The organism is Fluoribacter gormanii (assembly GCF_900156395.1).
Taxonomy (GTDB): Bacteria; Pseudomonadota; Gammaproteobacteria; order Legionellales; family Legionellaceae; genus Legionella; species Legionella gormanii.
On record NZ_FTNL01000005.1, the window covers coordinates 1 to 57,671 of the forward strand.

Genomic DNA, 57,671 nt, shown 5'->3' on the forward strand with positions numbered 1-57,671 from the left:
TCACCCGTTCGCCACTCGCCATCTCTCTAGCAAGCTAGAAAATGCTGCCGTTCGACTTGCATGTGTTAAGCATGCCGCCAGCGTTCAATCTGAGCCAGGATCAAACTCTTCAGTTCAATTCCTGTGCTAGTTTAAAACCAGCTTCTTTACTTATTTATTTCTTCTTAGCACTCAAAGGTTCTTCAAAGTGCCCACACAGTTTGTCTTCTCTCTTCTTAATGAACTTGCCCCGAAGGCGTGCTGCGTATTCTACTGATTTCACCATCAGTGTCAAACACTTTTTGCATTTTTTTTAAAATGTTTTCTTTAATTTATCTACCGCAGTCCATATCGATCACTGCATGCGCATGCTGGGCATTTTTTGCATTAAAAAATTAAACCTAACTTCAACATTTGAGTATTGAGGTGAGGTTTATAAAAGGTTTCATCGATTACTACCTAGAGATTCTCTAAGATATTGTAAGACTAAAATATGGTGTTGAAATTAGTTGTGAGTCGAACTGTAGAAATGTAATTATTATTTAGTACGCACATAAGTACGAAACGTCATGTCATATTTGTTTTTTTCATCACAGGGTCTGAATTGTTCATCACAACAATGCCAAATTGCTTCATCAATTTCTGGAAAATAAACATCTGCGATAAATTGGTGATGTATACGTGTTATATATAGACGGTTTGCTTTTTCCATGGCCTTAGTAAAAAGTTCTGCACCGCCGATAATCATAATTTCAGAAAAATCTTTTGTTTGCTTGATGGCGTTCTCTAAAGAATCAACAACAGTAACGCCATTAATTGATTCTATACTGCGGCTGAGCACAATATTTAAGCGACCAGGTAACGGTTTTCCGATAGAATCGAATGTTTTTCTTCCCATAATAATGGGTTTTCCCATCGTTATTGATTTAAAATGTTGTAAATCGGCAGGTAAATGGCAAAGCAGTTGATTATTGAAACCTAATCCACCATTCTCATCAATTGCAGCGATTAAACTAATCATGATTTCATCCTAGATAATACCATAGCCTTTGCCATATCGACTGCAGCAAACATTGAACCCGTATCAAGCCTATTTTTGCCCGCCAATTCTAGAGCAGTTCCATGATCTACTGAAGTACGTATTATAGGTAACCCTAATGTTACATTAACAGCATTATGGAAATCAGCATACTTAATTACTGGTAAGCCTTGATCATGATACATAGCAACATAAGCATCACAGTGTTTTAAATGACTGTTGATAAACATAGTATCTGCTGGCATTGGTCCTTCAACGTTCATGCCTTGTTTTTGTAGTACAGTTAAGGCGGGAGTAATGATCTCAATTTCCTCTCGTCCAAGATATCCTGACTCGCCAGCATGTGGATTTAAGCCGGCTACTTTAATGCATGGATCTTTGATATTGAAATCTTGAATTAATGATTGGTGTACCTGAGTAATCACTTTAATAATGAGCTCTGAAGTAATTGCATCAGGCACCATGCGTAATGGAAGATGTGTAGTAACTAATGCGACCTTCATCGCATTGCACGCTAACATCATCACCACATCTACCTTGTAAAATTGAGCAAAAAACTCAGTGTGACCAGTAAATGAAATTCCCGCCTCGTTTATGATTGCCTTGTGGACTGGAGCTGTAATTAATCCAGAAAAATCACCTTGTCCACATAATATAGCGGCCTGGTTTAATAATTCTATAACATAAGTTGCATTTTTGAGATTAAGACAGCCACTTTCGACTGTCTCAGGACACATTACAGGATATACTGTCAAATAACCGGGTTTAGGCTCAATAACTTGTCCTCTTTTATAGGGTATAAAACAAATATCGCAATTTAATTCTTTAGCTCTAGCCTCTAATACTGCCTGATCTCCTAGAATCACTAATGGAAAATCATATCCTGCAAGAGCCAAGCATAAATCTGGACCAACTCCAGCTGGCTCTCCGCTGCTAATAAGCAGTGGCTTCACGCCAGCTCCTTTTCAATAATATTTATATATGCATCTGAACGTATATGTTGTTGCCAATTTTGAACTGCTTCAGCAAACTTTCGTTGTTGTAAAAACTGTCGTACTTGCTGCTTTTTAAAAGCTTCTGAATCATCTTCTTGTTTACGGCCAAGGACTTGAATTAGATGCCAACCAAATTGTGATTTTACCGGAGGACTAATTTCATTGACAGCAAGCTTATCCATTACTTTCTCAAACTCCGGGACTAACACACCTGGCGAAACCCAACCTAAATCACCACCTTTTACTGCGCTGGATGAATCCAGGGAATATTGCTTTGCCATTAGTGCAAAATCTTTGCCCGACTTTAATTGTTGATATATATTTGTCACTTGTTTTTTCGAATCCTCAGGCAGCATACTGGGATCAGGCTTTAATAGAATATGGCGGACATGAGTCTTGGTAATGACATGATGCTGGTTGTCTCCACCAATAGAAACCAGTTTAATTAGCTGAAAACCATTACCTGCGCGTAAGGGACCTGCTACTTGCCCCACTTTCATGTTCACTACTTCCTTTGCAAACAATTCGGGTAATTCGGCTAAATGACGCTCACCTAAATCTCCTCCTTCCAATGCAAATTCTCCACTGGAATTTTCTATAGCCAGACGGCTAAAATTGCCACCATTTTTTATCTTCACTAATAAAGAATCTGCTTTACTTTTAGCTTTTTTTACTTCTTCTGATGTAGGTTCTTCATTTAATGGAATAACTATATTCTGAAGATGGTAGGTTAGTGCAGAACGGTTGATTATTCCGCCTTCTGTTTTAAGATATTGTTCAACTTGCTCATTCGTAACAACAGTGTCTCTCCCTACTGCCTTTTGTTGTAAGTTAGAAAGGAGAATTTCTTTGCGAATATTTTCTCTGTACTCATCCCAAGTCATCCCTTGCCTGGTAATTTCCTCACGAAGCTGGGTTACAGTGGCGTGGTTCGCTGTAGCAATTTTTTCAATCGCCTGATTTAATTCAGTATCATCTACCGTAAGCCCATGTTGCTTTGCCATTTGCAGCTGCACATTCACATCGATTAAATGTTGAAGTACTTGCTTACGCAACACAGAATCTCCTGGAACTTGCATTCCTTGAGCTATAATTTGTTTCTTTGTTAATTCAACTTGTTTGTTTAGTTCGCTTGCCGTGATGACTCCATTATTAACAACGGCAACCACCTTATCCAATAACTGTTTCGCTTCTGTCACACCAACTACAGCAAACAATATGCATGCAAGGGTTATTTTTTTATACATGTTAATCCTTATTACTTTTTTTCGAGCAATTTAGGTTATTTTTATTCAAAAAACAAGCAGCTCTGTTTTAATTTATACCACTATCTAATGATGAAATGGATCACTGTACCCCGGAATATAAGTATTCAAGACATTTCCAGGATCACTATTTGCCACTGATCCTAAGCCTTTTAATAAAATTTGCAAATAGATGTTGTTATTATATCGGGGCAAATATTCTTCACTTAAACTCTTAAACGTTCTTCCGCCCAAAATTCTCACCGCCCAGCAACAACTATCATATTGCATCCCTAATAAAGACATCATACTGTAATCCTTACTAATATTTTGACTGTATGCGCCAACAGCAGTCCATCGATCACTTATTGGCCAAGCAGCAGAGACTATTCCTTGATGTAATGCATTATCTACTCCTGCATTATTCCTAACTGATGTCACATCTCCATTAACTAGATAACTGTAGCCCAAATTAATAACGGCATTCAGCTTAGGTTGATACTGTAAGTTTAAGCCACCATTGTTTGTCGCGGAAGTAGCAGGATCCCATACATAATTACCCAGGACTTTAAATTTAGGATTAAAATAGATTACCCCACGTGAAGCTATAGGTGACGTTCCATAAAATGGAGATATATATCCAATTTCAAGAGGATTTGCAGTACAAATGCCTGTCGGACTGCGGCAAAGTTGAACTTGCCTATTTGAAAAATATTTGATTTGACCAACAGAAAGACTAGCGAATTCAGCCCCTGTTCTTTCTGACAGCCAACGAGTAGTCACTGCATAGGATAATTGATTTGCATCACCAATGCGATCAAACCCTGAAAAACGATTGGTTCTAAAAAGCTGATCAAAATTAAAAATCATATTAGCTGTATCATATATAGGCAGCTGACTTTGATTATAAAAAGGAACATACAAATAATATAAACTTGGCTCTAAAGTTTGAGCATATGAATTACCATTCCAGTTAAAGTTTCTGTCAAAAAATAAACCACCATGAGTACTAAAACGCGGAATAAATCGGTTATCTTCAGTGTTCGTATCAATCCAATTATTCTGTACTTGATAGTAGTTTTCTACAAATTCTACTGATGGTGTAATAAATCCCCAATTAGCTCGCTGCGGCAAGGAAAGTATTGGGTTAAGGTGAAACCTGGGACCCTGGGGCACTTTTCTTCTCAAAAATTGCGTTGAGACGGGCCAGACAAACTGATCATATTGTCCTGTTATATTTAAATTTGCCTGAGCAGGCAATTCATAATAATAGCCACGAGCATTTAATTGCGGTAAACGTTCATATTGATCAAGAATAGGCGGCTCATTGATCGGATGCAATGTTTGAAAACTTTGCACCATACTTCTAAAAGTCCAATGTTCCGTTGAATAGGTTAAATCGGCTTGACGCAATAACTGTCGCTGGGTGATCCGGGCCAAGTTGGTGCTGAAATCCTGAAAGTAATAATCATCAGAAACTTGGTGAACATTAACATTTAAACGCAAATTGGGACTCAATTGTGTGGTATCACGAACACCAAAGAGCCATCGATTTGTTGACTTATCTTTAAAGGAAGGAAATTCTTCCACATGATTGTTCAAAAAATTCCGGTATGCAGCATCATTCGGCAAAAAACTCCCGGTAAGAAATCCTACACTGTTTTTAGTTAAATATCGGAATTCTCCACTTAACATTACATTCCGCTCGGTGTAAAGATGCGGAGTTAGAGTCAAATCGTAGTTTGGTGCAATATTCCAATAATAAGGAAGTCCCAGATCAAAACCACCTACATTGGAATATCCAACTAGAGGCATTAAGAAACCTGATTTACGTTCTTTAGTTGTAGGAAAACTCAGATAGGGAACATATAGAAGAGGCCAGTCACGGATACGCAACTTCACATTCCTGGCGACCCCCATTTTTTTCTTGTTGTCGATAACAATTGATTTAGCCTCAATATCCCAAGCTTTATCCTGTGGCGCACAGGTAGTGTAAGTCGCCTGACGTAACAAATAATCTGAATTAGGAAAGCGCTGCATTAGGCTGGCTCTTCCCCATGCAGGTAATATTGCCGTATGTTTATTGGTATTAAAACGGTAGAGCACATCTTCAGTTTGACCTGATTTATCCTGCGGATTAATTGTTGCTTTGCGAGCAATCAATAATCGATCGGGCTCCAGATAACGAACATTACCTAAAAACTCAATTTTCGTGACCTGCTTACTTTCGGGATCTCGATATACATGTGCTGTTTGAGCATTGACTATTCGTTGGCCTTGTTGTACCTCAACATGACCAGTTAAAGTTGACGGCTTATCTTGATAAAAAGAAACTTTGTCCGCCATGATCCTTATTTCATCAGGCGACGAAAGGGGGGTGACCGTGAGTGGTTGGTACGAGCCAAGGCAAATAGGAGAGCTTTTATCGTCATGCCACCCCAGGCATTGGGCAAATCTCGACCTAACCGCATCCGTTAAATCAACATCACGTGCGATGACACAAGCTTGAACTGGTTCATTAATTAAAGAAGCAGAATAGGCTAACGCATGATAAATTACCATGAGCAAAATAAGTAGAGTCGTAAATATGCTCATCAAGAACCATTTAAATGAAATCTTGTTCACGGGTAATAAAATGCCTTATTATGCACACAAAAAACATGTAACTTATCACAGATCCTCGCACTTACGCTAAGGGTATTGCGGTATAATTCATACCACAACCTACTTCTTTATTCTGTCTACTCATGAGAGAAGAGATCCTGGTTATAAGTTACAACCATAAATAATGATGGGGAAGTATACCATGCATGCAAGAGAAAACGCACTGAAAGAATGGTTAATTCATACGCTTAAACAGCAAGATTTCCAATTAACTCCTTTGGCCGGAGATGCGAGTTTTAGAAGATATTTTCGTCTTCAGTATAATGGAATTACGCAAGTTATCATGGATGCGCCTCCAGGAAAGGAGGATCTAAAACCTTTTATACATATTGCACAAACGCTTGAGAAAGCAGGAGTTTATACTCCAAAAATTCTAGCAATGAATTTAGCAGATGGATTCTTATTATTAAGTGATTTAGGAGATCAACTTCTTTTGAATGTTCTTAACCCTGAAAACATGAATGCTCATTATCGTCAGGCCATAAACACTTTATTTAAAATTCAAACTTGTTCAATTCATGATCCAATGCTTGCAGTATTTGATAAAACACATATGCTCAAAGAAATGAGTTTATGTTCCGAATGGTTTTTTAACACATATCTTGATTTGCAACTGCACCCGGATGAAAGGACTTTAGTGCAACAATCCATGGAATGGATTGCCACAGAAGTAGCACGGCAACCTTTAACTTTTATTCATCGTGATTATCATTCTCGCAATCTGATGCTTTTACAAAATGAAGTGGAATCAACCTTGGGAGTTATCGACTTTCAAGACGCAATGATTGGTCCGTTCACTTATGATTTGGTTTCTTTGCTCAAAGATTGCTATATTTCATGGCCACGAAGTAAAATTCTAGAGTTAGTTGAGTTTTTTTACACTCAAAGTACTTTAACCAAGGATTATTCTTTGCCTGAATTTATCCGAGCATTTGATCTTTGTGGCTTACAACGACACATAAAAGTTTTAGGAATTTTTTGTCGCTTGCATTTAAGAGACAACAAATCTGGCTATCTTAGAGACTTACCTTTAACCTTAAAATATGTACTTGAATGCACAGAAACTTATGCAGAATTACATCCACTCTTCCAATTTATGCAAATGAGAGTTTATCTACCATGAAAACTGCGATGATATTGGCTGCTGGACGTGGCGACCGTTTAAAACCGCTTACTGATGTCCGCCCCAAAGCTCTGTGTATTGTTAAAGGAAAACCTTTAATAGAACATCATGTAATCAATTTAGCAAAGGCTGGTTTTGAACGATTAGTAATAAACCATGCCTATCTTGGCGGAAAAATTCGTCAGTATTTAGGCAACGGAACACGCTGGGGAATTGAAATTTGTTATTCTCCAGAACCTCCTGGAGGCTTGGAAACAGGAGGTGGCATTGTAAATGCCCTGCCGCAACTCGGAGATAAACCTTTTATTACTGTCAATGCAGATATCTACACCGATTTTGATTTTTCTCAATTACAACCAGAAAATACTCATGCAATTCATGTAATTTTAGTAAATAAAAATCCAGCACTTAATCACCGCGGAGACTTCGGCTTAATCAATCAAACTCAGTTGAGTAACGCAAATCGAAAATATACCCTTGCAGGTATTTGCTGCTACAATCCACAGATATTTACACAATACAAACAAGGTCGCTATTCGGTTGCACCTATAATCCGGCAATATGCTGAACAAAATAAAGTAACTGCTTGTTTATATGATGGCATTTGGTTTGATATAGGGACTATAGAGCGATTACATGCAGTGAATAAGATTTAACACAGAATCATCTCACTACATGTAATAAATAACTACTACCTTGCTAAGGCTTACTCGGGGTAAAAGGTCCTAACTCTAGGAGGGGCCAATACCTGTAGGTTGGATTTCGGGCTCGACTTTTTCCGCTTCTTCAGACTCCATTACTCTTTCTACAGCTTTCTCGACAGCTTTCTGGACTGTAGCTTTTTTGGCTTCCGCCAATCTTTGCTCACCTGGATATTCACGATGTCGTGACACAATTGCGGTTTGAAAATTATTACTTTCTAAATAATCCTTGAATTCTTGACCTGAATCGGACATTAACTCTTCCACTTCCTCAGCAGTCAGTTTTCGTGTATTACCATCGGAGTCCTTTTTAAAGAAATAACCCTTTTCAGTTTCAACTTGATGGTTATTAGCTAACCATGCATTAAACAAGCTATCTAATAAATCCTCTGTTTTCTTTTCAAATGGAGGGGCTCCTTTCTCAGTAGAAGCATATCCTCGAACAAAATGTCCATCCTTACTGATCCCGAAATCGAATCGAATACCAGGATAATTTTCTTTCGATAATATATCCACCGCTTCTTGTGTGATCCCGCGATGCATGCTTTCTTTCTTGGAAACAGGCGGCTTACCCGCCCATGTTCGAGATTCTTGTGGGGAACATTGGTATATTGCAAGTTGAGTAATTTCATCAAATGTCTTTCCTATTTGCTCCCCAATTTTCATTTTCTCTGGCGATTTATAGGTTGCAATTATTTGATGAACTGCTTTTCTGGCATATTCTGCTATTTCTATTGAATTTTCTGCCATTTTAATTATTTTTAAGAGATTTTCTCTAATTAATGGTTTCTCGCTTTTGGATGATACCACAGATACATTTTCAGCCATAAAATTAATCTCTCACGCGAATTCTGTTTATCGTATTGACTTAATTATAGCAAAACAGCGCTGCTTACAGCACAACTGTTTTTAGCTCACCTGTTAAAGATTTGTAAATATAGGGTGCATGAACCAAGTTTTACGCGCTCTCTCATTCTTTGTTTCCTGGGAAAAACCTAAAAATCTCCCCAAATTAGCCCCCCGCGGTTTCCCGCGGGAATCCATTCTTTAAGAGGAAGCATCTTCCTGCATAAAGGGCGATTTAATTTCATTAATAACCGAGTTAAATAATTGGTTTTTCATTGAATCAAAAGTAAACTCATCAACTAAAATAGCGTCCCATCGAGCCGCTTCAGTTGCAAGTAAGGCCTCCATTTCCTCTTGAGTGAGTTCATTATTGGCAACTTTCTCTTTTAATTTATCGCTTAATTTACCAAATTTAATCCGTCTTATATCTCCCACTTTTTTGACAAGTTCATCTGTTTTAATAATTTGCTGTAAAGCATGCTCCACTTTGTCTATAGGTTGTTTCGGATCACCACTTAAGTAAACGATGTTTTTCAGTCGATCGCGATACTGATTATTCGTGGTCATTAATCGAGCTAATTTCTGATCCAACTTATCTGTTGGATAACGCATAGTTTGCCCCAAAGGAAATGCCAATACGCGTGCAAAAATGCCCAAAAATCTGGATGGGAAATTGTAACATAATGCGATCATTGCTCGTTGCGCATGATAAAAACAATAGGAAACTGCCCATTGGGCATGCAATAAATCATCAGGATTCTCATCATTCAATTGCACATTACGCAAAACACCCATTGCCATATAAAGATAGGACATTCCATCGGCAAGACGCGCTGAGAGCCGCTCCTTACGTTTTAAATCCCCACCGAGTACAATCAAAGACAAATCCGCAAGCCAGGCATAAGCGTGGCTCAAACGTGCCAAACGTTGATACTCACGTTTCATTTTTTGCTTAGGAGCCCTAATGAACATTCCACCAGTCCATCCCGAACAAATTGTTTTGGCAAAATTTTGCATGAAATATTGAATATGCTTCCAGATAACCTCTCTAAAAGCATCTTTATCCTGATTGGAAATTGCATAAAACTCATGGCGGATGTATGGATGACATGCCATCGAACCTTGTCCAAAAATTAACAAGTTGCGTGACATCACATTTGCTCCTTCCACAGTAATGGAAATAGGAACTCCGTTGTAAAAATTAGTGAGATAATTACGTGGACCAACAACCACAGCTCGTCCGGCATGCACATCCATCGATGCATTGACCACTGATCGCGCTAATTCTGTATTAAAATATTTCGCAATCGCCGAAGCCACGGAAGGTTTTTTATGCTCATTCACAGCGGCTACAGTCAATAACCGATTTGAATTAATCAAATAATTTAAACCAGCGATTTCTGCGAGTTTTTCTTCAACTCCTTCAAATTGGCCAATTTCTACATTAAATTGACAGCGTATGCGCGCAAAAGCACTCGTTGCGAGATAACACGAAGAGGAAGAACCCGCTCCAAGCGCCGGTAAAGAAATGGAACGACCAATCGATAGGCATTCAACTAACATTTGCCATCCATTACCTATTCGTTTCTGCCCTCCAATCACGGTTGTGATTGGTACAAAAATATCTTTTCCACGAATCGTGCCGTTCATAAATGGTTGATCAGAAGGTAAATGACGATTACCAATTTCCAGATTTTTGGTATCGCGTGGAATCAACACACAAGTGATTCCTTCCTCCCCTTCACCCTGCAACAAATTATCGGGATCTTTCACATTCACTGCAAGACCAATTAAGGTTGCTACAGGTGCTAAAGTAATCCAACGTTTATCTAAAGTAATGTTTAATCCGAGCACCATCTTGCCATCAACTTTTTTCTTCATGACAACTGCAGTTGACTGAATAGAGGTTGCATCACTACCTGCCCCTGGTTCGGTTAAAGCAAAACACGGAATATCAATACCTTTTGCAAGGCGTGGTAAGTAATGATTCTTTTGTTCCTCTGTTCCATAATAATTGATTAATTCACCTGGGCCTAAGGAATTAGGTACCATTACCGTCACCGCAGCGACACCCGAGCGACTGGATATTTTCATTACCACATCAGAATGCGCACGCGCTGAGAATCCCTTACCACCATACTCCTTTGGAATTACCAACCCAAAAAATCCATTTTCCTTCATATATGTCCAAACTTTTTCTGGCAAATCACGAGTTTGGCTAATTTCCCACTCATCGATCATGCTGCATAAAGTGTTCGTTTCATTATCAAGAAATGCTTGTTCTTCTGCTGAAAGCTCTGTAGACACATTCGCTAATCTGTTCCAATCAGGTGTTCCAGTAAAAATATCTTGCTCTAACCAAGTATCACCTGCATTAAGTGCTTCTTCCTCTGTTTTGGATAACTTAGGAACCGACTTACCAGCTGTCTTATAAAGATAATCGGCAATCGTTGCGCGTAACGGCTCAAGGTAGACTACGAGTAATGCCACAATAATCACCAGCCAGAGCAGAAAGCCAATGCTCCAAGGTAAGCCAATAGCAAACGTGGCAACAATCAAGTAAAAAACGCTTCCCAATTCCCAAACTAATGGATTCATTGCTCTATAAAGAACAATTAAAGTAAAAATTAGGTACACTAAAAAAAACAGAATGGCCATAATATCAATACCTTCCCTTGCTTTGCATAATAAAGGTGTAGTATATACTCTTTATTTTAAGAGTAGCAATTAAGCATGAACCAACGTTTGGTTTGGAATTTCGAATTTACTCCCAAAACAAGCTTGTCTTTGGCAAATTTAGTGGATAAAAAAGACGAACAGATAAAATGGGAGACGCGTTATTTTTGGCCGGATAATAAGATAATTGTTTTAAATACTATTGATAAGTCATTACTGGATCTAACTCAATACAAGCAAAAACATAGAGAAGATTGCTATTATTTGCTGCCAGGAACAAGTTACAACATTAAGAAACGCAGAGAACAATTGATTTACAAGCCTCTAATCAAACAATCAAGCCATGCTGCAGGCTATGGCGCCAAAATAATTCTTAGTGACCATCAAGACCATCCTCTCTCCCCCGATTTACGAGAAATAACACAACAAGTTGAACAGGAGGGAGTTGAGGTTTATGTTAAAAAAGAAGCACTTATCTATAAATTACCGACAAACCCCACCGTAAAAATTGAGCTCGCTCGTCTCGAAGCATGCAACCAAATTTATTTTAGCTTATGTATCGAGGGAAAATCACTTCATTTGGTGGAGACTATTTCCAAACACTTGCTGGATGAACCTGTTTCCTGCCAATATGTAACTTTCCTGAAAAATTTACTGAAATTATGATAAACACCTTGTTTGCGATCGTCCTAAGCTTTGGAAAAATTGGCCTTATCTCATTAGGAGGTGGGAATTCAATGCTAAAGCTGTTGGAGTATGAAGCTGTTGATTATCGACACTGGATAGGACAGGAAGAGTTTATCGCCATGGTGGGCTCAAGCTTTATTTTTCCAGGATTAACCGGTGTTAAATTATCTGCCCTTATTGGATATAAAGCTGCAGGAATTACCGGTTTAGTTCTTGCCGTTCTTAGTCTTAATTTGCCAGGATTATTGATGGCCATACTAGGTTATCATTGGCTTACGAGCCATAATGGACCTGGAATGCGGAAAATAATGATTGGCGTACAATATGGGGCATTAGCCTTACTCGCAGCAGCCAGTTACTCAGTTGCTCAAGGCGTTTTAAATATGTATTTTTCCATCCCAATTGCTCTGTGTTGTTTTGTATTTTTTCTTGCTTTAACTTTTTGGAATTTATCACCCTTTTACGGATTTATAGGATTTATAGTAGTATGTTTTTTTCTGGTTCGTTAACAGCGCTAATAGTAACATAGCCAGGTCATATTACTTTTTGTAATAAAATAATGGAGTTACCCTTGGAAACTGTGTTTGATAATCCAGAATACTATATCAATAGAGAATTCTCTATTATCGCATTTAATCAGCGAGTTCTGATGCTGGCTAATGATGAACGCGTTCCTTTACTGGAAAGAATGCGTTTTCTTAGTATTTGCAGCAGTAACCTTGATGAGTTTTTTGAAATACGTGTTGCCGGGCTTAAAGAAAAGATTGCCATGTCATCAGGAAAATTAACTATTGATGGTTTGCGATCTGATGAAGCATTTAGCCAAATTAGCCAAAAAACACATAAACTCATTGATCAGCTGTACTCCATATTTAATAAACAACTTCTTCCCGCATTAGCGAAGGAAAAAATTTATTTTCTTGATACGGAACAATGGACCGATGACATCCATTTATGGGCAAAACACTATTTTAAACATGAGATTCAACCAGTAATTAGCCCTATAGCTCTTGATTTGGCACATCCTTTGCCACAACTGATTAACAAAAGCTTAAACTTTATTATTTCTCTAAGTGGTAAAGATGCATTTGACCGTAATATTAATTATGCAGTAGTGCATGCCCCACGATCGATTCCCAGAGTCATTCATTTGCCTTCAGAGTTATGTGGAGATGCTCATTATTTTGTTCATCTCTCTTCTATCATTACTACCCATGTTGATAGTTTATTTCCAGGAATGGAGATAAGTGGCTGTTATTCTTTTCGTCTTACCCGAAATAGCGATCTTTTTTTACGCGAGGAAGAAATTGATGATTTGGCAAAAGCCGTGCAACGCGAAATCTTTTCTCGTCATTATGGTCATGTGGTGCGACTCGAAATTGAAAAAAATTGCCCTGAAAAAATTGTCGACTTTTTATTGCAAAAATATCATCTACGTCATGAAGATACCTATTATTGTGATGGACCCGTTAACATACAACGCCATTTAACTGCGATTAACAGCATTGATAGACCTGACTTGAATTATCCACTCTTTACAGCGCAATACCCCCAATTTCCCAGATCAGAACGAAATCTATTCAATGTAATTGATGAGCAAGACATCCTCCTCCATCACCCCTATCAAAGTTTTGAACTCGTTATTGATTTTGTAAGACAGGCAGCAAGCGATCCCAATGTCCTGGCAATTAGCCAAACTTTATATCGTACTCGTTCAGAATCTGTAATGGTCGATGCTTTGGTTGATGCGGCACATTCAGGGAAGGAAGTGACGGCGGTTATCGAGTTACGGGCCCGGTTTGATGAAGAATCCAATCTTAAATTAGCAAACCGTTTACATGCCGCAGGCATTCTCGTGCTTTATGGGGTGGTAGGGTATAAAACTCATGCTAAAATGACCCTGGTTGTTCGACGATCTCATGGGAAATTAAAGCGTTACGTCCATTTAAGTACTGGAAACTACCATGAATACACAGCAAAACGATACACTGACTTGGGTTTATTAACTTGTGAACCTACAATCACCTCTGATATTCAAATCATTTTTCAACAGTTAACTGGTCTTGGCAAAGTAGTTAAACTCAAAGCACTTAGTCATTCGCCATTTACGTTACAAAAAACACTGTTGCAATATATCGAGCAATGCACTGCCGCTGCATTAAAAAAAGGAGACACAGAAATCCTTTTGAAAGTAAATGGACTAGCTGATAAAACTATAATTCAAGCCTTATATAAGGCATCACAAGCCGGGGTGAAAATAAATTTGCTTGTGCGCGGGGTTTGTTGTCTCAAACCAGGAATACCCGGGGTTTCGGAAAATATCCGCGTACTTTCCTACATTGGACGCTTCCTGGAGCATCATCGAGTATTTTATTTTCGTATTCATGAAAATGAACATTATTTTTGTTCTAGCGCCGATCTGATGGAAAGAAACTTATATCACCGTATTGAAATTATGTTCCCCATTCTGGATGAAAACTGTAAAAAGCGGATCAAGCAAGAAATTATTAAAAACTACCTCAAAGACAACAGCAATACTTGGGAAATGCAAAGTGACGGCAGTTATAAGCCAGTAACTCAAGGAACTAATTGCGCCCAAGAAAAACTGATTAAGCTCTATCAGGATGATGGAACTACTATTTAACAGCAGCAACCTCATAAAGAGGCCATCGTAACCAGGAAAACCTGTAATAGTAGGTAACTTAGGATCCGCTTTGCAAAATCCAGATTAACGAAAACACGTTAATTGGGCATTTTGACCCAATTGCAAATGTGCCTCTGTTCCCAAAGGAATAGGAAAATTAATGTGACCATGACCTATTCCTGCAATTCTTAGTACTGGGATAGCAGTACTTTCAGCAAATCGTTGTAAAATTGGCTCAATCAGAGAAGAACCGTTTGGTTCATGACCATTGAGAAAATCTCCAACTATAATTGCAGCAGCCGATGTAAAAATGTTTGCTTGCTTTAAATGCTCCAGCATTCGATCAACACGGTATCCCCGCTCACCAATTTCTTCGAGCAAAATAATTTTATCTCGACCATCCATTTGCCAACACGTACCAACTCCAGATTGAATGATTGCTAAATTGCCACCAGTTACCTGAGACTTAATAAAACCCTCATTTTGCGCATATTTATTCAATGGGATTAAGCCAGTGAACTTAGCCGATGCCTCACCAAACAAAATTGACTTTACAGCAGCAATTGATTCTCTGGAAAATTTATCAGGCGCAGCAGCACCATGAATTGTTGGCCAATCCCAATGTTGTTGCAAATAGAGATGCAGACACGTGATGTCGCTGATACCTATAAATAGCTTAACCACTTCCGGAGGCTCAATTTCGGCTAATTTTGGGATCAAACGCGTAGAACCGTAACCGCCACGCACACAAATTACTGCTTTTGTTTGGGGATTGCATAAGGCGTTTTTCAAATGTTTAAAACGCATCTCATCTGTATTGGCACATAATACATCCTGAGCAAAAATATCTTCTTGAACGATACATTTTAACCCCCAAGACTCCAATAATTCTTTTAATTCAAGCAATTGACTGTCCGTACTGCGAGATGAAGGTGCAATAATTTCAATCGCGTCTCCAGGACTTAATACAGGTAATTTTTTCATTCTTTATCTCTTAAAAATTATTTCATTCGGGATAAATACTATTTTATTGCAATTTTTTTTAGAGAAAGCAAAGTTTAAATTAATAGAGTTTTACTTAATTTTCCTGGCTCTTCACATACCAAGCGGGGCAAAAGATATCCTGGCACAAGATTCTGTAGTTGCTGATAAATCGCTTGTACCGTATCAAAAGGCAAATCAAAATGAGCCGCTCCTTTTACTTTATCCAATCGATGTAAATAATAAGGTAAAACCCCATATGCGAATAAAGTTTGACTCAAATCAGCCAAAATATGCGCATCATCATTTATTCCTGCTAATAAAACAGTTTGATTCAGCAAATGGCATCCTATTTGTTGTAGCTCACGCAACGCTTGTCCTACCGAATCATCCAGTTCCTGCGCATGGTTACAATGCAACACAATGACCTTGTTGAATCGGGTTGTTTTTAATAAGGAAAGTAAGCCTTGTTCGATCCGCTCGGGAAAAACCACGGGGATCCGTGTATGGATACGCAAAGTGTGCAAATGAGGAATTTCTTCCAATTGTTTTATTAACTCGGCCAGTACCAAATCGGATGCCAATAAGGGATCACCGCCACTTAAAATTACTTCTGTAATGCTGGAATCTTGGGCAATATATTCACAAATGACTTTAAATCCATTGCGGCCAGGATTATTGTCTTGATATGGAAAATGTCTGCGAAAGCAATAACGGCAATTCACAGCGCAAACCCCGGTCAAAGTTAATAAAACACGACCATAATACTTATGCATTAATCCTCGAATTGGATTACTGCTTCGCTCCTCTAAAGGATCGATACTGTACCCTTCATTGCCCTGTAATTCATTTTCGGTCGCTAAAACCTGGAGCAATAAAGGATCGCGAGGATTTCCTTTTTGCATACGCCTTGCAAATCCTAAAGGAACACGACTTGGAAATTGCTTTTCAGCGTCTACATTTCCAGCGGATAAGGGTAGCTCCAGAAAATTCAATAATTCAGTAACTGAAGTAAAACCTTGCGCCAAATTTTTTTGCCAACTTAAAGAGGTATCTCGCATTAATTACACAGACTTGATAAACTGTGCGAACTTTAACTAAAACCGAACAAAATCTCAACTGTGGAGCACTAATGGCAACTTATAGCACCAATGAATTTAAAAATGGCTTGAAAGTAATGGTTGATGACGCCCCATGCACCATTCTCGACTGTGAATTTGTAAAACCAGGAAAAGGACAAGCTTTTACTCGCATAAAAATCCGTAACTTGAAGACAGGTCGAGTTGTAGAGCGCACGTTCAAATCGAATGAAACCTTACCCTCTGCTGACGTTGCCGATGTAGAAATGCAATATCTTTATAACGATGGTGAACAATGGCATTTTATGGTTCCTGATAATTTTGAACAATATGCCTTAAGCAAAGAAACACTCGCTGACGCGGCACAATGGTTAAAAGAACAAGATATCTGTATCGTAACTCTTTGGAATAATGAACCAATACAAGTGACACCACCAAATTTTGTAATTTTAGCAATTACCGAAACGGATCCGGGGTTAAAAGGCGATACTTCTGGAGGTGGCGGAAAACCAGCCATTTTAGAAACTGGAGCGGTTGTACGTGTCCCCTTATTTGTACAAACCGGGGAGTTAATTAAAGTAGATACTCGCAAAGGAGAGTATGTTTCTCGCGCTAAAGAATAACTCAAATAAATCACTCCCCAAAATCTTGGGAAATTTTGATTGAGATAGGAAAACTTAAAATAAAATCCTTCATTCTAAATTAAATTAGACCCAATTTAATAGATCCTCGTAGTTAACTACGAGGATCTGTCCCGTAAAACCGGTAGAAACAGGGAATATAATTAATATACTTGATAGGAATTGTACATACCCCAATAACCCACATCACCTAAATCGTTATAACCATAATAATAAGCATCGCTATCATTATAATAATCAACATCCCAATAGGGACTAGTATGATAGCCAACGGAATAGGTGTAAGCTGGCGTCGTATACGCTGGGGTATAGTACGTTTTAGTATAGGATGGCGTATAATAAACACGCTCCGTAACACATCCTGTGACTAAAAATGTTATCCCTGACACCATTAAAGCAAGTATTAATCTGTTCATGATCTCTTCCTTTGTATTGCAACCCAAGAGACTTAACTTAAAAAATCACCAATGGTGCCAATGATGCCTATGATGCCGTCTTTGCCAATGATGCCATCTGTCCCATCTGTGCCATCTATGCCTGTCCCAGTGATGCCATCGATCCCAATAGGCGTATTTGGTAACTTTCGGTAAATTATAGTTAACTCCAGAAACGTCTGTCCTTAATGCTGGACTCTCAAAACCAGAGGGGGGAGCAGAAAAAGCAGGCAAGGCGGTTAAGAACAGCGGAGTACTTAACACTACGGAGATAATTAGTTTTTTCATAATAGCCTCCTGGCACTTATTACAAGTCTAATTCACGTAGGTTAAGTATACGATATGCATCACATTTAATCAAAGCGATCTGTTTTTTATCTATTTATGATTGATGCACAGAAATACAGGCAACGACTTCCCGTATCCTGAGCCTCTTACTTGATTTACTATGGAGGTTTACGTAGAACTTTAGGCTTCCTACTAACTACATAGGCTTGCACACCGCTCTCCAACACAACCTCCCAATCTGAAGCTATTAAATGGTTCAGTCGGGATGAGTCATCACCTATATGTAAAATGATAGACCATAAAGGAATGTGGCTGTGCTATTTTTGCACAAACTTTACTTATTTCATATTTCTCGATAAATGATTTGCAGAAGCTTGTACTGTAGGCATAATCGTCATTTCTTCGATATCCACATGTTGCGGGCGAGTAATACAATACACGATCGCATCTGCTATATCGTCTGCTAATAAAGGTTGAAAATCTTGATAAAATTCTCTTGCTTTTTGTTTATCATTCCATCGTACTTCACTAAATTCAGTTTCTACTGCGCCAGGAGCAATTTCTGTAACTCGAACCGGACTACCTAACATATCCAATCTCATTGATTTTGAAAGAGCATGTACTGCATGTTTCGTTGCACAATAAACATTACCATTTGGATAACATTCATGTCCGGCCACCGAACTGATATTTACTACATGACCACGACCTCGCTCTAACATACCAGGAATCAAAGCGCGGCTTACATAAAGTAGACCTTTAATATTGGTATCAATCATGATATCCCAATGCTCTTCAATTCCCTTTTGCAATGGTAAAGTATCTAAAGCCAATCCGGCATTGTTAATTAATACATCAATAGATTGCCATTGACCCGGCAAAGAACCCAATTGCTTTTTGACTTGCTCATGATCACATACATCTAAAGGTAAAACGTAATGTTCCTCTCCATAAAGTTGAGTCAGCTCTTTTGCTAAGGCTTCGAGACGTTCGACTCGTCGAGCACAGAGTATTAACCGAGCTCCATGTTGCGCACACAATCGAGCACAAGCCTGACCAATTCCACTGGAAGCCCCTGTAACTAAAATAATTCTATTGGTTAAATCACCCATCTCATGCCTCTTATTTTTTACAATCGTGAAATTTTACTGTTTATTAGGGTATGTTGACAATTCATCTTCTCACCTAAAAACTTGCTTCTGTCTCTTAATTTCAAGTTGAACATCTTGTGGAAGAGTCAGATTTGAGTTCAGGTTGAGTTAAATGGCTTTTCAATGAGTAGTGCACAAGAAGCAAATATTTGATGGGAGGACTATAAGTTAAGATATGAGTGCTCGCAATGCTCAGATTTTTTTCAATAATTGCATCACTTCATCATCAGTTGTTTGTGAAAAATCATTATACCACATCCCTACAGCATAAAAATTAACCGGGCGCATTGGGCAAATAATTTCGTCAACTAAAGGGGCGATTTCATCACAGGTCGAGCGTGCAGCAACTGGAACTGTAACGATAATTTTTGCTGGATTTTGCTTTTTCAATGCAGCAATTGCCGCGCGCATTGTATAGCCCGTCGCGATACCATCATCTACAAGAATTACAGTTTTTCCTGGTAACATCGGGAACGGTTTCTTACCACGATAAGCCAATTCGCGGCGTGATAACTCTTCTTGTTCGGACTTGTGAATTTTATTAATCGCTTCTTTTGATATATGCAGGGAATTGACTATTTCTTCGTTAAAAACAGTTATTCCTCCAGAAGCAATAGCGCCCATAGCCAACTCTTCATGTCCAGGAACGCCGAGCTTACGAACAATAAAAATATCAAGTGGGAGCGAGAGCTTACTCGCAATTTCATAGGCCACAGGGACACCGCCTCGAGGCAATGCCAATACGATTACATCCGTCCGCTTCTCGTAATCTTTAAGTAAATCCGTTAGAACACGGCCTGCTTGATATCGATCATCGTAGTTCATTGCCCTAGTCTCCGAAACGCTCCATCACCTTGAAGTTTAGTCCATACTTTATAAAGTCGCAAAATGGGTACCACATCATCATTCTGACTTTTTTCTAACATAGAAATTCATACTTTGTTATATCAAATGTGTTGCGTTCATTGTGCTATATTTTAACAATTGGCTGTTCTCAAGGAGGATTTAGCAATGAATGTAACGGAAAAAATCATCAAAACACATCTTCTAGAAGGAACAATGGAGCCAGGTAAGGAAATTGCCTTAAAAATTGATCAAACTCTGTGCCAAGATGCTACTGGTACCCTGGTCATGCTGGAATTGGAGGCTATTGGACTTGAACGCACCCAGGCTGAAATATCCGTACAATACGTAGATCACAATCTAATTCAAGAAGACAATAAAAACTCTGACGATCATCTTTTTCTTGCAAGTGCGGCAAGACGTTTTGGGTTTTATTTTAGCCGCCCAGGAAATGGAATCAGTCACGCAGTGCATATGCAAAATTTTGGAATACCGGGTAAAACACTAACTGGATCAGACAGCCATACCTGTGCTGCAGGCTCTCTGGGAATGATTGCCATCGGTTCAGGTGGGTTAGAAGTCGCGATGGCTATAGCCGGCTATCCACTGTACATAAAAATGCCCAAAGTTATGGGTATTCATTTAATAGGTTCCTTACCTAAATGGGTCAGTGCAAAAGATGTTATCCTGGAAATGCTGCGTCGTTATGATGTGAAAGGTGGGGTGGGCTACATTTTTGAATATTATGGAGAAGGATTAAAACACCTAAACGCCATGGATCGCCATGTAATTGCCAATATGGGCGCTGAATTAGGAGCAACTACTACAGTATTTCCTTCAGATGAAATCACCAAAGAATTCTTACAAAGTCAAGGTCGTGAAAAAGACTGGATCGAATTAATTGCAGATCCCAAGACATCATATGATGAACATGCAGAAATCAATCTATCTAAATTGATACCGCTCATCGCAAAGCCTACAAGTCCTGGCAATGTAGTTCCAGTTGCCGAAATAGCAGGGGAAGAAGTCTATCAAACTTATATCGGTTCCTCAGCCAATCCAGGATATCGCGATTTTGCAATTGCAGCTGAAATAGTCAAGGGTCGCACCATTCATCCCAATGTATCCTTTGACATCAATCCAACTTCACGAACCATTTTAGAAGAGTTGGTACGCGATGGGTATTTAGGGAGTCTTATTCACTCTGGGGCTCGCATTCATCAAGCAGGATGCAATGGATGTATTGGGATGGGACAAGCGCCTGCAACAGAAAAAAATAGCTTACGAACCGTACCCAGAAATTTTCCTGGGCGCTCGGGAACAGATGAAGATAAGGTTTTTCTTTGTAGCCCAGAAACCGCAGCTGCGTCCGCTTTGACCGGCGTGATTACTGATCCCACAACTTTGGACATGCCCTATCCAGAAATAAAAATACCCAAGAAAAGGATATTAAATCCCTCCTGCTTTGAAGCACCTTTGCCTTTAGACGAAGCAAAAAAAGTAGAATTAGTCAAAGGCCCGAACATAGTCACTTTACCAGACTTTGAACCATTGCCACATTCATTAAAAATACCCGTGTTACTCAAAGTAGAAAATAATATTTCAACTGATGAAATCTCCCCTGCTGGCGCAAAGGCTCTTCCTTATCGAAGTAATATACCTAAAATTAGTGAATTTACTTTTGGTCATGTCGACCCGGATTATACGGAACGCAGCCAAAAACATAAGAAGGGCCATGTAATCGTAGGTGGAGAAAATTATGGCCAAGGCTCTAGCCGAGAGCATGCAGCTTTAGCTCCTCGCTATTTAGGTCTGCGGGTAGTCATTGCAAAAAGTTTTGCGCGCATCCATTGGCAAAATCTGATCAATTTTGGCATTTTACCTTTGGTTTTTAAAAATTCTAAAGATTACGATTTAATCCATTTAGATGATGTTGTTGAAATCAAAAACTTGCCGGACATTCTGAACAAAGAGTCATTAAAAATAAAAATTAATGAGAAAGAAATCGAGGTAGAACAAACCTTGTCCAAACGTCAAATCGAGCTGCTTATTGAGGGTGGATTAATTAATTGGGTGAAAAAAGATCTAAAAAAGAAGAATAAAGCAAAAAATTGATTTCATTTCAATGTCTTGGGTCAAAATGACCGGTGGTATCTTTTTTACAAAAAAGTTTTTTCACGATCAATATTAGTAGCAATAATACATTTCACCCAAAATCCATGTCATTCCCGCGCAGGCGGGAATCCATCTCTCAAACAAAGTCAGGAATTAATTTGATGGATAGATTCCCGCCTGCGCGAGAAGGACACTATATATAAACAAATGAAAGCCATATATAAAATTTTTCCATTAAAAACCCAATAAAGTGACAATACCTCCAGTCAAAATGACCCAACCTATGAGTATCATTGCAGGAACAGTACTCATGAATCGAAGTTTAGTTTTGGTCCTAAAGGTACGATTTGAGTTGGGTTTATGGTTTTATGACTAAAATAATAATGTTGCTTGATATGTAAAAAATTTACGGTGTCGCGCACCCCTGGGTGATGATACAGTCTTTCTAAATAAGGCTGTATCGCTTCATAGTCACTAATTCGCTGCTGATTGGTCTTGAAATGACTGTAATAGACCGCGTCAAAACGAATTAAGGTAGTAAACAAGCGCCAGTCAGCCTCGGTTAACTGCTCACCCAGTAAGTATTTTTGGTTACGTAAACGAGCATCAAGCTCATCTAGTAAAAGAAATAATTTGATGTATGCCTCTTCATAGGCCTCCTGAGTTGTCGCAAATCCACAACGATAAACTCCATTGTTAATGGCACTATAAATTCGATCATTCAGGGCATCAATTTCCACTCGAAGTGGTTCTGGGTAAAAATCCTGCTCATCACCAGTTAGATGATTAAATGCATAATTAAGCTGACGAATAATTTCAGCTGACTCATTACTAACTATAGTTTTTTCTTTTCTATCCCATAAAACAGGAACAGTTACCCTGCCGGTGTATTTGTTGTCAGCTTTAACATAAAGTTGATATAAGTAGTCCAACCCATAAAGACTATCTCCCGTAGCACCCATTTCTTTTTTAAACGCCCACCCCTTTTCAAGCATATGGGGATGCACTATAGAGACATCAATATAATCTTCCAGTTTTTTGAGTTTTCTAAAAATCAAAGTACGGTGCGCCCAGGGACAAGCAAGTGATACATACAAATGGTAACGTCCTTTTTCAGCAGGAAATCGAGCATGGGGATCATTACTAATCGCGGAATGAAATTGAGTGGGTTCTCGTTTGAACGCCCCTCCAGTTTTGGAGGTATCATACCAAACATCATGCCATTGACCATCAACGAGAAGTCCCATGCTTTTTTCCTTATGAATTCATTATAGTAACACTACACAATCAGTTTATATCAGGACAACTGCTTTTTTAGCAATCATAGATTAATATTGATACCGATATCAGAAAATAATAGCACAGGAATTATTCAATTAATTCTTACCTTTTATCAGGATAACTCTGCTGTTGTCATGTTATGATGCATTACTCAAATCATTTTGATCCATTAATGAATAGAAAAATAATATGCGTTGGCGGCATAAGCATTGATCGAAAATTAACATCAATTCATAAATTGCAATTGGGGACATCTAACCCCGTTTCATCGATATCAACATTTGGCGGTGTTGCTCATAATGTAGCCAAAAATCTTGCATTATTGACTAACAATGTGCATATCTACAGCGTGGTAGGCCAAGATAACAATGGATTAGAGGCCATTGCTAATTTAAAAAGCATGAATGTCGGAATCGAAAATATTCTCACAATTCATGGTAAACCCACAGCTCATTATGATGTTCTTCTCGATGAAGAAGGAGAACTATTTCTTGCTTTAGCGGACATGGAAATTTTTGACCATGTCCCATTAGATCAATTCACGCAATCTTGGTGTGAATGGAATAATGAAGAGATTGTTTTTCTGGATACCAATTTACCCCATGCAATCATTGAATATGCAATGCAAATAGCACGCACCCAAAATATCAAGCTATGCATTGATCCTGTTTCTGTAATCAAAGCCCAAAAATTGCCTCCCTGTCTGGATAATCTTTTTCTGTTGAAACCAGATCGTTTCGAGGCAGAAGTATTGACTCAATCCCATATTCATTCAGTATCTGATTGCATCAAAGCTGGACAATTGTTGTTAGATAAAGGCGTTAGGAATTGCATCATCAGTTTGGGAAAAGCCGGATATGTGATTGTTAACGAAACCGTCCAAAAACATGTTCCAGCATTTTTTATCGATCCAATAGTCGATGTCAGTGGAGCTGGTGATGCCTTTATTGCAGGGATCCTCTATGAGTTGAAACAGAACAAACCAATTATTGATGCCTGTCAAACAGGGGCAGCAATGGCCGCCTTAACCGTACAATCCTGTCACACTGTAAATGAGCAGATAAATTATGAAGCATTAAGAACTATTCAGTTAAACCATTCAATAAGAGAAATACATCATGAAGCAATTTTTTGAATACTCCCCAGAAGTAAAATCAGCACTCGAGCATAAAAAGCCGATACTGGCATTAGAGTCGACGATTATTTCCCATGGCATGCCTTATCCTGATAATTATGAAACCGCGCAAGCAGTGGAGCAGATTGTACGTGAACACGATGTCACACCCGCAACCATTGCGGTGATTGATGGGAAAATCAAAATTGGTTTAACAGCAAGTGAATTGCAGCAATTTGCAAACAATACAGAGGTTTTGAAAGCAAGCCGGCGCGATTTACCTTTTATGGTGGTCAATAGACATTCTGCCGGAACAACTGTTGCTGCAACCTTATTTTGTGCTGCCAAAGCAGGCATTAAATTATTCGCTACTGGAGGGATTGGAGGGGTCCATCGAGGTGATGCACAGGATATTTCCGCTGATCTCATTGAAATTTCCAGAACACCCATTGCTGTGATTTGTGCAGGTGCAAAAGCCATACTTGACCTGCCGCGTACTTTGGAATTTTTAGAAATGATGAGTGTACCTGTCATCGGATATCGCACCCAAGTATTACCTGCGTTTTATACAGACTCAACCCATTATCCTTTGTCAACCTGGGTAGAAGATGTACCAAATCTTGCTCATATATTAACTGCTCATTGGGATATAGGTATGTCTTCAGGGGTTTTAATCACCAACCCAATTCCTGCGGAGTTTAATATTCCACACGAGGTGATTGAGCCAGTAATTATGAATGCCATACAAAAAGCTGAGCAAAATAATATTTCAGGAAAAGCATTAACACCATTTCTCTTAGCTGAAGTAGCTCAGCTCACACAAGGCAAAAGTTTGCTTGCCAATATTGCGTTAATTAAAAACAATGCATGCCTGGGTGCAGAACTTGCACGCATTATTTATTCGGGAAGGAATGTGGAATGACTATTCACGAAACTAACATCTGAATTGTAACCCGGGTGAGCGCAGCGGAACCTGGGATTTGAGAATCAGTTTTTCCCTGGTTTCGCTGCATTCATATCATTTAGTACATTAATTCATAGTGCGTTCGACCATACAAGCACCAATCGTATCGCTTGTTCGTTCTTTGGCCACTAAAACCCCTTTTTCAGATGCATAATTCATATCTAGAGGATTACATATCATAGCTCGAACCAATCGTGCCCCCTTCCCAGGCATCCCCGCATGCATTACTTTTTTATTATCGATAAGCAATACATCCCCTTTTTTCCACAAGCAAGATGAATAATAGTTTCGCATGAGTTGTGCGAGATCTTTAACCTCTTTGTCGCTAAAGCAACTTCCCACTTTCGCTGTCTTTGCTGGTAAGCATTTGCTTTTTCTACTCGCTTTAAAATTAGACAATTTTGTCCGTACAATCTTATATGCGTTTTTGGGTGAATTAAAAAAGGAAATACATCCAATGGCGAGTAATTCGACTAAATTGAACATTGAAGTTGGCAAGCGCCAAAAAAATCGATGCCAAAACCAAACCGGTCCTTTATAGTCATCCATAAAACACTTTCGCAGTTCATAATTAAGTGTAGGTAGCTCAAACATATTGATTTGCAATGCCTTTTCTTGAGTAAGAGGATGCTCCCATACACTCGGTTTATACATATATACAAACTGCTCCTCTCCCTCGCCAACAATAGGGAGATTGAATTTTTGGCATATTATTTTTACTGCATCGTGAGTAATTTGATATCGTTCAGCAATTTCGGCAACAGACCATTTGCAAACAAAAAAGGAATTATTTTCTAGTTTTTGTTTCAAGTCATCATGCAAATGACTGTAGATTTTTTGTGTATTAATTAAACCGGTTTCACCACCTAATTCTGATGGTTGAAAACAACAAAAACAAAGATAACTCGGAACATCAGTAGAATAATAATTTTCAGAATGAAAACCACCTAAATACAATGTTCCGCCAGTTTTATAAACAGAATTAGTGTGTAGAACAAATTGGAGATTATCAACATGAACTCGACCATTTTCAGACATAAACGCTTCACTGATACCGCGAAATTCCGGGATACTCAAAACAACCTTTTCGAATTGTTCGTCTGTATTGATGTCAAAGCCTCTTAAAAGAACCGCTCCATAATGAGCCATATCTTCAATAATTTGACGGGAATTGGATATAAGAAACTGCTGCAAAAACTCAATGTCTGTAGCGTTATTTGCCTCAATAACCAGAGGCATTTCATGTTCTTCAGATAAGATGAGTCGCTCATCTTGCTGGAGAAATCGTGTAACTACTCCTTGATATTCCGTGCGCATCCCTATAATTTCCTTATAAAATGACCATAAAACTATAACATAAAAAAACGTGCGAAGATAAATGCAGCCTATTTGGAACAATTCTTCATTTGAAGTTTAATTATTGCGAATCATGATTAATCAATAAGTAATTGATGCACTTTTTCCCCTCTGAGGGGAAAAGGAGTTCTTCAGGTTAGAATGTTTGTGGAGAGTGTTATTGCTAATTTGAACTCTTGGTCCTCATAAAAAGCTGGCCAAGCTTTAATAAATAGCAGTAAATTTTTATTAGGAACAAGATACTTACCTCTAATATTCAGCTGAGTCATTGGATCAGGAATTGGAATTGTATTACTCACCGTAGGCAGATCAAGTTGTTTCTTTTTTACCCATATTTCTATGGAGGTTTTCTCATAGGAATGCCCACTCGGACTTAAAACAGGATCGTTCATTGTTTCAGAAAGTATTGGATCTTTAATATCCTCATCAACTTTCTGTAATTTAGTCCAATATTCTTCAGGCTTCAAAGAAGTTGCAGAAATATAGTTAATAATTGTTTTGAGCTTAATATTTGGATAAAAATCAGTTCCTTCTTTCAAATCAGGATATTTTTCCAATAAAGAGTCACGCTCATAGGAAATACCATCACTAACTCGTGTCACTGGGTCTTTCATTACCTTCATCTGCCCCGTCTTTAATATCGTAATCGGGCAAGTTAGTGCAATAATTATTCCTTCTGGTAAAGTAACTACTGTGGATTCCAATTTTGAATCCAAAACTTCTTGTTTGGGTTTTGGTGCATCAATATGGTAACTTGTGTAACCTTTTAATTTTGTTTGTTGCCCGGCTTTCGGATTAATTCTATTTTCTACATAATATCCATTCTCAGAGAGAATTTTTAATAATCCAGGAAGATGAGGTTTTGCTTTTTCGTCCGTCATATCGATAAAACCACCCACTGAATCAACAACGGCAAGAAACATATCGCTCTCGGGAAGAAAATTATTTACAATCCATCCTTCATGATTTGATAACATATAGCGCTGAGGGGCATTAATTACCCATAGAGATAATTGTTTATCCCAGCTAAGCGATTGAACTGTAAGCAAACCTTCTACTCGGCTATCACGGATTAGCCATAGCTTATCGCCATTTTGTTGTAACTTGGTGAGCATTGAGAAATCAGGCTGAATCTTTAGCCATTCAACCTTAGAGATAAGCATTTTATTGGTTTCATCAGGTTCCATTTTACCGTAGATAAAAATATCCGCATCGTTACTTGCTTCGATCTTTAGCTCCATTGTTCCTCCTCATTATCAAGTTGAGTCATAATCTTTAAACTGGCACAGGATGTATTTTCGAATAAAAGACTACACTTTAATCTAGGGCGCAATTTCAACTTTTTTGATCAACATTTATAAACATTAACAAGATAGACTATAGAATAAAAAATGAATGAGCATTCTCTGTCGTAGAGAAAAAAATGCAGTTCATATTAAACATTTATTACCCCTAAAGTCCGAGGATAGTATCGTGACTTTAGGGTGAGACAGGACTATCTATTTGTTACTTAATGTGACAGCGGCTTGCGAATCATGAGCCTCTTCTGTTTCTGGGGAGTGGCCCTTTTCTTGCCACCAATATTGTAATTTTTGACAACCATGAAGTGCTGCTCTATATAAATCGGGAAGGATGGATACAATGGCATCAAGAAAATCAGAAAAACCACCTTTATTATAGCCGTAAATGCAACGGCTAAATTCCGCACCTTTTTTACTTAGCGCAATCGTATCGTCTTTTTTAGAGAAGAATCGATTTGGTTCGAAACCTAATTGAAATTTTTTTTCATATTCTTGTAATTCTTGAGCAAATTCATCTTCAATGTCATCCGCAATAAGATGTTTTACTTGCTTTTCAGTAAGAACAGGATAAAGCACTGCCATCATATCACGTATTGATTCATTCGTTGTCAAATTGCTTACTTTGCTGTTACGTTTTTTCCCATCTTCACCTAGACTCCAATTACACGCACTGACTAAAAGAGCTAAAGATTCTTGATATTCAGTATATGCAGTAGCACGTTGGTAGATAAAATAAGCGGTTGCCCCCCAGCCTATCCAACCTAAAAAACCAATTACCGGCAGAAAAGATAAGGCGCTTGCGGTTACACCAAAGACAACACTTCCTATGATTTTTTGATCGATACTCTTGAGTTGTGAGGATTTTTCTCTTACCAGCGCAGTACAATTCTTTAAAAACTCGATATGATTGGAGCTGTTAACTCGGAAGTGCTGCCCTTCTTTAATAGTAACACCGAGTACGTTTCCATCAGCTGCATAAGCTCCTTTTGCAATTGTAAAATAATTTTGTGACTCCAATTGCAGCTTACTAAGATCACTGTTAATACTCAATTGAGACATTGAGGTATAAGGAAGTTTGTCTATTATCCCTAAAGTTGCTAATACTGATGACATTTTAGTCTACTCATAAATAAAAAAAGCATTCTAAATTTAATTGAGCACAATGACAATGAATAAATGTGCAAAATAATGCTAGCTAAGTAACTTCTTGATTTATTATTTTTTTTCTTTTGAAGTGGAGTAAATTGTCTTATTTAAGCCACAGGGAAATTACGAGTTTGTTTATTAAATGAAGGCAATTTACGCTTAGTTTTTTTTGATGATTAATTGTCTAATATCAGATGCTATTTCACGGATTGTTTTTTCCTTATGGATGTCGTTACGAATATCAAGATCAAACTCATCTTCTAAGTCAAAAAATAAATTAACTAAATCCAGAGAACGAGGAACAATTTGGTCGATTGATTGATCCAAATCAATTTCTTCAGGGGAGATTTCTTGGGTTCTTGCAATTAAATTTATAACACGATTTTCTATTGTTTGCGTCATAAAAAAATCCTTTTTTTATTCTCTAATTTGATTAATACATTCATATAGAGTATACAGCCAGCTATCGTCCAACTCCATTAATATTTATCCTGTCAATCCATTGTAAACATTTCTCGTATATCCTGATATTTAGCTCATTTAAAAACCAAATCGTTTGAAGCACTGAGCACCTAATGATTTCATCGCAGTGCATTGAATTATTGTAGTTGTCGCGGCTGCGTCATTTGCAATTTGAATGACATAGGACTGTCCATTGGAACATGCGATATTCCAATAGGCTGCATCATTGAGATCAACTCCCTGATAAAAAGATTCAATAGCAATACACGGCTCGCCTGCTGAGTTGATAATACCACTTAGTATTTGTGTTTTTTGCTCTGATGTTCTGCTTAATAAAATATCATTGGCAATATTGGCATAATCGCAAGAAGTAAATGCCAAGAGGAAAAGCATCATCATAGACTTACTCATAATGCATCCTTAAAATTGAATCGCATCGCCACAGCAAGATTTAGGTCTATATGATGTTATTGTAGGATATGGAATGGATTTCTCCATTTAATTCATGAAATGGCTCATCAGAATATTTAAGAATTATCCACAAGTGACAAGGAGAAAAAGCATCCTAACACTTTATCTCCTGCAAATCTCTTAAAACCTAGCGTTCATCACAGACAGTATAATACCCATGGCGAAAAGGATTACTGCGTGATCTAAATTTATAATCGCGACAACGTTGGCCATGATCATCGCTATACCGCCTATCTAATCGAAATGAAAAATCACCGAAATTCATATCTTGTTGCCATTCTCGTTCTTGACGCGCCCTATCTTCTTCATCCATTTGTTTTAAAAATTTACTAAGCTTGCTAGCATGGCCTACTGTAAAGAGAGAGGTAATGAGTAGAAGCAAGATTATTTTTTTCATAAATAGATCCTAAATAAAGCAGAAAGAGCGTTATTAAACCATATTTTGCCTAAATAAACAAAATTTGAGCGGAGGAAGGCAAAGAGGATGTATACTAGAAGAGACTAAAGATCACTGAATAATAAGGATTTTTATATGCTAGAACAGCCTTTTAAAATAACGAAACTTTTTATTTTGCTCAGTATGATACTTTATCTTTTGGTACTCTCTGCGATTCAATATCCTTTGACCACCTTACTCAAAGCAATTCCCATTGCTTTGTTGATGTTATTTACTGTTCAAATTAATCCACAAAGACAAGTAAAAACGTTATTACTCTGTGCCTTAGGCTTTTCAATAATTGGTGATGTCTTTTTGACTCTTCCAGTAAAGATTGCACTGCAACTAGGAATCCTGGCGTTTATGGGCGCACATTGCATGTACATTAGTATCTTTTTAAAAAGAATGCGATTTCAACGAAAAAACTTGCTTTCTTTTTTGCCAATTTTAGTCTTTGTCCTGATAAGCTTTTACTTTTTATCTCCGCATCTAGGGGAAATGAAAAAACCAGTAGCCATTTATTTATGCCTGTTGACCTTAATGGTATTTTGTTCCTTTCAAGTAAAACAGCAATCACTGTTGATACGGACAGGAGCTTGTCTTTTTCTACTGTCTGATTTTGTTTTGTCTTTAGACTTATTTGTATTTTCTGGTAATAAGCTAACAGCTATTTTAATTATGTTTCTTTATTACGCCGCCCAGTTTTTGTTAGTAATAGGAATTACCAGGCCCAAAGAGCAAATTTCTACAATTTGCGCTACGCGTGTTAATAAAAAAAACAAATAGCAACCTTTCTAAAAATCGCATATAAAATGTAAAAAACATATAGTTAACTTTTTTAATATGGCTCAGTTTAATGAAAACAGGACATATTGGAACTAATGGAAATTCAAAGATGTTAAGCCTTAATGAAATTCAAGAAACGCTAGAACAAGATGCAGTAGCCCAGATTAAAGAATCCCTTTTAAATGAATTAAAACAATCTATTCTGAAAGACAGTACGATTACACCAGATATAAAAACATTGTTATTGTTCGAATTAACAAAGCACTTACTTGATATTGAACTGGATAAGACAGTGATTACAGGTAAACAAAAAATTACAGATATACATACTCCTATTCCAACATCGATTAGCAAGAGAGAACAAAACAGTTCCGTTGAGACAACAAATACAGGTGAAAATAGCACACCAAACAACCATTCAATGAGAAAAAATTCAGGACTGCATAAAAAATTGAGGCTTAATTTAGACGAACAAAAAAAAGAAGAGTGTCCAAAAGAACAAAAATCACCAAAAAATAAATGTGAAACGACAACAGCAAAATCAAGCGAAGCGCACTCAAACTCTCAGTCTCCGGCACGAAGAAACTCTGGTAGTCCAAGATGGTTACTTTCAGGAAGTAATGCTTCACCAAAACGACAAAAATCACTACCAAACACTCATGCCAAAAAAAAAGAATCACCCAAAAACAATGATTTTCTTGAACAACTCCCTATAAGTAAGGAAACTTTTCAACAATATCTTAGTTTTGCAAAAACCTACTTAAGAGAGAGAGATAAAAACATTCATGTCATGCATGATGAAGATCGGCCTGATGTACAACTTATTGTCACACCTCACAGAGATATGAAAAACAATAGAGAGCTCCCAGAGAAGACTGTTATTTTAATTAATAAAAAAGAAATTGAGGGATGCGGTGCTAACAAAGTAATTAAAGGTTATGAATTGATCAATCGAAATTTTCTTGCAGTAAAAATACTCAATTCAGCAGTAACTCCTGAAGTACGTGACATCGAAATGGAAAATCTGACAAAGCGAGGATGGTTTTATGGCTGTTATAAATTAAATCAAGGTGAATTTGCCATAGCTATGAAACGAATTCCTGGAGATACTTTATTACAATTTCTCTATGTTATTGATCATGAGGTTTCGCAAGATGACATCTACTCGAGTCATTATCTAGGCAAAAAAAATCTTAGTGTTGATTTACAATATAAGATAATACTTCATTTGATGAAAGAAGTATTAAAACTTCATGAACAGTTTCAATTATTACATCGAGATCTAAAACCTGCAAACATTAAGGTATACTTTAAAAATGGGGAAATAAAGATACGCCTAATCGATTTTGGAGATGCTGTTGCTTTAGGTTCTAATATAAAAGAGCTTTGTGGGACCGAAGGTTACACAGATCCTGAAATTAGCAGTATTGACAATCAACAACCCTACAAAAAAGACCATGATATTTTTTCTCTAGGTATTATTATTGCTGAAATTCTTACAAAAAATAATTATCAACAAGCAATTAAAGAACATAAAAAGCAATTCACGACTGAAATAGTTACTCCCAGAATGTCGGATACGCAAATGAAAGCGCAAATGGATGATGTTTTTAAACCAGAAGTAATTCCTGATCACTATAATAGCTATCAAGATCATCAGAATAATATGCAAAATTTCATGCTTCAAGAGCTCAAAAAACTAGCAATAAAAATGGTGGTTACACGATTGAGAAATTCTTCCCTCAAGGAAGAAATCGAAAGGCTTGAAGATCTAGAAAAGGATAGTCTAAAATTCTCCAAAAAAATGGAGTCATTTTTTGAAAGTAAAAGCAATACCCAGGCTTCGTTAAATAAAATGAATATCAAGTTCAATGCCGGGCTTTTCTTTCCTCAAAAAGAATTTACAATAAGCTCACCTCAGGATGCCACAGAGTGCTTCAAAAGCATGCATTCAGCAACTGATGAAGCGAATTATAAATTATTTATCTAGTATTTAGATACCATATAAGCATGGGATTGGTGATATTAATCGGTCAATCCCAGATGGGATTTCATAGACACGAGTTATATGTGAGTATCTGCTTTATTAATTGTGACTTTTTGACACGCTGAATTCTTAGGCTTAATATACATAGCTTAAATGCCTTAAGATTGCATATCTGTTGATGTTTCTGCAGTTAAGCAACAAAGCTCAGGATGGGTTTGAAATGCGTAAATTGCTGCTCGTTGGTTTGGCTCTTTTCCTGCTCGCAGCCTGCGAAAAAGAAAATAATACCTTTAGTGGATATATTGATACTGATCTTGTTTATTTGTCTGCAGATTTTGGCGGACGACTGACTGAATTAGCCGTATTAAAGGGGCAGTTAGTCAAAAATAATCAATTCCTATTCAAGCTCGAGCAAACCAGCGAACGTTATAATGTCAAAATGAGCAAATTAACTCAAAAAGATCTGCATGCTCAACGCCAACAAATTTTGACCCAGCTCAACTACAATGAAATCAACTATCGGCGTACCCTGGAAATGCGTAAGCAAAATGCAGCAAGCCAAAATGATCTTGATGCGGCTCAGAGAGATTTAAACATTTCAAAAGAACAACTTAATGATATTGATTTTAGAATCAAGAACAATCAGGTTGATACTGCCGACAAAAAATGGCAGATGACGCGCAAGGAAAATTTTGCACCAGAATTAGGCATTATATTTGATACTTATTATTCAAGAGGTGAGTTCGTCCAAGCAGGAGCACCTGTACTTTCCTTAATTACCAAAAATAATATTAAAGCTATATTTTTCGTTCCTGAAGAACAACTTGCTCAATTACGCCTTAATGAGCACGTTAAGATTAAGACCGACAACAATGAACATTTTGCTGAAGGACATATTTTCTATATTTCAAATATTGCTGAATACACTCCCCCCATTATTTATTCCCGTGAGGAACGTCAACGTCTTGTATTCAGAATCGAAGCAAAAATTGATTCGCCTGACCTGGAAAAAATTCATCTCGGTCAACCTGTTACCTTGGAATTAGCTTGATGAGTGATTTTGTAATTGATGTAAAACAATTAACAAAAGTATTCGATAACAAAATCGCGGTGGATCACATTAATCTACAAGTAGAAAAGGGATCCATCTTTGGCTTTCTTGGCTCAAATGGGAGTGGCAAAACTACGACTATTCGGATGATCTGCGGTCTTTTAACGCCCACAGATGGAGCAGGATCTTGTCTTGGATATGATATTAAAACCCAAAGCAATGAGATCAAAAAACGTACCGGTTATATGCCTCAAAAATTCAGTTTTTATACAGGCTTGACTGTTCATGAAAACCTTCGCTTCATTGCCGATATCTTTCAGATAAAGAATTCGGCGCAAGCAATAGAAGAAATGATCCAGGAGCTCGGGCTTGAAGACTATCGAAAAGTGCAAGCTGCGAATTTATCGGGAGGATGGAAACAACGCCTAGCCTTAGCATGCAGTTTACTGCATAAACCTCAATTATTATTCTTGGATGAACCTACAGCAGGCGTTGATCCTAAAGCACGTAAAGAATTTTGGGACTATTTACATAAAATTTCCTCACGCGACAGTACCACAATTCTGGTAACGACTCATTACATGGATGAGGCCGAAAAGTGCACCGACTTGGCCTATATTAATTTAGGAAAGCTATTGTTTACAGGCAGCACAAAAAACTTAATTCCGCAGTCAAAAGTCAAAACATATGCAGTGGAAGTTGCTAGAAAAGAACAAAATGAACTAATGGAAAAACTGCTTGATTCATACCCAAAACTATTAGCTTCCATCGTAAATAACGAGCTGCGAATTTCATCACGCAATCATGACTTGTTGGAGCGAGTCATTCAAGAAAACAGCGATCTGTCATTTAGGGAGATCACACCGTCTTTTGAAGAGGTTTTTATCGGATTAATGCGATGAACTATAAATATCTAGCACCAGGAATATCTCTAACTCGTCTGGCTGGTTTAATACGTAAAGAATTTATTCTTGTCACTCGCGATCGAGGCACAATCGCGATGCTTGCCATTTTACCGATTATGTTGCTCATTCTTTTTGGCTTTGCTATTCAATTCGATCCAAAGCATCTGCCTACTACCATTATCAGCTATGATAACTCACCATTGACTAGAAGCTATGTCAGCGCCCTTGAAGCATCAGGATATTTTAAAGTAACTAATGAACTATTAGATGAAGATAAGAAGAATCAAGATTTAGCGAATGGAAAAATAAGCTTCGCTTTTACCATTCCTCCTGATTTTACTCGGAAGTACATTCGTAAAGAAAACCCCCAGTTACTGGTTGAAATCGATGGCTCAGATCCTGGAAGCAGTGCCAGTGCACTGAGCAATGCACTACCAATATTGAATCAAACCCTGAATTCGTTTAATCAACAAGGTTTAGGCTTACCTTCTCCAACTCATGTCGATAGAAGCGTCAACCTCACCATCCACCGCCTCTATAACGAATCAAATACAAGTTCTTATAATATCGTTCCTGGCTTAATCGGTGTGTTACTTACCCTGACTATGGTAATGCTTACTTCAACCGCCATCACATCAGAAAAAGAATCTGGTACCATGGAAATGCTCTTAAGTACTCCATTAAAACCATTGGAGATTATCCTTGGTAAAGTAATCCCATACATTGTTTTAGGATATTTACAACTCACCAGTGTTCTTATTTTTGGCAAGTTATTAATTCATATTCCTACCGAAGGAAGCCTTCTGCTGCTTTATATAGCCGTTGCGCCATTTATTATCGCAAATTTAATGGTAGGCATGATTTTTTCCACCATCGCCCAGATGCCGATGCAGGCAATGCAATTGAGTGTCTTTTATCAATTACCCTCTATGTTTCTATCAGGTTATATTTTTTCTTTCTATGGCATGCCCACGTGGGCACAATTCATAGGATATTGCCTGCCTATGACCTACTTTGTGCGAATTACGCGCGGGATTTTACTAAAGGGTAATACACTCGCACAAATTGTCCCTAACATTTTACCTATTTTATTGATCGCTTTTATTTTGATTCTTTTGACAGGGAAAATATTTAGAACAAAGCTCGACTAATTAAATTTATTTAAAATTGGCCAAATTATGAAACCAAAAATCATCTTGCTCAATCTATTTGCCATATTACTTGGAGGCTGTTGTAAAAACTGCATTACTCATGAAAAAGTGAACTATCCTAACGGCACACGTAGTGGAGTAAAATACATCAGCAACCAAGCCGATTTAAGTCGTGTCGCATGGTGGAAAAAGCTGCATGACCCAAAGCTTAATCAGCTTATAACCCAAGCTCTAGCCTGTAATAATACGATTAGAAGTTCCCATGCGACAATTGAGCAAGCACAAGCGCAACTTAAAGCGGCTCAATATGCATGGATACCAACTCTGGATGCAAGCGCTACTGGTTTTACAGGTGGAACCTGGAATACCCATATTACTCCCCAAGAGCAATTAGCCAATAATACGTTTTTTGCAAACCGTTCCAACCTGAGATTTAGAGGATACAACGCTGGATTTGTTCCAGGCTACACCTTAAATATCTTAAATAATATTAGTAATATTAAAGCAGCCAAAGCCTCTTTAGCGATGGAAGAGGCTCAAGCTCAATCAATAAAATTAGGGATTATTAGCCAAATGAGCGGTGCTTACTTTATGCTCTTGAGTCAACGAGAGCAATTGGCGGTAGAGAATGCTCTGAGTCGTGATTTGAGGAAACTACATCAGCTGGAACAGATTCGATTCCAAAAAGGCGCCAGCAACATCGAAGCCATCACCAATGTCGATCAACAGATTGCACAGGAGGAGGCAAAGATTCCTCAAATTGAAAATATAGTGGCGCAAAGCGAAAATACCATTCACCTCTTACTGAATCAAAACCCCGGTCCTATCGCTACCCATCGTAGCTTATTTTCATTAAATGTAAGTCATCTGATTCCTAAATCATTACCCTCAGCAGTTTTAAAAAATCGCCCTGACATTATGATTGCTTTAAGTAACCTGAAGATGGCCCAGGCGCAAATTGGAGTAGCCTATTCTGCTTTTTTTCCAACGATTACCCTGACTAGCTTAATTGGTGGTGCATCGGTTGATTTAACACATCTTTTAAAATTGAGTACTAACCTTTGGGTTGCTGAGGCCATTGCTTCAACAAAAATATTTAATGCCAGTTCCTATCAAAATATCAAATCAGCTCAGGCTGGATTCAAAGCAATCAATTTTGATTACTTGAACACTCTTCACTCAGCATTCGCAGATGTTGATGATGCGCTTACAACCGAGCAGAAAAACAATTTATCTTATTTACAAACTCAAAAAGGTTATTTGGCAGCTCAAAAAGCATATGCGATTGCACTTGCCCAGTATAAAGCTGGGGCAAAAGATTATCGCAATGTAATCAATGCAAAAATAAATCTTGATCGAAGTAAGTTAAGTTTAATTCAAGAAAAAGCTCAATTACTCGATAGCATTGTGCAAGTATATAATGCTGTTGCAGGAGGATATGATGTAGCTTAACTTACTGATATGTTTGCCTGATTGAAACGCCACCGTGAATCTGACGATACCTCAAACAGCGGAGTTCGGAATAATATCTATTTTTTATCCCAGGTTCCGCTACTTCGCTCTTCAATCACGCTTTTTCATCAAGCGCGTGCTCAACCGCCTTGATCAATCTCCCTGCTTCTGGAGAAGTAGTTGAATAGAAATAGTCAATAAGCTCGCCGTGACGATTGATAAGATATTTATGAAAATTCCATTTCGGTGCCGTGCCAAACCCTAATTTCTGTCTGGCCCACAGATAAAAAGGATGCGCATTTTTTCCTGAAACCACCTCTTTAGCAGCCATCGGAAAAGTTACACCATAATTAACCTGGCAAAAACTAGCAATTTCTTGCTCAGTACCTGGTTCTTGGCCACCAAAATCGTTTGCAGGAACTCCAAGTATGACTAAACCCCTATCTTTATAGGTTTCATAAAGTTTCTCTAGGCTTGCATATTGAGGGGTAAAACCACATTTTGACGCCGTATTCACTACGATTAACACCTTTCCCTTAAAAGATGACAGGGGTAGGGGTTCATGTCCTCGTAATGTATGAAATGAATAATCATAGGCACTGTCATGATGCGGAGTATCAGCTGCTGATAAATTGGAAGTCATCGTAAACCATCCTAGTATTATGAATGAGAGAAAATACATGCTTATCCCTAATATTATTGAAGCTCAGGACTGCATCAGTTTTGGGAATCAAAATCAATAATATACTATTGAACTTGTAAAGCAAGAATGGAAAATAATCAACTCATGTTGACTCCAGTGAATATTCGAGTGTTGCAAACTAAAGTTCATCATTTAGAATGCCTGTTTCTCCACCTGCAGTCTAATTTTTTCTTGCACTTCATACATCTGTACTTCGTCCTTATAATGAGTTCGCGGCCAGAAAAAACCCTTAAGTCCATCGTGTTTGTTTCTGGGAACAATATGTATATGCAGATGGGGGATGCTTTGGCTAATAGTATTATTCATCGCAATGAAGCTTCCTGCAGCGCCCATCGCTTTTTCAACAGCGACCCCCAATCTTTGCGTGAGTAAAAAAAGAGGGGGGACCACAGAATCAGGCACTTCATACAGTGTTTTAATATGCATTTTAGGGGCTAACAATGTATGGCCGGGAAAAAGAGGCCGAGAGTCCAGAAAGGCGATAAAATGCTCGTCTTCAAAAACAATGAACGATTTTTCTTTTTTTGCCACAATTAAGTCAATTACACATTCATTTGCCATTTTATATCCCTATTTTTATCTTGGGCAAGTAACTACAAAATCAAATAGATAATAATGACGAAGAGCACATAGAACAGTGCATTATACCCAGAAATCACCTCGATTACGGATAAAAAAATACCTAAATATCATTTGCTCTTTCTTATCTAGATGATTTCAGTGCCATACTTTATTATCTGGTTTTTTTAAATAAGATGAGTTGGAGTAACAATATAATGAAAAAATATTCTCTACTTTTGTTCTTAGTGTTTTCTCTGTTTCAATACAATGGCGTCGCATTTTCACTCACCATAACAAGTCCAGACTTTAAAATGAATTCACTCATTCCAGACCAGTATACGTGTTCAGGAGCAGATCAATCCCCACCCTTGGCTTGGACCAATATTCCCCCCCAAACACAATCGTTTGCGCTGATTGTAGATGATCCGGATTCGCCTGAAGGCGTCTGGACACACTGGATTCTATTTAATATACCTCCCTCTGTAAATGAATTAGACGCTGGAAGCCCAGTTCCTTCAGGAGCTGCAAATGCAAAAAACAGTTGGGATGGCTTAGGATATCGAGGTCCTTGCCCTCCTTTTGGAATTGCTCATAGCTATCATTTTAAATTATATGCTCTGGATACGGTATTAAGTTTGGGAGATGGCACAACGCGAGATTTAGTATTGAATGCCATGACTGGGCATGTTATCGGTGAAGCTGAATTAGTCGGACTTTACCAGAGATTTAAACAATAAAGCCTGCGGTTGTATAGCATAAATTGAACCTGGGTACAGCAAAGCGGAATCCAGGTTTGCTTCGCTGCACACAGGCTACAATTACTCATTTAACTAGTATGGCTTTAGTAATATCACTTTTCTGCATGAAATGAATCTGCCCGAGCCACTCCTTTTTTGACAAAATTCAAATCAGAATTGATAATTAATTATCAATTTTAAAATCATTTCACTACTTTTCTGAGAGCATGACATGAATGCTGAACTTTTTTTTACAATAAATCGTGTCAACTCTGTTCCGCTTTATTTATTATCTCCAAAGCAATTACAGGATAAAAATGTAACATTAACCCCTGTTGAGCGTAATTACTTTGTCCAAACTCAATTTAATGGGGCAATTGGCGAATATTGCTTCTTTCATAACTCTGAAGGATTATTAGAGAAAGTCTATATTGGGACTGGTAATGAAAATCAAATATTAGCGATGGCTCATGCCGCTTTATTATTGCCAGCAAACCATTACCAACTGCAAGAAACATGCTCTGAAGAAGCCGCCTTATATTGGGCGTTAGCTCAATATCGATTTGACCAATACAAAAAAGATTCAACTTCTCCTCGAGTCTTGGTAGTTGAGTCACAAATGTTCTCTGAGCTAATCGATTTAACTCAAGCTCACTTTTTAGTACGTGATCTAATCAATCAACCGGCGAGTGATATGGGGCCTAAAGAAATGGCAAATAGGGTTGCGGCATTAGCTGCAGAGAATTGCGCACAATTCAAACAATGGATTGGTGATGAACTGCTACAGGCCAATTTTCCTGCCATTCATGCGGTTGGTCGTGCCGCCCAACAAGAACCACGTCTGCTCTCCTTAATCTGGGGTGATGAAAACAATCCTCGTATCACCCTAATAGGCAAAGGCGTTTGTTTCGATACGGGGGGATTGAATCTTAAATCCCCATATGGGATGCGAATAATGAAGAAAGACATGGGCGGTGCAGCACATGTGATAGGCCTTGCTCACTGGATCATGAAACGAAATGTACCTATTCGTTTGCATGTCCTTATTCCCGTGGTCGAAAATGCTATTGGTCCTAATGCTCTTAGACCTGGTGATGTTTTAACTATGCGCAATGGATTAACTGTAGAAATCGATAATACAGATGCAGAAGGACGTCTAATTTTAGCCGATGTTTTGGTAAAAGCCTGTGAAGAAGAACCCGAGTTATTGATTGACTTTGCTACCTTATCCTCCTCCGCTCGTGTTTCTGTAGGAACTGAAATGTCAGCATTTTTTACTAATAATGAATCTTTAGCCGCGGGAATAATCGATGCGTCCTATAAAGCAGCCGATCCTGTATGGCGTTTGCCTTTATTTGCGGCTTATGAAAAATTTCTGCGCTCATCTCTTGCTGATATGTCAAATTGCAGTGATTATCCTTATGCTGGAGCTATTATCGCGGCATTATTTCTCAAGAGTTACATTACCAAGACAACCCCTTGGGTACATTTTGACATTATGGCATGGAGTGAGCAAAGTACACCCGGAAAACCCGAAGGTGGCGAAGCTATGGGGTTACGTGCGGTTATGGAGTATTTATTGCGTGTTTATGGCTAAGCGTAGCATTGTACTCTCAGGCTACGACGAGTCTAATTTGAATTCCGCTAATGGATAGTAATTTTGCCACCCCTTTTCTGATCTACTTTCTATAAGATGGATCTTGTTAACCGTAACGGCTGGTACAGCCGTTTTTTTTATTGTCTCCAACAGCTCATAGCGCATCCCTCGCCGAATCAATCTACCCAGAGTTAGGTGTCCACGAAATGGCCGCGTTTCAATCGGAATATTTAAAGCAATTAGCGAACTCCCGATTGTATCGGCCAGCATTGCTAAAGTAGCTTGGGGTTGAACAGATACTGAGAGAATCTTAGGATGACGCAAGTTTGGAAACCATTCCAGGGGGCCGAATACAAGTTGAAATGTGGGGACATTTTTTATTGCCGTGCGCACACTTTCAGTCACAGCCATCAACTGCTCTTGCGGTATGTTTCCGAGAAACTGTAATGTGATATGCATTTTTTCTACATGGACCCAGCGAATATATTCTGCAGGCATAATGTGTTGTAGGATCTTTAAACTCCTGAATAAATGAACCTGAGTTTCCTTTGGAAGGAGAATTGCGAAAAAAACTCGTAACGTGTGCATCATTTCCTCATGAGAAATTGATTCATTATTCATTAAATGAAGCATCCTTTAGTATTCTTCATCAAAAGAGCTGATACTATATAGTATAATAATATTGCCCAGGCAAAATTGCATACTCTAAAGACCTTAAAACTCGTTGCATAGAGTAATTGGATATTCAATTTATTGAATCACCAACAAAAAAACGCTTATTTTGCTGCTAGAATAACTATTAAATCAATCACGCTGGCTGAACCGTTTATGAAACTCATCAGGATCAGTACTGAGAAACAGCAGTTAGAAATTAAGCAGCGTTTAATTCGTTTTTTTGGATTCTTATTAATCTTAGGATGTATTTTCGGTTTTTTACTCCTTATGATGCAGTATCAAATTGTATGCAAGCAAAAACAATATAATCAGGCAAATGAGTGCATCCTGAAGCGCTCTATTTATAATTTTTACCACGGCACAACGATTTTAGGTGAATTACGAGAGGCCCGAGTAGAACCTAGCCATGGTAGTAAAGGTGGAACTCTTTTTTCATTGTATTTATATACCGATCATGGTTCAATTAACCTTTCTGCTGGCAGCTCCAGTGGCCAACATGATAAAGAAATTGCTGCCAATGCAATCAATACCTACATAAAAACAAGCATAAAGAAAAGTTTCAACATCCCCTATCCAGCCAATAGGCTTTTTATTTTTCTTGATGCCATTTTCTTTATAGTCGGTTTGTTGTTGCTGTCAATTAAGGATGCAATCATTGTATTTGATAAAACACTACAAACGGTAACAATTAGACACAAGGGACTCTGGGGTCAAATTGAAGAAATTAAATTTCCCTTAACTGATGTTGATAAAGTGATTCTTGAAGAAATGCAAGGATCTAAAGGCTCTATTGTTTACCGTTTGGCTTTAGCGTTTAAAGACAAGCCCCCGTACCCGCTTATCGCAACTTATGATTCTGCATACATCAATAAAGAAAAAATTGCGAATCAATTAAATGAATTTATTCACAGTGAGCCCCCCATCCGCAAGGATGGGTTATAGATAAAGTTTAACCAAGGTGATAGCATTGGTCTTTTATGTTTGAACGTGAATGAAATACCGTCCCGATATTGATGGACTGAGAGCCATTGCAATTATACTGGTCTTAATTTATCACGCAGGACTCTCTTTTTTTCCTTCAGGATTTATAGGGGTCGATGTATTTTTTGTTATCTCTGGCTTTCTCATTACCCGGAGCATCCATAAATCACTCCAAAATCATTCCTTTTCCTTTTTAGAGTTTTACAATCGAAGACTCTGGCGTTTACAACCTGTTTTCATTTGTTTGCTCGTTTTGACAACCATCTTAACTTTGTTGTTTTTTTTACCTGATGATTTAATGCAATACAGCAAAAGCGCGCGCAAAACTTCTTTGTTTTTGTCCAATTTATTCTTTGATAGGACGACAACCGGTTATTTTTCCCCCGACACGCATCAACTTCCCTTACTTCATACATGGTCTCTTTCAATAGAATGGCAATGCTATTTACTTTTGCCAGTCTTTATCTATTGTTTACATCGTTTCTCGCCTAAGAGATATTTGATTCCCATTCTAATTGGATTGACCTTTATCGCTTTGCTTGGTTCCTTATACAATGCCAGAACGTTACCTGCACATACCTATTACTTACTCTCCAGCAGAATCTTTGAGTTTTTAACGGGCTCTTGTGTTGCACTCATCCCAATGACGGTGCGTTCAGTCAATAAATATCTTTTGGATCTTATTGGCGGTATGGCATTAATAATCTTGCTCTATATTGCTAAACTTAATCCCGTGTTAGCAGGTTATCCCGATGTGGGTGCATTTGTTGTTTGCAGTGCAACAGGATTCCTTATTGCCATAGGAAGCTGTTCCCCTAAAAACATCTTAAGCCAATTACTTTCCAGAAAACCTTTAGTGTTCATAGGCCTGTTGTCTTATTCGCTTTACATTTGGCATTGGGTTATTTTCTCAGTTTTAAGATATCAAAGCATTGAAGAAACCCCCATCATTTTATTTGCTGCTTTTGGGCTTATTTTTCTTTTAGCCTATCTCTCGTGGCGTTTTATTGAAAAACCATCAAAGCGCTGGAGGAACATGCAATTTCGTTCTACTTTTACACTTCTGTTATTAGTTCCCATGCTTGTTTTTCACCTAACTGATTATCTGATAAAAAAAAATCATGGGTTTCCTCAGCGTTTTGATGGCGAACTATTAACCGTATATCAGCAATTAGACCAATACAACAACCCAATGAGGGATTTGTGTGTTACCGATCATCTGCATGAAATCAATATGCAATGTCTCGCCGGTGCAAAGAAATCTGATAGTAAACGCGCATTAATGATCGGGGATTCATTTTCGAATCATTATTGGGGTTTTGCGGATGTATTAGGACAAGCTGCAAATGTCTCCATTTTAATGCAAACAGTATCTTCCTGCTTAACCTTGCCTGATATTTATCTCTATAACTGGTGGCACTTTAAAAATCAAGTTTATACACTCTGTCATGAACTAACCCAAAAATATTATCAAATGATTCAAACTAATCATTATGATTATGTCATCATTGGGCAGTTATGGGCTGATTATTTGTCAGAAAACATCATCAATAATTTGAATGATCAACGCTCTTTAATCTTGACCAAAAAGCGACTGGAAGAAGCTTTGGATAAAGCACTTTCAATCATTACTCGCTCGGGAGCAAAACCTGTATTAATTCACGCAACCGCTTTAATGCAAAATAATTTTCATGATTGCGTTTTTAAACATATAAAATTAAGAAGAGCATATACGCCACATGAATGTGATTTTACCTTTTATGAGGATCCATGGTTTCATCAGCTATTTGATCAAATGAAAGATAAGTACCCGCAATTGGTTATAATTGATCCCAAAGAAGTACAATGCGAAAACAATATTTGCAAAGCAGACTTCAATGGTGTTCCAATTTATCGTGATGTAGGTCACATTACTGATTATGCTTCATACCAATTTGGAATGCTTTATTTAAAAAAATTCCCTAATCCTTTGGGCTAATTTTTCTTTGCGACACGACTTATTATTTTTAGTACTGGATTAATAAAACGAAATAGCTTGCTTCTTGTTATAGGATATTTAGGGATTTTTTTTTATTTCAGGATTATATATTGTTCGTTAAAGAAACAGGCACGAAGCATTTATTTCATTAAATACTTTGTGCTAACAATATTTCTGTTGATGACAATGTATTGAGTAGTGCGAGATGGATCAAGATTTGAATAGTACGAACGCATTCAAATCTTGATCGAAGATTAGTTATGCTCTAGCCGGCACTTTTGGTCTGATTCGTTATAATGTTAGGCAAACCATAAACCATGATGGATTTACCAACATCAGCAGAATTAAAATTACCATAACCGCAACCAAGCATAACCAGGCCTTTGGCAACAGACGGTCCTACATACATAGCGCCCTCATCACAGTTCATTTCCTTTAAATAGGCACCTGTTTTGGCATCCAGCGCATACACTGTTCCATAATAGACAGGCCAATAAACAATATCATTGGCATTTGCAGGTACACCATTACTTCTTGCCTTTTGTTGATGAGCCAAAGGAATTTTGCTGCTGTTAGGCATTACATTGACTGGTACCTTAAATTGATTATTTTTGATTACGATGTCAAAATTTAGGCCATACTTAAATCGCTCATCGACCGAATAAAGCTGATCAGGACAACCAGGAGAATTGACATCAACGATCTCTGATTGTGCAGGAAGAGTCTGCCATTTTAGTTGCCCGGTATTCGCGTCAATCGCATTAAGATAGCCTGACATACAGGTTTTTCGACCATTCGCCAATATGGACAAATAATTTACAACCCCTCCAAAGTTAGGCACAATTCCGCCTGCGGAACAAGCGACATAGATCGTTTCATTTTTTGGATCGTAACTTAATCCCCAATGAGTTCCCCCTATAGCGCTTCCTACACATACATCAGCCTTTCTAATAACTTTTCCAGTCTCAGCCTTAATCCAAAATAGCGCCCCTCCCTTATTATGGGAAATAACCACTTTACCTAATGATTTGAGATCAGCCACAATTGGAGAGCTACCGCTAATATCCCAGTCAGGACCAGGAACTGGAACATTGCAAGGTTGATCGATATTCAGCCCACAAGAACCTTGCCAATTATCAAGACCTTGTGTTGGCACATGCCAGGAATAACTGCCATCCTTCATATTCAAAGCAATTATAGAGTTCGATGCAAGCGGTTGTGTAATTCCTAACTGCTTTAATCGAGCTTCTGCTTCTTTCAAACATTCAGTAGCCCCTTTTCCTGTTTGCCCCTTTTGCGTAGTACTAAATTCAGGAGTGGTAATAGACTGCGGTCTTTGCATACATGCACTGGCAAAATCTGGATAATTATAAAGTTGTCCCGAACCATAAATAACCAAACCAAGCTCTGGAATAATAGAAGGGGCACTCGCCCAAACACCACCACCCGCAAACCAAGTACCGGGTTGATAGTTAGCCGGACGTGGTGGAATAGTGAATTGAGTCCACTTAATTGAAGGCATATCTGGAGATAAACCTTGTCCCCCTAAATTCAGGGCGATCATATGCCCTCTAAAAGTCATGGGAAGGTTACCAAAAGCATTATTTAAACTTGAAAAACCAAGATAAGCCGTATTTTTATAGATGCGAGGACTTGCGGTTGTACTTGGTGTAACCGCATCCATTCCAACAGCCACCTCACTTGGGTCAACCAAGTCTATTTGCCACAATTTTTCGCCAGTTTTTGCATCAAGAGCAATTGCAAAGGGAGGGGTTATAAACCATAAACTGGGAGGTAAAGAAAAAATGCTATCAATAGCAGTATATAGCAGTGTACCCTGACCATTACCACGCTCATAATAAGCAGGCGAGGAACGAACAGACGGTGTATAACCAAAAGGAAGAACGAGACCGACTAAAGTACCTACGTTTTGTACCCAAAGTTGATTACATCCTATAAAGTTACCATACTCATCTCGCTGAATTTGATGAGCTCCTATTACTCCAGCAAAACCAGTCCAATATATAGTATCATTTACAATGACTGGTTTGGCACTGTTCGAAAAACTTGATGTATTTGATGGAGTAGGTACAAGACCTTGTGTATAATCAATTTTGCATAATTCCACGATTTTTTTCACATTATCTACAGTAACACCTGAGTTGATATTGTGATGACTATTTTGAATATTTTGTCCCCAGTTGTTCCAATCCGCTAATTCTTTCGTTTTGGTAATCGACAAAATATTGTTCTTATCAGGTTGATAACACTGATTTGGATTAGCACCCCCATCTGGATTTGCCTGGCATAACACTGGACCATAATGTAAACCAGCAATCGGGAGCATGCGTCCAATAATTTTAAATGTAGCCGAACAGCTATCTCCCTTAGACCCTTTAGGCGCCAAGCGACAGGAATTAGTCTGGACAAGACCTGGAGTGGGTTGTAACGCTAAAGTTTTCGACTTTCTTGATTGGTTTTGTACCGTATAAGTAATCGTCGCTGTAACATTTTCAGGAAGAGTCTGTTTGTTATTGCCAGCCTCTAAAGTCATCGTCCACAGAGGCTGTCCCGCCTGTGTAGAGGAGATGCAGCTTAATCCGAGAAAAAAACAAAAGATCGGTAAATTCTTTGTCATACAGTAATCCTTACGCTGTATAGGTTAAATTAAACATTATGCCATTTGTGTATAAATGGTTGAGTGTTATACCAGAGTTCTGGGTTTGACCTTCTGCTCTACCTAGACGACTCTTACCCCAGTCAGAAAACTCATAACCAGCACCTACTTGCCAATTCTGATTCAATGCTTTTTCGATTCCTGCACCCACAGTATAGGTAAAGGCGGTTTGGGAATGGGAAGCAAAATTAGGATTAGGTAACGCTTCAAAAATCTTTGGTGTACTTCTAAAAGAGCGTGCCTCATTAAACCCTACACCAACACTCCCACTCACCCAAGGCATTACTACAAATCCCATATCTGCCAATAACTTCCCTTTCAAGGCAACATGAGTATGCTGAATTTTGTAGCTGTAGGTAAAATTATCAAATTCCGGATCCGCATCATCCCAAATGTCTCCAGCAAGACTTGCATTGGTCGTTGCAGCAACGGCCACTCCGAACTGCCCCTGAATTGTGGGATTAAATGAACGATGCAAACCTAAAAATACCTCAAAATTTGCAAGTGCATCCGTTGATTTATCTGCAGCATAGGTCTTTTCAATATCGGGGGTTAGGAAAATGCTTTGACTTTTACCACCATCTTCCCAAACAGGACCAATACTGAGAGCCCCAACCCAAGGGAATGAAGAAGGTTCAATAGCCCCCATGGTTCCAGCCAAAGAACTTTTTGCCAGAATTCCCGTCAATAAAATTACAGTCGATTTTATTTTCAAAACTCAACTCCTTGTTTTTATAAAATATTTATCTATCCATGAAATTTCAAAATTGGATGTCGAAAAGATAATACTCCTCCAATTTAAAGTATTTTTCTAAAATAATCAAAAAAGCGAATCTACACTCCAATTTCATAAATAGTTTAATTTTTCAGGAAATTAGGTCGCTTATTTTCCTTCTATCCATTTCCACATTAATTTCTTTTTAATAATTTCTACCAAAAACAGATAAGTAATTGTCGCAGCAATCAAAAAAAAGAAATAAGTGGCCGGTAAAGGAACAAATCCCCAAAATTTTGCAAGCGGTGTAAAAGGCAATACTGCAGCAAGCGAGACTATAGATAAGACCATAATGATTAAGGGATTACTGGGTCTACTTTGCCAAGGACTTTTTACCGAGCGAATTACAAATACGACTAATGTTTGTGTAGCCAAAGATTCTACAAACCAGCCGGTTTGAAATAATGCCTCTGTTGCTGCAAAAATCTTCAGCATTACAAAAAAGGTAATAAAATCAAAAATAGAACTTACAGGACCAATATAAAACATAAACTTACGAATAATCGCGATATCCCAATGCTTCGGTTTGCGTGCAAAACTGGGATCTACATTATCGGTTGGAATTACAATTTGCGATGTATCGTATAGAAGATTATTTAAAAGAATTTGCGTTGGTAACATCGGTAAAAAGGGTAAAAAAAGAATCGCACCAGCCATGCTTAGCATATTCCCAAAATTGGAGCTGGTTCCCATCATTAAATATTTCATGACGTTTCCGAACGACTTTCGTCCTTCAAGAATTCCTGCCAACAACACGCTTAAATGACGTTTTAATAAGATAATATCCGCCGCTTCACGAGCTACATCCACAGCCCCAGCAACTGATATTCCTACATCTGCCGTATGCAAAGAAGGAACATCATTAATTCCATCACCGATATAACCCACTACATGCCCGCGCGCACGAAGAACGCTAATAATGCGCTGCTTTTGCATGGGCGAAATACGGGCAAACACATCGACCTTCTCCGCAATGTCGCCCAATGCCGCATCCGTAATATGATTTAATTCTTCGCCAAGAAGCATGCGGCTCGCATCAAGACCTACTTGCTGACAAATATGTCGTGTAACGCGATCATTATCACCAGTCAAAATTTTTATCTTGACCCCCTCCCGAGACAACTTCTTTATGATTGCCGGGGTTTCCTTGAGTGCTGGATCAAAAAAGGCAAGAAATCCAGCTAAAACCATATTTTGCTCATCTGGAGCATGGTATGAAGATTTGATATCAATTGTTCGGTACGCAACGGCCAATGTTCGATATCCTTGCTCACTTAACGATAAAAAAACAGATTCAATTTTTTTGCGTGCTGCATCATCTAATGGATGGATTTCCCCAGCCAAATCATAATGAGTGCAATCACGGATCACAAACTCAGGAGCACCTTTGGTAATCAGAATATGCGAACTGCTTTTGTCAACAACAACGCTGGAACGACGACGTTCAAAATCAAAAGGAATCTCATCGATCTTGTGATAGGTTTGCACATCGGGGTGATCATGTTTTAAGATTGCTGCATCTAGAGGATTAATATTTACTTTATTTAATACTGCAACATTAAACGGATTAGGAATTTCCGTACCAAACAAACTATTTAAATAAGCCAATAACATTACATGTTCAGATTGAGTTCCTAGTGGATCGATATGTTGTTCCAAAATCATTTCACCACTGGTTAAAGTACCAGTTTTATCACTACACAGAATATCAATGCTGCCAAAATTCTGAATTGCCGATAGGTTTTTGACTATAACTTTTTTCTTTGCCATATGTACTGCACCTGCAGCAAGCGTTACTGTCGTTATCATCGGCAATAATTCCGGGGTCAGTCCCACAGCTAAAGCGACCGCAAATAACAATGACTCAAGCAACGAACGTTTTAAATAAATATTGACCGCAAATACAAACAGAACAAGAAAAAATACCACTTTCATAATGAACAAACCAAAGCGGACAATACCTTTTTCAAATTCAGTATGCGGAGCAGCTTTGGAAAGTGTTTTGACGATGTAACCAAACTGAGTGTTCTGACCAGTTGCAGCAACAATTGCGGTGGCAGTACCACTCACTACTGATGAACCTGAAAAAACCACATTCTCTGCTTCTTCAATATTTTGAGATACCGTACGTTCCTGGAGCGCTTCTTTTTCAACTGGTAAAGATTCACCAGTCAGTGCAGCTTGCTGTACATGTAAGTCTTTTGCTTTTAACAACAACGCATCTGCGGGGATTAAATCACCGGCTATGAGCTTTATAATATCGCCTGGAACTAACTCGCGGCATAGAATTTCATTCCATTGACCATCTCGTAAAACATTTGCAGTAGAAGCAATATTCTTCTGTAATTTTTTGACTGCAACTAAAGAGCGATGACTTTGAAAATAATCCAGGCCAATACTCATAATCACCATAATGATAATAATAATGGAACTAACAACATTTCCAGTAAACGCTGAAACTGCAGCGGCAATCAACAATATGGCAACAAGTGGATTAGTCGAATGTGAAATTGCTTCCAAAATAAGAAGTCGATAAGGACTTTGTGTAATTTCATTAAATCCATATAAAGCTTGTCTTTTTTGAGCTTCCGCATGGGTTAATCCAGCAAAAGAACTATTTAATTTGGCAAATATTGCTTGGTTATCCATAGTAATTAACGATTGCAAATCCATTTATTTTCATCCTATGCGTTGCCTACCAGATAATGCATTTCATTTTAAACGCACAAAAATCTTTATAATGTATTCAGCCATGCATAGATTTTTGCACTAAATAATCTTGGCGCAAGCGGTTCGCAATGACCTCCAGTACCGTCTTCATCATGAAATAGAATGTATTGTTTTTTGCATTGCAACTGATCATATAATTTTTTTGCTTGACCTAATGTGATGTATTCTAAAGTATTATCACAAACCAGCATGGGGCACTGAATGCGCTCGACCAATCCATCCAAAGTATAAGCACGAGTTCTATTGAGCATTTCTTCAACGGTTTTCGCACCAAATCGCCACGTTCTACTTTCCAGCATAAACCGTAAATGCTCATCTGTTTTCATGACATGTGTTAAAGCCTGCTCTAAAGGAGCATCCTGCAAATCCGGGAACTGAGTCATGATGGAATTAAATTTAGCCTCAAGGTTACCACTTGCATCAAATATACCGGGGTCAACAATACAACCTGAAATTCGTTGTTCTTTTGTTACGGCTCGAGCAGCAAGATAACCACCAAAACTTCGACCAATTAAGAAAATCTTATTCGGATCGATTTCAGGGCGATTAATAATAAAATCAACAACTTTCGCAATGACCCGTTCCCAATCAGGGATAAAGGGTATTTTATTTAATCGCAGCATGCTGCCTTGACCAGGCCCTTCAAAATTTAAGCAATGAAAGCCTCGCTTTAAGGCCTCAGCAGCCGTACTAAAATATAATTCTTCTTTAGTACTATCGCCCCCGCCCGTGTCAATCAGAATGGGTTTAGGATGATTCGACTGAGTATGATTTAGGTACAGATATCCAGGCAATGTCGTATTTTCAAAGGGAATTTCTACCTTTTCCACCGGGGTTTCAAAATACTCAAGAGCGTGATGAAAAGCACGAATGCTATATTGTAATGCCTGCTCAATCCGCGGATCAGTAGGTACATCTTCCAGGAAAAAAAAGGCTGTTCGATAATAGGTGCATGCGCGTAGAAAAGCCATTTTCGCATCATAGCACAAGCCTTGAGTACGATAGGTTTCAGCCATACTGTAATTGCGATCACCAAAAGCAGCCCATCGGGCATACCAGCTTTCTTTATTACCTGGCTCAATTTGATTTGCTATGGCAAAACACTCTCCAATTTCAGCACCTTGATACGTAGCACATCCTAAACTTCTTACTAGCTGAGCATTAAAAAGTGCCGGTTTGATGAAGTCCCGCATAAAATATCCCCATAGTTCATCGATTCTAATAGTCTATTAGAATTTAACGTCAAAAAATATCTTATTTAACTTTGCGGATTTACTTAATCGATCATGACATAGACAATCCACGGTTCTCCTCGTCCAATTTTGTCGTACAGTGTTCGAGCTACCCGGTTATCTGGTTTGGTTATCCAATAGACTTTATGCCAATGCCGTAATTTACTAAGTTGTTTTAACTCTTCAATAAGCATTCTAGCGACTCCAGCTTTTCGATGTTCTGGTTTTACATATAAATCATGTAAATAGCATTCTGGAGCGATGCTCCAAGTGCTTAAATGAATAATAAAAGTAAGAAAGCCAACCGCTGCATTTTGAGAGTCACTTGCAATAATACATCCTGTATTTTTATCTGTAGAGAGTAGTGTTTCAAATGTATTAATAACTACTTCAGGAGGTAGAGATACTTGATAAAACTTCATATATTCATGCCACATTGCGAACCAGTTTTCTTCATCAATAGGCTGCAACATTCGCACCTTGTATTTATTCATTAAAATTTCCAATCAGTTATAACATCCTTGAATTACTTTTTTTCTTCTTGGCAAAGAGCGCGACATCTAAATACCGCCACCACAATAATGCCTTACCAATAAATAGAACAAATAAGAAGTTTGGTTTGCGTAGGATTATGGATTTGATGCTTTTTAAATGGCGCAAAGTAAAAAAAATCGTGTTCTTTAAGGCAGTGAACCGTTCCTTCATAAGTCAAAATACCACTTCCATTTAATACAATCCAAACCTCTTGCTCGTGATGGTAATCGAGTGGCGTTTCACACTGAGGCATCACTTCAAAATAAGTTGCTTGAAAAGGAGCGGATACCTTTTTTTGTGAAAAATCAACTGGATTTACCACAACGCCGGGAGCAATATGTTCGGGGTTAGAAATAACCAACCTGGGGTTTACAAAAAAATTAGATTCAGGCAATTGAGGCATATTTTTGTTCCTCATGAACTAATTCCTGCTCCCAATCCAAAACCGTGCTCTCTTGATTGAGATCATAGATTTGCGCGTGCGCGATGCTGTTAATTATTTTTGCACTTCGCCATGCCATAACACTTAAATTAGGCTCAGCAATCCCATAAGATTGATGCGCTGCATTCTGGACATAAATGCGATGTTGCTTGGGGCCATCCCATACAATCGAAAAATCAGGATTCATGCAAAATGCGCCATTAATTAATGGTATTTTATCTGCAAGCGAGGAAAGATAAGCCGGGAACTCCCACTGATAGCCTGTACACAGAATCACAATATCGGCAGAAACTATTCTTTTTCCCATAGTACCTAGTTCGGTCAGAAGTAACTCATATGCCCCTGATTCGCTATTCATATTTGTTAATGCATGACGAGGGAAAAATTTAAAAAACTTACCTTTATTTTCCAGAAATTCCAAGCTATAAAGTTTTTGATAAATTGCTTGCAACAAGTGCAAAGAAATACCATCACTAGCCAAGAGTTGCTCCTGCAATAAAAATGCTTTTTCTTTTTCAGATAAATGAAAAAAATATTCAGCATATTTAGGAGTGAAAAACTCATTTACAAATGGAGAAGTATCCATCGGTAATAGTTGCTCTCTCTTCGAAATCCAATTTAATTCTGCAGGTAATTGCTCCCCATGAAATAAAATATGTTGCACAATTTCAGCACCGCTTTGCCCACCACCAATAATCGCAACTCTTTTTCCCTGCCAATTTATGGGATGAAGTAAAAAATTTTTATTATGTAATACATTCTCACCCAAATAACGTTTGGCACAAGCTGGAACTTTTGCGGTTAAGCCATTACCCAAAATAAGATGCCTTCCCTTAACTGTTCTCTTCGTTGTTTGCATGACAAAATGAGATTTATCAAAAAAGACGCCTTCAACCTGCTCATTAAACACTAAATTAGGTAATGACCGACTCACCCAATTTAAATAATGACTAAATTCCGTTCGTAACACCTGTTTAAATTGTGCATTAATAAAACGATACAATCGTTTGTGTTTTGCAAGATAAGCAATGAATGAATAAGGATTGGTAGGATCAACAAGCGTAACCAAATCATTTAAATAACTAACCTGAATTTCAGCTTTGGGAAATAGCATTCCAGGATGCCAAATCATTTCCTTATTTTGTTCGAAAAAAACACTGGAAATCTCTTTAACTGAAGATAAAAGGGCCGCTAAACTTAAATTAAATGGTCCAACACCTACTCCAAGTAAATCGGAAGTTTCATGCTTTATTCTGTTCATAACAGATTCCTTCTGCTTGTGTCTTAAATTCCGGAGTAATTCGTTTTAGGGTGAGTTGTATTTTTTTCTGTAATGGCTGTGCTGGCTTAACAAAAAAATCCGCATAGCTAGGTAATTGTTCATATCCCAGCGCATGCCAGATTGTTTCACCTAGTTTTGGCATATAGGGATAAATCACCAAGGAAAACCCTTTTAACCACCAGAAATAATCATCAGTGCAAGGATCGATGTTCTGGCTTAAAACCATCCAGTGATTTAGAGATTGAACTCCTATATGGGGTAAAAATTGAGCGGGTTGTAACACTTGCTCCTGAATTGAAAACAATTCACATAATTGGTGTTGCAACGATTGAGTGCAAGAGTGCATGACTAGCTCAGGTAGATTTTGTATACCATAAACAACACGGTGCTCAAACCAATCTACAATTTTGTTGTAATATTGGATGAAATCATTCATGACAAAATTGCCTGTTTGATTTCGTACATCAATCGAAGCAAGGTACATCCGAATAATGTCACTGGAAAGTCCTTTTTGATTGATGGCCTCATCGACTCCAATCATGTGTTGTCGGCTTGTTGAAAATTTACTGCCATCAAGATAATAAAAATAATTCACGAGGTAATAATCAAATGATTTGTATTGAGGGCATGCAGAACTAATTCCCAAGGCACTGCTTAAAAAAGGTAATGCATTATCGATACCAAAACTAGAAATAGTGATCACATCAGAATCTGCAGCAAATGCATTTTTATTGATGCCCATGATTTTTGCCGCTATTTCCCCAAACATCAAAAAATAGGCAAATACAAAACCATAACTAAACAACGTTCTTGAATGCTCAGGATCAGTCTTATCGACCAACCCCCAATCACACTGAGTTGTAAGTCTAAATCGATAATTCTGCAACACTTGATAAGTGTGAAATAGTGTCTGGAGGTTTTGATTGATTCCTTTGGAAATAAGATCAACATTTCTGGGAAGCTGTAAAAAAATATTTTCAACCTCCTTTGGCTCTAAACCGCCCTCATGAATCATTTCTTCTGGACGAAAATGGGCACCACAATGCTCACAAAAATAACTCGCGGTTCGTTCATAGCATACAGGGCAATTTCCTTGAAGCCAGTAACCTGTGAGATAACGTTGATTCCTCTCATCCCAAAGCATGTTTTCTTTTAATCGTGTAGTGGCTTTATTTTCCAATAATTGTTGAACAATCTCTTCGTGCCATTTTTGATATGATGCATTCCATTTGTTATCGAGTGGATTAATAAATTCATCACATTCAATATTCATTTGCTCTAAATCATGTGCAATTAATGCATGATAATGATGACATGTATCCTCAGGGTGTGTATGTTCCTCCTCTGCTTTTCCTGCTGCATAGGACTCATAACTGTCGGTTCCAGAGATTATCCGCGCTGAATGCCCACAAAGTCGTAGGTATCTTGCCAGTATGTCTGCACTCAAAAATGGACCGCCAATATGACCTAAATGCAGTCGACCATTAGGGGTTGGCACCGAAGGTATGAACAGATAGTTTTTTTTATGTCCAGTCATTGCTTTACTCCCAAGCGTTTTTATCCTTTAAACTGTCTGCCATAATTTGAATTGAGTTATCCCAACCAATTTGCGAAATCTGAATTGCTTTTTTAGTATCCCTCGCTAGCACTGCGGCGACTAACTCCTCATTTTCTTGTTTGAATTCCGTTAATACGTGTCCATCATTATGATGGCGCCCCAAGCATAAAAAGCGATAGCGTGATGAATGGTCATACAACATATCCTGGATTTTGAGTAACCAGGGAGATTGACAGGCTTTGATTAGAGCATGGGTAAATTCTTTTTGTAGCGCATCCCATTCAACAGGATCTAGTGGTTTGTTTGATGATGAGGTAAGGTATTTTGCATATCGATGCCAACAGGCAATAATATCTGCTTCCCAATATTGATCTCCATATTGTATCGATAATTCCAGAGCACGTGTTTCAATCTGAATCCTGACGGCATAGAGGTCATATAATTCGGCTAAAGATAAAGAAGGAACAGCAAAACCACATAAATCCTCAAAACTGACTAGGCCGTGACTTACCAAGCGAGATAATGCTTCACGTAAGGGACTGTATCCTACCTCATAACGTTCCTTTAACTGTTCCATTTGCAATTTTTGACCTGGCTCAAAATAACCACTCACAAGATCAAGTCGTAACTTCTCTAATACCGTGCTCGTCTTTGATTGTTTTACTTTAATTTGCGACATTAAATTTCTCTTTAATTTAAAATTTCGAATAGTATTAATTATTTTCGATAATTTGTAAATTATCGAAAATAAAATAAGTAAACATTTATCGATTGAGGTAGCTTGATTATTACTAATTACAGATGCGAAATCACACTCTATGAGACAGCAAGAAATAAACTACCTTATTTGAAAATATTGCATCCCACTTCTATATTTATTTTTTTAACTCTTCTTTTTTTGAAAACTGATATTCGAATACCATTTGGGCCTGTTTATGTTGCGCTATACCTGCTGCTTTTAACCAGGATAGTCAAAATGTGCGCGGCCTAATAAGTTCATTGTTTTGAGCGTAATAATAATAAAAAATGGAGCTAGCTTATGAATACAAATGAACACACGGAGCTGGGTGATGCATTACGATTTCAAGAATGGGATAGCTTACAAGGCAATCCATATATCACGCTCGATGAACAAGGATGCCTGCATTTACAGGTTCAGGGGTTTAATGAAATTGGTCTTCCTGAACCCATTGGATTAAATGTCTCTCCTGGGGTC

At 38.1% G+C, this 57,671-nt stretch carries 51 protein-coding genes and 1 rRNA gene (1 of these 52 running past the window's edge); 20 read left to right on the top strand and 32 right to left on the bottom strand.

Annotation, left to right across the window (positions count from 1 at the left end; all coding sequences use genetic code 11):
• The 5 genes from BW930_RS04465 to BW930_RS04485 form a co-directional block, all read right to left on the bottom strand.
• Positions 1-116 (bottom strand): 16S ribosomal RNA (locus BW930_RS04465); the annotation flags it as partial.
• Positions 117-517: 401 nt separating this feature from the next.
• The gene (locus tag BW930_RS04470; protein WP_058467184.1) at positions 518-1,000 is read right to left on the bottom strand and encodes a dihydrofolate reductase; all 483 of its coding nucleotides are present in this window, start codon (positions 998-1,000) and stop codon (positions 518-520) included.
• Entirely contained in the window at positions 997-1,971 is a 975-nt protein-coding gene (gene pdxA, locus BW930_RS04475) for a 4-hydroxythreonine-4-phosphate dehydrogenase PdxA (protein ID WP_058467185.1), read from the bottom strand. The genes BW930_RS04470 and pdxA overlap by 4 nt, the downstream gene beginning before the upstream one ends.
• Entirely contained in the window at positions 1,968-3,260 is a 1,293-nt protein-coding gene (locus BW930_RS04480) for a peptidylprolyl isomerase (protein WP_058467186.1), read from the bottom strand. Before BW930_RS04480 ends, pdxA begins: the two co-directional genes overlap by 4 nt.
• A gap of 84 nt (positions 3,261-3,344) precedes the next feature.
• The gene (locus BW930_RS04485) at positions 3,345-5,852 is read right to left on the bottom strand and encodes an LPS-assembly protein LptD (RefSeq protein ID WP_058467187.1); all 2,508 of its coding nucleotides are present in this window, start codon (positions 5,850-5,852) and stop codon (positions 3,345-3,347) included.
• A 211-nt stretch (positions 5,853-6,063) separates the two neighbouring features.
• On the opposite strand from BW930_RS04485, the gene BW930_RS04490 reads away from it, so the two are divergent.
• Together BW930_RS04490 and murU are read left to right on the top strand one after the other, a co-directional pair.
• On the top strand, positions 6,064-7,044 hold the full coding sequence (locus tag BW930_RS04490; protein ID WP_058467188.1) for an aminoglycoside phosphotransferase family protein: 981 nt from the start codon (positions 6,064-6,066) through the stop codon (positions 7,042-7,044).
• The gene (murU, locus tag BW930_RS04495) at positions 7,041-7,700 is read left to right on the top strand and encodes an N-acetylmuramate alpha-1-phosphate uridylyltransferase MurU (RefSeq protein ID WP_058467189.1); all 660 of its coding nucleotides are present in this window, start codon (positions 7,041-7,043) and stop codon (positions 7,698-7,700) included. The genes BW930_RS04490 and murU overlap by 4 nt, the downstream gene beginning before the upstream one ends.
• 75 nt (positions 7,701-7,775) lie before the next feature.
• Here murU and BW930_RS04500 read toward each other — a convergent pair whose 3' ends face one another.
• Positions 7,776-8,573, bottom strand: a complete 798-nt coding sequence (locus BW930_RS04500; RefSeq protein WP_058467190.1) for a hypothetical protein — start codon at positions 8,571-8,573, stop codon at positions 7,776-7,778.
• A gap of 219 nt (positions 8,574-8,792) precedes the next feature.
• Complete coding sequence (locus BW930_RS04505) at positions 8,793-11,249, bottom strand: acyl-CoA dehydrogenase (RefSeq protein ID WP_058467191.1); 2,457 nt, start codon at positions 11,247-11,249, stop codon at positions 8,793-8,795.
• Between the two features lie 75 nt (positions 11,250-11,324).
• On the opposite strand from BW930_RS04505, the gene BW930_RS04510 reads away from it, so the two are divergent.
• From BW930_RS04510 to ppk1, 3 genes are all read left to right on the top strand, one after another.
• Complete coding sequence (locus tag BW930_RS04510; RefSeq protein ID WP_058467192.1) at positions 11,325-11,933, top strand: hypothetical protein; 609 nt, start codon at positions 11,325-11,327, stop codon at positions 11,931-11,933.
• Positions 11,930-12,463, top strand: a complete 534-nt coding sequence (locus BW930_RS04515) for a chromate transporter (RefSeq protein ID WP_058467193.1) — start codon at positions 11,930-11,932, stop codon at positions 12,461-12,463. Before BW930_RS04510 ends, BW930_RS04515 begins: the two co-directional genes overlap by 4 nt.
• Before the next feature lie 62 nt (positions 12,464-12,525).
• Positions 12,526-14,598 (top strand): polyphosphate kinase 1, encoded by a 2,073-nt coding sequence (gene ppk1 / locus BW930_RS04520; RefSeq protein ID WP_172461602.1) that lies wholly within the window; start codon positions 12,526-12,528, stop codon positions 14,596-14,598.
• 84 nt (positions 14,599-14,682) lie between these two features.
• Here ppk1 and BW930_RS04525 read toward each other — a convergent pair whose 3' ends face one another.
• On the bottom strand, positions 14,683-15,582 hold the full coding sequence (locus BW930_RS04525; RefSeq protein WP_058467195.1) for a S66 peptidase family protein: 900 nt from the start codon (positions 15,580-15,582) through the stop codon (positions 14,683-14,685).
• Positions 15,583-15,656: 74 nt separating this feature from the next.
• Complete coding sequence (gene epmB, locus BW930_RS04530; protein WP_058467196.1) at positions 15,657-16,640, bottom strand: EF-P beta-lysylation protein EpmB; 984 nt, start codon at positions 16,638-16,640, stop codon at positions 15,657-15,659.
• 71 nt (positions 16,641-16,711) lie between these two features.
• Between epmB and efp the strand changes: the two genes are divergently transcribed.
• Positions 16,712-17,281 carry an elongation factor P gene (efp, locus tag BW930_RS04535; protein WP_058467197.1) on the top strand — a complete coding sequence of 190 codons (570 nt, stop codon included), beginning with the start codon at positions 16,712-16,714 and terminating at the stop codon, positions 17,279-17,281.
• Between the two features lie 161 nt (positions 17,282-17,442).
• Here the strand turns inward: efp and BW930_RS04540 are convergent, their stop codons facing one another.
• From BW930_RS04540 to BW930_RS04555, 4 genes are all read right to left on the bottom strand, one after another.
• Entirely contained in the window at positions 17,443-17,715 is a 273-nt protein-coding gene (locus BW930_RS04540) for a hypothetical protein (protein WP_058467198.1), read from the bottom strand.
• A 45-nt stretch (positions 17,716-17,760) separates the two neighbouring features.
• Positions 17,761-18,021 (bottom strand): hypothetical protein, encoded by a 261-nt coding sequence (locus tag BW930_RS04545; RefSeq protein WP_058467199.1) that lies wholly within the window; start codon positions 18,019-18,021, stop codon positions 17,761-17,763.
• Positions 18,022-18,359: 338 nt separating this feature from the next.
• Entirely contained in the window at positions 18,360-19,133 is a 774-nt protein-coding gene (locus tag BW930_RS04550) for an SDR family NAD(P)-dependent oxidoreductase (protein WP_058467200.1), read from the bottom strand.
• Positions 19,134-19,364: 231 nt separating this feature from the next.
• Positions 19,365-19,997, bottom strand: coding sequence for a phosphoribosyltransferase (locus BW930_RS04555; RefSeq protein ID WP_058467201.1), 633 nt, complete (start codon positions 19,995-19,997; stop codon positions 19,365-19,367).
• A 186-nt stretch (positions 19,998-20,183) separates the two neighbouring features.
• Here BW930_RS04555 and BW930_RS04560 point away from each other — a divergent pair, with 186 nt between their 5' ends.
• A complete protein-coding gene (locus BW930_RS04560; RefSeq protein ID WP_058467202.1) occupies positions 20,184-22,130 on the top strand; it encodes an aconitate hydratase in 1,947 nt (648 codons plus the stop codon).
• A 308-nt stretch (positions 22,131-22,438) separates the two neighbouring features.
• Here the strand turns inward: BW930_RS04560 and BW930_RS04565 are convergent, their stop codons facing one another.
• Positions 22,439-23,377, bottom strand: a complete 939-nt coding sequence (locus BW930_RS04565) for a glutathione S-transferase family protein (protein WP_058467203.1) — start codon at positions 23,375-23,377, stop codon at positions 22,439-22,441.
• 206 nt (positions 23,378-23,583) lie between these two features.
• Here BW930_RS04565 and BW930_RS04570 point away from each other — a divergent pair, with 206 nt between their 5' ends.
• Both BW930_RS04570 and BW930_RS04575 read left to right on the top strand, forming a co-directional pair.
• Complete coding sequence (locus BW930_RS04570; protein WP_058467274.1) at positions 23,584-24,546, top strand: carbohydrate kinase family protein; 963 nt, start codon at positions 23,584-23,586, stop codon at positions 24,544-24,546.
• Complete coding sequence (locus tag BW930_RS04575) at positions 24,530-25,447, top strand: pseudouridine-5'-phosphate glycosidase (protein WP_058467204.1); 918 nt, start codon at positions 24,530-24,532, stop codon at positions 25,445-25,447. Before BW930_RS04570 ends, BW930_RS04575 begins: the two co-directional genes overlap by 17 nt.
• Before the next feature lie 108 nt (positions 25,448-25,555).
• Here BW930_RS04575 and BW930_RS04580 read toward each other — a convergent pair whose 3' ends face one another.
• The 6 genes from BW930_RS04580 to BW930_RS04605 all read right to left on the bottom strand — a co-directional run bounded on the left by BW930_RS04580 (position 25,556) and on the right by BW930_RS04605 (position 30,622).
• Positions 25,556-26,806, bottom strand: a complete 1,251-nt coding sequence (locus tag BW930_RS04580; RefSeq protein WP_058467205.1) for a TauD/TfdA family dioxygenase — start codon at positions 26,804-26,806, stop codon at positions 25,556-25,558.
• Positions 26,807-26,976: 170 nt separating this feature from the next.
• Positions 26,977-28,086: a U-box domain-containing protein gene (locus BW930_RS04585; RefSeq protein ID WP_058467206.1), complete on the bottom strand. Its 1,110-nt coding sequence runs from the start codon at positions 28,084-28,086 to the stop codon at positions 26,977-26,979.
• 258 nt (positions 28,087-28,344) lie between these two features.
• Positions 28,345-29,259: a hypothetical protein gene (locus tag BW930_RS04590; RefSeq protein WP_058467207.1), complete on the bottom strand. Its 915-nt coding sequence runs from the start codon at positions 29,257-29,259 to the stop codon at positions 28,345-28,347.
• Between the two features lie 192 nt (positions 29,260-29,451).
• Positions 29,452-29,694, bottom strand: coding sequence for an acyl carrier protein (locus BW930_RS04595; RefSeq protein WP_058467208.1), 243 nt, complete (start codon positions 29,692-29,694; stop codon positions 29,452-29,454).
• 138 nt (positions 29,695-29,832) lie between these two features.
• On the bottom strand, positions 29,833-30,165 hold the full coding sequence (locus tag BW930_RS04600; RefSeq protein ID WP_058467209.1) for a hypothetical protein: 333 nt from the start codon (positions 30,163-30,165) through the stop codon (positions 29,833-29,835).
• Between the two features lie 187 nt (positions 30,166-30,352).
• Positions 30,353-30,622 carry a hypothetical protein gene (locus tag BW930_RS04605; RefSeq protein WP_058467210.1) on the bottom strand — a complete coding sequence of 90 codons (270 nt, stop codon included), beginning with the start codon at positions 30,620-30,622 and terminating at the stop codon, positions 30,353-30,355.
• 135 nt (positions 30,623-30,757) lie between these two features.
• Here BW930_RS04605 and BW930_RS04610 point away from each other — a divergent pair, with 135 nt between their 5' ends.
• From BW930_RS04610 to BW930_RS04635, 6 genes are all read left to right on the top strand, one after another.
• Positions 30,758-31,447 (top strand): lysoplasmalogenase, encoded by a 690-nt coding sequence (locus BW930_RS04610; RefSeq protein WP_058467211.1) that lies wholly within the window; start codon positions 30,758-30,760, stop codon positions 31,445-31,447.
• Between the two features lie 70 nt (positions 31,448-31,517).
• Positions 31,518-33,437 (top strand): protein kinase domain-containing protein, encoded by a 1,920-nt coding sequence (locus BW930_RS04615; RefSeq protein ID WP_058467212.1) that lies wholly within the window; start codon positions 31,518-31,520, stop codon positions 33,435-33,437.
• Between the two features lie 217 nt (positions 33,438-33,654).
• Complete coding sequence (locus BW930_RS04620) at positions 33,655-34,485, top strand: HlyD family secretion protein (RefSeq protein WP_058467275.1); 831 nt, start codon at positions 33,655-33,657, stop codon at positions 34,483-34,485.
• Positions 34,485-35,387: an ABC transporter ATP-binding protein gene (locus BW930_RS04625; RefSeq protein WP_058467213.1), complete on the top strand. Its 903-nt coding sequence runs from the start codon at positions 34,485-34,487 to the stop codon at positions 35,385-35,387. Before BW930_RS04620 ends, BW930_RS04625 begins: the two co-directional genes overlap by 1 nt.
• Positions 35,384-36,541, top strand: coding sequence for an ABC transporter permease (locus BW930_RS04630; RefSeq protein ID WP_058467214.1), 1,158 nt, complete (start codon positions 35,384-35,386; stop codon positions 36,539-36,541). The genes BW930_RS04625 and BW930_RS04630 overlap by 4 nt, the downstream gene beginning before the upstream one ends.
• A gap of 27 nt (positions 36,542-36,568) precedes the next feature.
• Entirely contained in the window at positions 36,569-37,993 is a 1,425-nt protein-coding gene (locus BW930_RS04635) for a TolC family protein (protein WP_172461603.1), read from the top strand.
• Between the two features lie 115 nt (positions 37,994-38,108).
• On the opposite strand, the gene BW930_RS04640 is transcribed toward BW930_RS04635, so the two are convergent.
• Positions 38,109-38,636, bottom strand: a complete 528-nt coding sequence (locus tag BW930_RS04640) for a glutathione peroxidase (RefSeq protein ID WP_058467216.1) — start codon at positions 38,634-38,636, stop codon at positions 38,109-38,111.
• A gap of 192 nt (positions 38,637-38,828) precedes the next feature.
• Positions 38,829-39,257 (bottom strand): HIT family protein, encoded by a 429-nt coding sequence (locus BW930_RS04645; protein ID WP_058467217.1) that lies wholly within the window; start codon positions 39,255-39,257, stop codon positions 38,829-38,831.
• Positions 39,258-39,472: 215 nt separating this feature from the next.
• Between BW930_RS04645 and BW930_RS04650 the strand changes: the two genes are divergently transcribed.
• Positions 39,473-39,994 carry a YbhB/YbcL family Raf kinase inhibitor-like protein gene (locus tag BW930_RS04650; protein WP_058467218.1) on the top strand — a complete coding sequence of 174 codons (522 nt, stop codon included), beginning with the start codon at positions 39,473-39,475 and terminating at the stop codon, positions 39,992-39,994.
• A gap of 232 nt (positions 39,995-40,226) precedes the next feature.
• Positions 40,227-41,591, top strand: a complete 1,365-nt coding sequence (locus BW930_RS04655) for a leucyl aminopeptidase family protein (RefSeq protein ID WP_058467219.1) — start codon at positions 40,227-40,229, stop codon at positions 41,589-41,591.
• A 21-nt stretch (positions 41,592-41,612) separates the two neighbouring features.
• On the opposite strand, the gene thpR is transcribed toward BW930_RS04655, so the two are convergent.
• Positions 41,613-42,212: an RNA 2',3'-cyclic phosphodiesterase gene (gene thpR / locus BW930_RS04660; RefSeq protein ID WP_238587829.1), complete on the bottom strand. Its 600-nt coding sequence runs from the start codon at positions 42,210-42,212 to the stop codon at positions 41,613-41,615.
• A gap of 207 nt (positions 42,213-42,419) precedes the next feature.
• On the opposite strand from thpR, the gene BW930_RS04665 reads away from it, so the two are divergent.
• Together BW930_RS04665 and BW930_RS04670 are read left to right on the top strand one after the other, a co-directional pair.
• Positions 42,420-43,208, top strand: a complete 789-nt coding sequence (locus BW930_RS04665) for a hypothetical protein (RefSeq protein WP_058467277.1) — start codon at positions 42,420-42,422, stop codon at positions 43,206-43,208.
• 49 nt (positions 43,209-43,257) lie between these two features.
• The gene (locus BW930_RS04670) at positions 43,258-45,225 is read left to right on the top strand and encodes an acyltransferase family protein (protein ID WP_058467220.1); all 1,968 of its coding nucleotides are present in this window, start codon (positions 43,258-43,260) and stop codon (positions 45,223-45,225) included.
• Between the two features lie 265 nt (positions 45,226-45,490).
• Here BW930_RS04670 and BW930_RS04675 read toward each other — a convergent pair whose 3' ends face one another.
• The 9 genes from BW930_RS04675 to BW930_RS04715 form a co-directional block, all read right to left on the bottom strand.
• Positions 45,491-47,863 (bottom strand): PQQ-binding-like beta-propeller repeat protein, encoded by a 2,373-nt coding sequence (locus BW930_RS04675; RefSeq protein ID WP_058467221.1) that lies wholly within the window; start codon positions 47,861-47,863, stop codon positions 45,491-45,493.
• 10 nt (positions 47,864-47,873) lie between these two features.
• Positions 47,874-48,617: an outer membrane protein gene (locus tag BW930_RS04680; RefSeq protein ID WP_058467222.1), complete on the bottom strand. Its 744-nt coding sequence runs from the start codon at positions 48,615-48,617 to the stop codon at positions 47,874-47,876.
• A gap of 168 nt (positions 48,618-48,785) precedes the next feature.
• Positions 48,786-51,350: a magnesium-translocating P-type ATPase gene (mgtA, locus tag BW930_RS04685; protein ID WP_058467223.1), complete on the bottom strand. Its 2,565-nt coding sequence runs from the start codon at positions 51,348-51,350 to the stop codon at positions 48,786-48,788.
• 62 nt (positions 51,351-51,412) lie between these two features.
• Positions 51,413-52,600, bottom strand: a complete 1,188-nt coding sequence (locus BW930_RS04690) for an alpha/beta hydrolase family protein (RefSeq protein ID WP_058467224.1) — start codon at positions 52,598-52,600, stop codon at positions 51,413-51,415.
• A gap of 83 nt (positions 52,601-52,683) precedes the next feature.
• Entirely contained in the window at positions 52,684-53,133 is a 450-nt protein-coding gene (locus tag BW930_RS04695) for a GNAT family N-acetyltransferase (RefSeq protein WP_058467225.1), read from the bottom strand.
• Positions 53,134-53,225: 92 nt separating this feature from the next.
• Positions 53,226-53,576, bottom strand: a complete 351-nt coding sequence (locus BW930_RS04700; protein ID WP_058467226.1) for a cupin domain-containing protein — start codon at positions 53,574-53,576, stop codon at positions 53,226-53,228.
• The gene (locus tag BW930_RS04705; RefSeq protein WP_058467227.1) at positions 53,560-54,876 is read right to left on the bottom strand and encodes a lysine N(6)-hydroxylase/L-ornithine N(5)-oxygenase family protein; all 1,317 of its coding nucleotides are present in this window, start codon (positions 54,874-54,876) and stop codon (positions 53,560-53,562) included. The genes BW930_RS04700 and BW930_RS04705 overlap by 17 nt, the downstream gene beginning before the upstream one ends.
• Positions 54,857-56,434, bottom strand: coding sequence for a methionine--tRNA ligase (locus BW930_RS04710; RefSeq protein ID WP_058467228.1), 1,578 nt, complete (start codon positions 56,432-56,434; stop codon positions 54,857-54,859). Before BW930_RS04710 ends, BW930_RS04705 begins: the two co-directional genes overlap by 20 nt.
• Positions 56,435-56,438: 4 nt before the next feature.
• Positions 56,439-57,134 carry a GntR family transcriptional regulator gene (locus tag BW930_RS04715; protein ID WP_058467229.1) on the bottom strand — a complete coding sequence of 232 codons (696 nt, stop codon included), beginning with the start codon at positions 57,132-57,134 and terminating at the stop codon, positions 56,439-56,441.
• Positions 57,135-57,494: 360 nt separating this feature from the next.
• Here BW930_RS04715 and BW930_RS04720 point away from each other — a divergent pair, with 360 nt between their 5' ends.
• Positions 57,495-57,671, top strand: the 5' portion of a protein-coding gene (locus BW930_RS04720) for a hypothetical protein (protein WP_058467230.1). It continues 1,437 nt past the right edge of the window; 177 of the gene's 1,614 nt are visible here — the first part of the coding sequence; it begins with the start codon at positions 57,495-57,497; its stop codon lies off the right edge, out of view.

Coding starts and splice junctions, on each gene's coding strand:
- BW930_RS04510 (WP_058467192.1), top strand. CDS start 11,325: ATGAACCAACGTTTGGTTTGGAATTTCGAATTTACTCCCAAAACAAGC.
- murU (WP_058467189.1), top strand. CDS start 7,041: ATGAAAACTGCGATGATATTGGCTGCTGGACGTGGCGACCGTTTAAAA.
- BW930_RS04575 (WP_058467204.1), top strand. CDS start 24,530: ATGAAGCAATTTTTTGAATACTCCCCAGAAGTAAAATCAGCACTCGAG.
- BW930_RS04630 (WP_058467214.1), top strand. CDS start 35,384: ATGAACTATAAATATCTAGCACCAGGAATATCTCTAACTCGTCTGGCT.
- BW930_RS04665 (WP_058467277.1), top strand. CDS start 42,420: ATGAAACTCATCAGGATCAGTACTGAGAAACAGCAGTTAGAAATTAAG.
- BW930_RS04625 (WP_058467213.1), top strand. CDS start 34,485: ATGAGTGATTTTGTAATTGATGTAAAACAATTAACAAAAGTATTCGAT.
- BW930_RS04585 (WP_058467206.1), bottom strand. CDS start 28,086: ATGGAGCTAAAGATCGAAGCAAGTAACGATGCGGATATTTTTATCTAC.
- BW930_RS04550 (WP_058467200.1), bottom strand. CDS start 19,133: ATGGGTGATTTAACCAATAGAATTATTTTAGTTACAGGGGCTTCCAGT.
- BW930_RS04595 (WP_058467208.1), bottom strand. CDS start 29,694: ATGACGCAAACAATAGAAAATCGTGTTATAAATTTAATTGCAAGAACC.
- BW930_RS04605 (WP_058467210.1), bottom strand. CDS start 30,622: ATGAAAAAAATAATCTTGCTTCTACTCATTACCTCTCTCTTTACAGTA.
- BW930_RS04555 (WP_058467201.1), bottom strand. CDS start 19,997: ATGAACTACGATGATCGATATCAAGCAGGCCGTGTTCTAACGGATTTA.
- BW930_RS04700 (WP_058467226.1), bottom strand. CDS start 53,576: ATGCCTCAATTGCCTGAATCTAATTTTTTTGTAAACCCCAGGTTGGTT.
- BW930_RS04565 (WP_058467203.1), bottom strand. CDS start 23,377: ATGGGACTTCTCGTTGATGGTCAATGGCATGATGTTTGGTATGATACC.
- BW930_RS04485 (WP_058467187.1), bottom strand. CDS start 5,852: ATGAGCATATTTACGACTCTACTTATTTTGCTCATGGTAATTTATCAT.
- BW930_RS04470 (WP_058467184.1), bottom strand. CDS start 1,000: ATGATTAGTTTAATCGCTGCAATTGATGAGAATGGTGGATTAGGTTTC.
- thpR (WP_238587829.1), bottom strand. CDS start 42,212: ATGAATAATGAATCAATTTCTCATGAGGAAATGATGCACACGTTACGA.
- BW930_RS04670 (WP_058467220.1), top strand. CDS start 43,258: ATGAAATACCGTCCCGATATTGATGGACTGAGAGCCATTGCAATTATA.
- BW930_RS04525 (WP_058467195.1), bottom strand. CDS start 15,582: ATGAAAAAATTACCTGTATTAAGTCCTGGAGACGCGATTGAAATTATT.
- BW930_RS04500 (WP_058467190.1), bottom strand. CDS start 8,573: ATGGCTGAAAATGTATCTGTGGTATCATCCAAAAGCGAGAAACCATTA.
- BW930_RS04645 (WP_058467217.1), bottom strand. CDS start 39,257: ATGGCAAATGAATGTGTAATTGACTTAATTGTGGCAAAAAAAGAAAAA.
- BW930_RS04570 (WP_058467274.1), top strand. CDS start 23,584: ATGAATAGAAAAATAATATGCGTTGGCGGCATAAGCATTGATCGAAAA.
- BW930_RS04545 (WP_058467199.1), bottom strand. CDS start 18,021: ATGAAAAAACTAATTATCTCCGTAGTGTTAAGTACTCCGCTGTTCTTA.
- BW930_RS04695 (WP_058467225.1), bottom strand. CDS start 53,133: ATGAATAAATACAAGGTGCGAATGTTGCAGCCTATTGATGAAGAAAAC.
- BW930_RS04710 (WP_058467228.1), bottom strand. CDS start 56,434: ATGACTGGACATAAAAAAAACTATCTGTTCATACCTTCGGTGCCAACC.
- BW930_RS04480 (WP_058467186.1), bottom strand. CDS start 3,260: ATGTATAAAAAAATAACCCTTGCATGCATATTGTTTGCTGTAGTTGGT.
- BW930_RS04690 (WP_058467224.1), bottom strand. CDS start 52,600: ATGCGGGACTTCATCAAACCGGCACTTTTTAATGCTCAGCTAGTAAGA.
- BW930_RS04615 (WP_058467212.1), top strand. CDS start 31,518: ATGAAAACAGGACATATTGGAACTAATGGAAATTCAAAGATGTTAAGC.
- epmB (WP_058467196.1), bottom strand. CDS start 16,640: ATGCGAGATACCTCTTTAAGTTGGCAAAAAAATTTGGCGCAAGGTTTT.
- BW930_RS04675 (WP_058467221.1), bottom strand. CDS start 47,863: ATGACAAAGAATTTACCGATCTTTTGTTTTTTTCTCGGATTAAGCTGC.
- BW930_RS04540 (WP_058467198.1), bottom strand. CDS start 17,715: ATGAACAGATTAATACTTGCTTTAATGGTGTCAGGGATAACATTTTTA.
- BW930_RS04560 (WP_058467202.1), top strand. CDS start 20,184: ATGAATGTAACGGAAAAAATCATCAAAACACATCTTCTAGAAGGAACA.
- BW930_RS04490 (WP_058467188.1), top strand. CDS start 6,064: ATGCATGCAAGAGAAAACGCACTGAAAGAATGGTTAATTCATACGCTT.
- BW930_RS04505 (WP_058467191.1), bottom strand. CDS start 11,249: ATGGCCATTCTGTTTTTTTTAGTGTACCTAATTTTTACTTTAATTGTT.
- BW930_RS04590 (WP_058467207.1), bottom strand. CDS start 29,259: ATGTCATCAGTATTAGCAACTTTAGGGATAATAGACAAACTTCCTTAT.
- BW930_RS04640 (WP_058467216.1), bottom strand. CDS start 38,636: ATGACTTCCAATTTATCAGCAGCTGATACTCCGCATCATGACAGTGCC.
- BW930_RS04655 (WP_058467219.1), top strand. CDS start 40,227: ATGAATGCTGAACTTTTTTTTACAATAAATCGTGTCAACTCTGTTCCG.
- BW930_RS04610 (WP_058467211.1), top strand. CDS start 30,758: ATGCTAGAACAGCCTTTTAAAATAACGAAACTTTTTATTTTGCTCAGT.
- BW930_RS04715 (WP_058467229.1), bottom strand. CDS start 57,134: ATGTCGCAAATTAAAGTAAAACAATCAAAGACGAGCACGGTATTAGAG.
- BW930_RS04705 (WP_058467227.1), bottom strand. CDS start 54,876: ATGAACAGAATAAAGCATGAAACTTCCGATTTACTTGGAGTAGGTGTT.
- BW930_RS04650 (WP_058467218.1), top strand. CDS start 39,473: ATGAAAAAATATTCTCTACTTTTGTTCTTAGTGTTTTCTCTGTTTCAA.
- BW930_RS04635 (WP_172461603.1), top strand. CDS start 36,569: ATGAAACCAAAAATCATCTTGCTCAATCTATTTGCCATATTACTTGGA.
- mgtA (WP_058467223.1), bottom strand. CDS start 51,350: ATGGATTTGCAATCGTTAATTACTATGGATAACCAAGCAATATTTGCC.
- efp (WP_058467197.1), top strand. CDS start 16,712: ATGGCAACTTATAGCACCAATGAATTTAAAAATGGCTTGAAAGTAATG.
- BW930_RS04580 (WP_058467205.1), bottom strand. CDS start 26,806: ATGCGCACGGAATATCAAGGAGTAGTTACACGATTTCTCCAGCAAGAT.
- BW930_RS04620 (WP_058467275.1), top strand. CDS start 33,655: ATGCGTAAATTGCTGCTCGTTGGTTTGGCTCTTTTCCTGCTCGCAGCC.
- BW930_RS04515 (WP_058467193.1), top strand. CDS start 11,930: ATGATAAACACCTTGTTTGCGATCGTCCTAAGCTTTGGAAAAATTGGC.
- BW930_RS04600 (WP_058467209.1), bottom strand. CDS start 30,165: ATGAGTAAGTCTATGATGATGCTTTTCCTCTTGGCATTTACTTCTTGC.